This is a genomic window from Brevibacillus centrosporus, assembly GCF_003710815.1.
Taxonomy (GTDB): domain Bacteria; phylum Bacillota; class Bacilli; order Brevibacillales; family Brevibacillaceae; genus Brevibacillus; species Brevibacillus centrosporus.
The window spans coordinates 1-55,869 of sequence record NZ_RHHP01000013.1; the positions used below are offsets into that span (position 1 = coordinate 1).

63 protein-coding genes, 1 pseudogene and 2 riboswitches (1 of these 66 only partly in view) are annotated in these 55,869 nt (G+C 50.4%); of the genes and pseudogenes, 18 read left to right on the forward strand and 46 right to left on the reverse strand.

The annotated features are described in order from the left end of the window. The 9 genes and pseudogenes from EDM55_RS12575 to EDM55_RS12615 all read right to left on the reverse strand — a co-directional run. Positions 1 to 230 (reverse strand): annotated as a pseudogene (locus EDM55_RS12575) (stage III sporulation protein AG); the annotation flags it as partial. 31 nt (positions 231 to 261) lie between these two features. Beyond that, on the reverse strand, positions 262 to 924 hold the full coding sequence (gene spoIIIAF / locus EDM55_RS12580) for a stage III sporulation protein AF (RefSeq protein WP_092268125.1): 663 nt from the start codon (positions 922 to 924) through the stop codon (positions 262 to 264). A gap of 8 nt (positions 925 to 932) precedes the next feature. Then, positions 933 to 2,117: a stage III sporulation protein AE gene (gene spoIIIAE / locus EDM55_RS12585; RefSeq protein ID WP_092268215.1), complete on the reverse strand. Its 1,185-nt coding sequence runs from the start codon at positions 2,115 to 2,117 to the stop codon at positions 933 to 935. Between the two features lie 17 nt (positions 2,118 to 2,134). Then, entirely contained in the window at positions 2,135 to 2,524 is a 390-nt protein-coding gene (gene spoIIIAD, locus EDM55_RS12590; protein WP_092268124.1) for a stage III sporulation protein AD, read from the reverse strand. 14 nt (positions 2,525 to 2,538) lie between these two features. After that, positions 2,539 to 2,742 (reverse strand): stage III sporulation protein AC, encoded by a 204-nt coding sequence (gene spoIIIAC, locus EDM55_RS12595; protein ID WP_055743465.1) that lies wholly within the window; start codon positions 2,740 to 2,742, stop codon positions 2,539 to 2,541. A 16-nt stretch (positions 2,743 to 2,758) separates the two neighbouring features. After that, positions 2,759 to 3,277 carry a stage III sporulation protein SpoIIIAB gene (gene spoIIIAB, locus EDM55_RS12600; RefSeq protein WP_092268123.1) on the reverse strand — a complete coding sequence of 173 codons (519 nt, stop codon included), beginning with the start codon at positions 3,275 to 3,277 and terminating at the stop codon, positions 2,759 to 2,761. Next, positions 3,265 to 4,227: a stage III sporulation protein AA gene (spoIIIAA, locus tag EDM55_RS12605; RefSeq protein WP_092268122.1), complete on the reverse strand. Its 963-nt coding sequence runs from the start codon at positions 4,225 to 4,227 to the stop codon at positions 3,265 to 3,267. The genes spoIIIAB and spoIIIAA overlap by 13 nt, the downstream gene beginning before the upstream one ends. Positions 4,228 to 4,562: 335 nt before the next feature. Beyond that, a complete protein-coding gene (locus tag EDM55_RS12610) occupies positions 4,563 to 5,057 on the reverse strand; it encodes a CD1247 N-terminal domain-containing protein (protein WP_092268121.1) in 495 nt (164 codons plus the stop codon). An 81-nt stretch (positions 5,058 to 5,138) separates the two neighbouring features. Continuing rightward, positions 5,139 to 5,402 carry a DUF2619 domain-containing protein gene (locus EDM55_RS12615; RefSeq protein WP_092268120.1) on the reverse strand — a complete coding sequence of 88 codons (264 nt, stop codon included), beginning with the start codon at positions 5,400 to 5,402 and terminating at the stop codon, positions 5,139 to 5,141. A gap of 150 nt (positions 5,403 to 5,552) precedes the next feature. On the opposite strand from EDM55_RS12615, the gene comA reads away from it, so the two are divergent. From comA to EDM55_RS12630, 3 genes are read left to right on the forward strand one after another with little or no spacing between them, the layout of a single operon-like run. Beyond that, complete coding sequence (comA, locus tag EDM55_RS12620; RefSeq protein ID WP_092268119.1) at positions 5,553 to 6,374, forward strand: phosphosulfolactate synthase; 822 nt, start codon at positions 5,553 to 5,555, stop codon at positions 6,372 to 6,374. Next, entirely contained in the window at positions 6,365 to 7,081 is a 717-nt protein-coding gene (locus EDM55_RS12625) for a 2-phosphosulfolactate phosphatase (protein WP_092268118.1), read from the forward strand. Before comA ends, EDM55_RS12625 begins: the two co-directional genes overlap by 10 nt. Positions 7,082 to 7,117: 36 nt before the next feature. Next, positions 7,118 to 7,579, forward strand: a complete 462-nt coding sequence (locus EDM55_RS12630; protein ID WP_092268117.1) for a DUF441 domain-containing protein — start codon at positions 7,118 to 7,120, stop codon at positions 7,577 to 7,579. Positions 7,580 to 7,634: 55 nt separating this feature from the next. Here EDM55_RS12630 and efp read toward each other — a convergent pair whose 3' ends face one another. From efp to EDM55_RS12650, 4 genes are all read right to left on the reverse strand, one after another. After that, complete coding sequence (gene efp, locus EDM55_RS12635) at positions 7,635 to 8,192, reverse strand: elongation factor P (RefSeq protein WP_092268116.1); 558 nt, start codon at positions 8,190 to 8,192, stop codon at positions 7,635 to 7,637. Between the two features lie 41 nt (positions 8,193 to 8,233). Next, positions 8,234 to 9,304 (reverse strand): M24 family metallopeptidase, encoded by a 1,071-nt coding sequence (locus EDM55_RS12640; RefSeq protein ID WP_092268115.1) that lies wholly within the window; start codon positions 9,302 to 9,304, stop codon positions 8,234 to 8,236. A 34-nt stretch (positions 9,305 to 9,338) separates the two neighbouring features. Next, positions 9,339 to 9,779: a type II 3-dehydroquinate dehydratase gene (aroQ, locus tag EDM55_RS12645; RefSeq protein ID WP_092268114.1), complete on the reverse strand. Its 441-nt coding sequence runs from the start codon at positions 9,777 to 9,779 to the stop codon at positions 9,339 to 9,341. Between the two features lie 169 nt (positions 9,780 to 9,948). Beyond that, positions 9,949 to 10,407: a YqhR family membrane protein gene (locus tag EDM55_RS12650; protein ID WP_092268113.1), complete on the reverse strand. Its 459-nt coding sequence runs from the start codon at positions 10,405 to 10,407 to the stop codon at positions 9,949 to 9,951. 174 nt (positions 10,408 to 10,581) lie between these two features. Here EDM55_RS12650 and EDM55_RS12655 point away from each other — a divergent pair, with 174 nt between their 5' ends. After that, positions 10,582 to 11,514 carry a DUF1385 domain-containing protein gene (locus EDM55_RS12655; protein WP_170184310.1) on the forward strand — a complete coding sequence of 311 codons (933 nt, stop codon included), beginning with the start codon at positions 10,582 to 10,584 and terminating at the stop codon, positions 11,512 to 11,514. Positions 11,515 to 11,554: 40 nt separating this feature from the next. Further along, a complete protein-coding gene (locus EDM55_RS12660) occupies positions 11,555 to 11,905 on the forward strand; it encodes a hypothetical protein (protein ID WP_122960490.1) in 351 nt (116 codons plus the stop codon). Positions 11,906 to 11,964: 59 nt separating this feature from the next. On the opposite strand, the gene EDM55_RS12665 is transcribed toward EDM55_RS12660, so the two are convergent. From EDM55_RS12665 to EDM55_RS12675, 3 genes are all read right to left on the reverse strand, one after another. Then, positions 11,965 to 12,894, reverse strand: coding sequence for a patatin-like phospholipase family protein (locus tag EDM55_RS12665; RefSeq protein WP_092268111.1), 930 nt, complete (start codon positions 12,892 to 12,894; stop codon positions 11,965 to 11,967). 257 nt (positions 12,895 to 13,151) lie between these two features. Beyond that, positions 13,152 to 13,580: a transcriptional regulator MntR gene (gene mntR / locus EDM55_RS12670; protein WP_092268110.1), complete on the reverse strand. Its 429-nt coding sequence runs from the start codon at positions 13,578 to 13,580 to the stop codon at positions 13,152 to 13,154. 169 nt (positions 13,581 to 13,749) lie between these two features. Continuing rightward, positions 13,750 to 14,313, reverse strand: a complete 564-nt coding sequence (locus EDM55_RS12675; RefSeq protein WP_122960491.1) for an NADPH-dependent FMN reductase — start codon at positions 14,311 to 14,313, stop codon at positions 13,750 to 13,752. Positions 14,314 to 14,472: 159 nt separating this feature from the next. On the opposite strand from EDM55_RS12675, the gene EDM55_RS12680 reads away from it, so the two are divergent. Further along, positions 14,473 to 15,489, forward strand: coding sequence for a YkvI family membrane protein (locus EDM55_RS12680; protein ID WP_122960492.1), 1,017 nt, complete (start codon positions 14,473 to 14,475; stop codon positions 15,487 to 15,489). Between the two features lie 42 nt (positions 15,490 to 15,531). On the opposite strand, the gene EDM55_RS12685 is transcribed toward EDM55_RS12680, so the two are convergent. From EDM55_RS12685 to EDM55_RS30260, 3 genes are all read right to left on the reverse strand, one after another. After that, the gene (locus EDM55_RS12685; RefSeq protein ID WP_092268107.1) at positions 15,532 to 17,157 is read right to left on the reverse strand and encodes a PAS domain-containing sensor histidine kinase; all 1,626 of its coding nucleotides are present in this window, start codon (positions 17,155 to 17,157) and stop codon (positions 15,532 to 15,534) included. A 256-nt stretch (positions 17,158 to 17,413) separates the two neighbouring features. After that, on the reverse strand, positions 17,414 to 18,766 hold the full coding sequence (locus tag EDM55_RS12690) for a M28 family peptidase (RefSeq protein ID WP_122960493.1): 1,353 nt from the start codon (positions 18,764 to 18,766) through the stop codon (positions 17,414 to 17,416). A gap of 114 nt (positions 18,767 to 18,880) precedes the next feature. Further along, the gene (locus EDM55_RS30260) at positions 18,881 to 19,036 is read right to left on the reverse strand and encodes a hypothetical protein (protein WP_170184311.1); all 156 of its coding nucleotides are present in this window, start codon (positions 19,034 to 19,036) and stop codon (positions 18,881 to 18,883) included. Between the two features lie 151 nt (positions 19,037 to 19,187). Between EDM55_RS30260 and dat the strand changes: the two genes are divergently transcribed. After that, a complete protein-coding gene (dat, locus tag EDM55_RS12695) occupies positions 19,188 to 20,039 on the forward strand; it encodes a D-amino-acid transaminase (RefSeq protein WP_122960494.1) in 852 nt (283 codons plus the stop codon). A 66-nt stretch (positions 20,040 to 20,105) separates the two neighbouring features. Here dat and lipM read toward each other — a convergent pair whose 3' ends face one another. Beyond that, positions 20,106 to 20,936 (reverse strand): octanoyltransferase LipM, encoded by an 831-nt coding sequence (lipM, locus tag EDM55_RS12700; RefSeq protein WP_092268104.1) that lies wholly within the window; start codon positions 20,934 to 20,936, stop codon positions 20,106 to 20,108. 590 nt (positions 20,937 to 21,526) lie between these two features. Here lipM and EDM55_RS12705 point away from each other — a divergent pair. Next, entirely contained in the window at positions 21,527 to 21,952 is a 426-nt protein-coding gene (locus tag EDM55_RS12705; RefSeq protein WP_092268213.1) for an ASCH domain-containing protein, read from the forward strand. Positions 21,953 to 22,123: 171 nt separating this feature from the next. Here the strand turns inward: EDM55_RS12705 and murG are convergent, their stop codons facing one another. The 4 genes from murG to gcvT form a co-directional block, all read right to left on the reverse strand. After that, positions 22,124 to 23,191 carry an undecaprenyldiphospho-muramoylpentapeptide beta-N-acetylglucosaminyltransferase gene (gene murG, locus EDM55_RS12710; protein WP_092268103.1) on the reverse strand — a complete coding sequence of 356 codons (1,068 nt, stop codon included), beginning with the start codon at positions 23,189 to 23,191 and terminating at the stop codon, positions 22,124 to 22,126. Between the two features lie 90 nt (positions 23,192 to 23,281). After that, positions 23,282 to 24,751, reverse strand: coding sequence for an aminomethyl-transferring glycine dehydrogenase subunit GcvPB (gene gcvPB / locus EDM55_RS12715; RefSeq protein WP_092268102.1), 1,470 nt, complete (start codon positions 24,749 to 24,751; stop codon positions 23,282 to 23,284). Continuing rightward, entirely contained in the window at positions 24,744 to 26,096 is a 1,353-nt protein-coding gene (gcvPA, locus tag EDM55_RS12720; protein ID WP_092268101.1) for an aminomethyl-transferring glycine dehydrogenase subunit GcvPA, read from the reverse strand. Before gcvPA ends, gcvPB begins: the two co-directional genes overlap by 8 nt. 40 nt (positions 26,097 to 26,136) lie before the next feature. Then, positions 26,137 to 27,240: a glycine cleavage system aminomethyltransferase GcvT gene (gene gcvT, locus EDM55_RS12725; RefSeq protein ID WP_092268100.1), complete on the reverse strand. Its 1,104-nt coding sequence runs from the start codon at positions 27,238 to 27,240 to the stop codon at positions 26,137 to 26,139. 240 nt (positions 27,241 to 27,480) lie between these two features. Beyond that, a riboswitch (glycine riboswitch) is annotated at positions 27,481 to 27,596 on the reverse strand. Next, positions 27,597 to 27,691: riboswitch (glycine riboswitch) on the reverse strand. Between the two features lie 219 nt (positions 27,692 to 27,910). On the opposite strand from gcvT, the gene EDM55_RS12730 reads away from it, so the two are divergent. From EDM55_RS12730 to EDM55_RS12740, 3 genes are all read left to right on the forward strand, one after another. Beyond that, positions 27,911 to 29,629 carry a DEAD/DEAH box helicase gene (locus EDM55_RS12730; protein ID WP_092268099.1) on the forward strand — a complete coding sequence of 573 codons (1,719 nt, stop codon included), beginning with the start codon at positions 27,911 to 27,913 and terminating at the stop codon, positions 29,627 to 29,629. Between the two features lie 20 nt (positions 29,630 to 29,649). Beyond that, a complete protein-coding gene (locus EDM55_RS12735; RefSeq protein WP_122960495.1) occupies positions 29,650 to 30,747 on the forward strand; it encodes a YqhG family protein in 1,098 nt (365 codons plus the stop codon). A 110-nt stretch (positions 30,748 to 30,857) separates the two neighbouring features. Next, the gene (locus EDM55_RS12740) at positions 30,858 to 31,718 is read left to right on the forward strand and encodes a hypothetical protein (protein WP_122960496.1); all 861 of its coding nucleotides are present in this window, start codon (positions 30,858 to 30,860) and stop codon (positions 31,716 to 31,718) included. A gap of 66 nt (positions 31,719 to 31,784) precedes the next feature. On the opposite strand, the gene EDM55_RS12745 is transcribed toward EDM55_RS12740, so the two are convergent. The 6 genes from EDM55_RS12745 to EDM55_RS12770 all read right to left on the reverse strand — a co-directional run bounded on the left by EDM55_RS12745 (position 31,785) and on the right by EDM55_RS12770 (position 37,052). Next, on the reverse strand, positions 31,785 to 32,720 hold the full coding sequence (locus EDM55_RS12745; RefSeq protein WP_122960497.1) for a cation diffusion facilitator family transporter: 936 nt from the start codon (positions 32,718 to 32,720) through the stop codon (positions 31,785 to 31,787). A gap of 290 nt (positions 32,721 to 33,010) precedes the next feature. Continuing rightward, entirely contained in the window at positions 33,011 to 33,265 is a 255-nt protein-coding gene (locus EDM55_RS12750) for a YkuS family protein (RefSeq protein WP_092268095.1), read from the reverse strand. 33 nt (positions 33,266 to 33,298) lie between these two features. Next, positions 33,299 to 33,460: a YqzE family protein gene (locus tag EDM55_RS12755; RefSeq protein ID WP_092268094.1), complete on the reverse strand. Its 162-nt coding sequence runs from the start codon at positions 33,458 to 33,460 to the stop codon at positions 33,299 to 33,301. Positions 33,461 to 33,522: 62 nt separating this feature from the next. Beyond that, positions 33,523 to 34,044 carry a shikimate kinase gene (locus EDM55_RS12760; RefSeq protein WP_092268093.1) on the reverse strand — a complete coding sequence of 174 codons (522 nt, stop codon included), beginning with the start codon at positions 34,042 to 34,044 and terminating at the stop codon, positions 33,523 to 33,525. 3 nt (positions 34,045 to 34,047) lie between these two features. Next, on the reverse strand, positions 34,048 to 35,916 hold the full coding sequence (locus tag EDM55_RS12765; RefSeq protein ID WP_092268092.1) for a stalk domain-containing protein: 1,869 nt from the start codon (positions 35,914 to 35,916) through the stop codon (positions 34,048 to 34,050). Between the two features lie 176 nt (positions 35,917 to 36,092). Then, complete coding sequence (locus EDM55_RS12770; protein ID WP_092268091.1) at positions 36,093 to 37,052, reverse strand: substrate-binding domain-containing protein; 960 nt, start codon at positions 37,050 to 37,052, stop codon at positions 36,093 to 36,095. 148 nt (positions 37,053 to 37,200) lie between these two features. On the opposite strand from EDM55_RS12770, the gene modA reads away from it, so the two are divergent. The 3 genes from modA to EDM55_RS12785 are packed head-to-tail and all read left to right on the forward strand — an operon-like array spanning position 37,201 to position 39,410. Beyond that, positions 37,201 to 38,034, forward strand: coding sequence for a molybdate ABC transporter substrate-binding protein (gene modA / locus EDM55_RS12775; RefSeq protein ID WP_092268090.1), 834 nt, complete (start codon positions 37,201 to 37,203; stop codon positions 38,032 to 38,034). 24 nt (positions 38,035 to 38,058) lie between these two features. Continuing rightward, complete coding sequence (gene modB / locus EDM55_RS12780; protein ID WP_092268089.1) at positions 38,059 to 38,745, forward strand: molybdate ABC transporter permease subunit; 687 nt, start codon at positions 38,059 to 38,061, stop codon at positions 38,743 to 38,745. A 14-nt stretch (positions 38,746 to 38,759) separates the two neighbouring features. After that, on the forward strand, positions 38,760 to 39,410 hold the full coding sequence (locus EDM55_RS12785; RefSeq protein WP_122960498.1) for a sulfate/molybdate ABC transporter ATP-binding protein: 651 nt from the start codon (positions 38,760 to 38,762) through the stop codon (positions 39,408 to 39,410). A gap of 43 nt (positions 39,411 to 39,453) precedes the next feature. Here the strand turns inward: EDM55_RS12785 and EDM55_RS12790 are convergent, their stop codons facing one another. Then, positions 39,454 to 40,218, reverse strand: a complete 765-nt coding sequence (locus EDM55_RS12790; RefSeq protein ID WP_092268087.1) for a 5-oxoprolinase subunit PxpA — start codon at positions 40,216 to 40,218, stop codon at positions 39,454 to 39,456. A gap of 152 nt (positions 40,219 to 40,370) precedes the next feature. After that, entirely contained in the window at positions 40,371 to 40,715 is a 345-nt protein-coding gene (locus EDM55_RS12795; protein ID WP_092268086.1) for a YlbG family protein, read from the reverse strand. Positions 40,716 to 40,792: 77 nt separating this feature from the next. On the opposite strand from EDM55_RS12795, the gene EDM55_RS12800 reads away from it, so the two are divergent. After that, positions 40,793 to 41,110: a hypothetical protein gene (locus EDM55_RS12800; RefSeq protein ID WP_092268085.1), complete on the forward strand. Its 318-nt coding sequence runs from the start codon at positions 40,793 to 40,795 to the stop codon at positions 41,108 to 41,110. Between the two features lie 11 nt (positions 41,111 to 41,121). On the opposite strand, the gene EDM55_RS12805 is transcribed toward EDM55_RS12800, so the two are convergent. After that, positions 41,122 to 41,577 carry a YlbF/YmcA family competence regulator gene (locus tag EDM55_RS12805; RefSeq protein WP_092268084.1) on the reverse strand — a complete coding sequence of 152 codons (456 nt, stop codon included), beginning with the start codon at positions 41,575 to 41,577 and terminating at the stop codon, positions 41,122 to 41,124. A gap of 49 nt (positions 41,578 to 41,626) precedes the next feature. Beyond that, entirely contained in the window at positions 41,627 to 43,540 is a 1,914-nt protein-coding gene (locus EDM55_RS12810) for a hypothetical protein (protein WP_122960499.1), read from the reverse strand. Positions 43,541 to 43,602: 62 nt separating this feature from the next. Here EDM55_RS12810 and EDM55_RS12815 point away from each other — a divergent pair, with 62 nt between their 5' ends. Next, complete coding sequence (locus EDM55_RS12815) at positions 43,603 to 44,022, forward strand: protease complex subunit PrcB family protein (protein ID WP_122960500.1); 420 nt, start codon at positions 43,603 to 43,605, stop codon at positions 44,020 to 44,022. Between the two features lie 95 nt (positions 44,023 to 44,117). On the opposite strand, the gene EDM55_RS12820 is transcribed toward EDM55_RS12815, so the two are convergent. From EDM55_RS12820 to EDM55_RS31440, 11 genes are all read right to left on the reverse strand, one after another. Then, on the reverse strand, positions 44,118 to 44,540 hold the full coding sequence (locus EDM55_RS12820; RefSeq protein WP_092268081.1) for a hypothetical protein: 423 nt from the start codon (positions 44,538 to 44,540) through the stop codon (positions 44,118 to 44,120). 72 nt (positions 44,541 to 44,612) lie between these two features. After that, complete coding sequence (locus tag EDM55_RS12825) at positions 44,613 to 45,182, reverse strand: manganese catalase family protein (RefSeq protein WP_122960501.1); 570 nt, start codon at positions 45,180 to 45,182, stop codon at positions 44,613 to 44,615. A 29-nt stretch (positions 45,183 to 45,211) separates the two neighbouring features. Continuing rightward, on the reverse strand, positions 45,212 to 45,490 hold the full coding sequence (locus tag EDM55_RS12830; protein WP_092268068.1) for a spore coat protein CotJB: 279 nt from the start codon (positions 45,488 to 45,490) through the stop codon (positions 45,212 to 45,214). Then, on the reverse strand, positions 45,487 to 45,720 hold the full coding sequence (locus tag EDM55_RS12835; RefSeq protein ID WP_092268067.1) for a spore coat associated protein CotJA: 234 nt from the start codon (positions 45,718 to 45,720) through the stop codon (positions 45,487 to 45,489). The genes EDM55_RS12830 and EDM55_RS12835 overlap by 4 nt, the downstream gene beginning before the upstream one ends. Before the next feature lie 171 nt (positions 45,721 to 45,891). After that, the gene (locus EDM55_RS12840; protein ID WP_122960502.1) at positions 45,892 to 49,263 is read right to left on the reverse strand and encodes a non-ribosomal peptide synthetase; all 3,372 of its coding nucleotides are present in this window, start codon (positions 49,261 to 49,263) and stop codon (positions 45,892 to 45,894) included. A 23-nt stretch (positions 49,264 to 49,286) separates the two neighbouring features. Continuing rightward, complete coding sequence (locus EDM55_RS12845) at positions 49,287 to 50,120, reverse strand: 4'-phosphopantetheinyl transferase family protein (protein WP_170184312.1); 834 nt, start codon at positions 50,118 to 50,120, stop codon at positions 49,287 to 49,289. Between the two features lie 185 nt (positions 50,121 to 50,305). After that, on the reverse strand, positions 50,306 to 50,998 hold the full coding sequence (locus EDM55_RS12850; RefSeq protein WP_122960503.1) for a thermonuclease family protein: 693 nt from the start codon (positions 50,996 to 50,998) through the stop codon (positions 50,306 to 50,308). A gap of 339 nt (positions 50,999 to 51,337) precedes the next feature. After that, positions 51,338 to 52,387 (reverse strand): MerR family transcriptional regulator, encoded by a 1,050-nt coding sequence (locus tag EDM55_RS12855; RefSeq protein WP_092268063.1) that lies wholly within the window; start codon positions 52,385 to 52,387, stop codon positions 51,338 to 51,340. Positions 52,388 to 52,508: 121 nt separating this feature from the next. Beyond that, the gene (locus tag EDM55_RS12860) at positions 52,509 to 52,901 is read right to left on the reverse strand and encodes a LacI family DNA-binding transcriptional regulator (protein ID WP_221175501.1); all 393 of its coding nucleotides are present in this window, start codon (positions 52,899 to 52,901) and stop codon (positions 52,509 to 52,511) included. 164 nt (positions 52,902 to 53,065) lie between these two features. After that, complete coding sequence (locus EDM55_RS12865) at positions 53,066 to 53,506, reverse strand: CBS domain-containing protein (RefSeq protein WP_092268062.1); 441 nt, start codon at positions 53,504 to 53,506, stop codon at positions 53,066 to 53,068. 275 nt (positions 53,507 to 53,781) lie between these two features. Continuing rightward, positions 53,782 to 53,955, reverse strand: a complete 174-nt coding sequence (locus EDM55_RS31440) for a putative holin-like toxin (protein WP_220388411.1) — start codon at positions 53,953 to 53,955, stop codon at positions 53,782 to 53,784. A 93-nt stretch (positions 53,956 to 54,048) separates the two neighbouring features. On the opposite strand from EDM55_RS31440, the gene EDM55_RS12870 reads away from it, so the two are divergent. Together EDM55_RS12870 and ftsW are read left to right on the forward strand one after the other, a co-directional pair. Beyond that, on the forward strand, positions 54,049 to 54,393 hold the full coding sequence (locus EDM55_RS12870; protein ID WP_092268061.1) for a YugN family protein: 345 nt from the start codon (positions 54,049 to 54,051) through the stop codon (positions 54,391 to 54,393). Between the two features lie 82 nt (positions 54,394 to 54,475). After that, positions 54,476 to 55,645: a putative lipid II flippase FtsW gene (ftsW, locus tag EDM55_RS12875; RefSeq protein ID WP_092268060.1), complete on the forward strand. Its 1,170-nt coding sequence runs from the start codon at positions 54,476 to 54,478 to the stop codon at positions 55,643 to 55,645. A 38-nt stretch (positions 55,646 to 55,683) separates the two neighbouring features. Here ftsW and EDM55_RS12880 read toward each other — a convergent pair whose 3' ends face one another. Then, positions 55,684 to 55,869, reverse strand: the 3' portion of a protein-coding gene (locus tag EDM55_RS12880) for an Asp23/Gls24 family envelope stress response protein (RefSeq protein ID WP_092268059.1). The gene runs 147 nt beyond the window's last position; 186 of the gene's 333 nt are visible here — the last part of the coding sequence; its start codon lies beyond the right edge, outside the window; its stop codon occupies positions 55,684 to 55,686.

Here is a 55,869-nt window from a genome sequence, read left to right on the forward strand (position 1 = left end):
CCACCACCGCCACCACCGCCACCAAACCATCCTGCACTGCTCGCTCCCGAAGTCGCATCCGTCTCCGTGCCGCCGATAAATCCAAGCGGCGCATCTTTCTCCACGCGCAGAAAGTCGGTCAATATCATAGCGGCGATCCCAATCCCCAGTACGACGATCAGATAGTGAAGGGGCTTCAGCTTTTTGCTCCCACTGTTTCCTTCCCATAGCTTCTTCAGCTTTTCCAGCATCTTACTCACCTCGCTTTTTAAGCCACATCCGTTACTGTTTTTCTCCTTGGTGAGACTCGTCCGTAACGACCACTTGATCGCTCGTCAGGCCCCATTGTTTTGCTATATCTTCAGCGATCTTCGCATACGTAGGATCTTGCTTTTGCGAAGCCGCTTCGATGTCTTTTCGCGTATCCGTCACGGTTTGCCCGTTCAGCTGAATCGAAACTGGTTGAACCGGCTTGATTGGCGTGATCGAAGACTTTCCTTTCTGCTCGCTATCCCCCACGCTCAGCTCGATTTTTTCCAAAGCGGGCTGCTGGGGATTTTGATAGTTCACCTGGATTTCCACATGCTGGACCTCCATGCCGTACTCGTCTTTGACCTTTGCTATCACGGCCGCCTCCACTTGCGATTGGACGTATGCTGTCACCTGTGCGTCCTGCTGACCCAGCAGCTTGTCAGTGACGCGCTTCCATTCCACTGCAGCGGGCTTGTTCAACTCCTGCTGGTATCGGTCAAGCCGCAGCGCCAGGTCATCCTGCGACAGGCTAAACAAGGAGAAAACGGGTGAGATGATCGTCAGCAGCAGAATAAGCCCCATCACCATCTTGACGTATCGCTGCAAAGTCGTATTGGGCAAGATCAGATCGAGAAAGGCTGCCAAGAGCACGAGCAAGATGATTTTTTTTAGCCAGAGCGTTAACCAGTCCATTTGATCACCTACCGAACCATCATGGAGATGTTGCCCGCTGCAATAATGATGGTAATCGCCAGAAAAAACATCAGTCCCACCGTTGCCAACGCGGCGAAAACGAACAACAGACTTTTGCCGATCGTTCCCAGTGCGCTAATGATCGGGCTATTTCCTAAAGGCTGCAATACCGCGGATGACAGATTGTAGATCAGTGCCAGCACCAAAATCTTCAGGGCTGGGAACGCACACAGCATGATCAGGATCACCACACCTGCCAATCCGACTGCGTTCTTGACCAGCAGCGAAGCATTGAGCACGGTATCTGCTGCATCGGAGAACACCCTGCCGACGATGGGAATGAAATTTCCGGTGATGTATTTGGCTGTTCGCAAGGTAACGCCGTCGGTTACAGCTGAGGTCGCTCCCTGGATCGAGATCACCGCCAAAAAGATAGTGAGAAACGACCCGAGTACCCCCATCGCGATGTTGCGCAGCAGCGTTGCAAGCTGTGTCACTTTATACCGCTCGGAAAAGAGACTGACGATCGACAGCATCGCAGAAAGGAAGAGCAAGGGAAACACGACGTAGGAAATCATCATGCCGCTGATGTTGATCATGAAGATAATGAGCGGATGAAACATCGTCGCCGTTGCCAGGTTCCCCACGGACGCCAAGAGCGCGATTACCAGTGGAATCATCGCGAGCATGAAGTCGGACATGTCGGTAATTGCATCCTTGGCGTAAGAAATGGCGACGTGAAAGCTGTTGATGGCAAGTACCATCAAAACGAGGTACGCAATCGAGTAAGCTACTGTGGAAACAGCGTTTCGCTCAAAAGCATTTTGCATGGTCTCCAGGATCATCGCGAACACGGTAATGATAATAATGGAGCTGAGCAGCTTGCCGTTCATCAAAATTTCGTGAAAGACAAATTTGCCCATTCCTTTAAGAACTCCTGAGATACTCAGCTCGCCCTGCTGCATGAGCAGTTGAATAAAGCCCGGTGATTGAAGGTCAGGCAGGTAGCCTTTGTACTCGCGCTGCAGCTGCTGCCAATACTGCTCTACCCGCTCCAGCTGCAAATGGTCGACCTGCTCTTGAACCATTTGATTAATCGGTCCGGAGGTGGTTGTCCCCTCGGCAGACGCACCTTCAAACGGTACAAACAGGAATAGCAGGAAGAGTACGATTATTTTGCCTGTACGCACCACGGACTTCATCCCTCCCCTCATGCAGGCAGCAAGTCGATGACTGTTTCGATAATGATCTGGATAATCGGTACCGCCATGACCAGGATAAGAACCTTGCCAGCCAGCTCGATCTTGGAAGCGATTGCCCCTTGTCCCGCATCTCTCGTCATCTGTGCACCGAATTCAGCAATGTACGCAATTCCAATAATTTTGAGGATCGTTTCCAGAAATACGAGGTTCAGATCAGCCTGGACGGCCAACCGTTCGAGGATCCGGATTACTTCGGCGATTTTTCCTACGAGAAAGAAAAAGATGATGACGCCACTCGCGATCGCCAGCAAAAAGGCGAACATCGGCTTCTGTTCCTTGATGACCAGCGCGAGAATGGTAGCCACCAGCCCAAGTCCGACGATTTGTACGATTTCCATCTGCCCTTGCCTCCTCAGTTAAAAAGGAAGACACGTTTCACCTCGGTAAACAGATCGCCAATGTAGTGGGATACCATGTACAGGACGATGACAAACCCGACCAGCGTAGCCCAATGCGCGATTTCTTCCTTCCCTGCCTGCTTGAGTATGGCATGCAGGATCGCTGTGATAAATCCTACTGCACCGATCTGGAAAACAGGTGTCAAATCAAAACCCACTGTGAACACCTCGCCTTTAGAACATCAGGATGACGACCAGCAGTCCACCCAAAAACCCGAGACTCTTGTACATCTTTTCGTATTTCGCTTGCTCGACCCGCGCTTCTTCCTCCAAGCCCCGTAAATGGGTGACAGCGAGACGCAGATGTTTTTGCTGGTCTTCCCGGTCGGAGGAACCGAGTACTTGCGAAAGGCTTGCCAGCACATCGCCTTCTTGCTTACGCAGCGCTGTCTGCGACCAATGACGGCTCATCGCTTGCCGTAGAGAATCTTCAGCGGAGTGTGCCTTTTCTGTCACTAAGAGCTCTGCAGCGAAGACAAACATTTTGCCGACTTCCTCGTTTACGCGATTGCCCACCTTTACAAACGCGCGGTGGAGAGGGGTCAAGCCGTAGACGATTTCCGTCTCCAGCATTTGCAGGGCGACGAGCAGGGCGCGAAGTTGGATCGGGCGGTACGCGTAATAACGTCCAATTTGCCAGCCGACCATGGAAGCGGAAAACAGGATCAGCACTGCTCCAATCAGCTTGACCATGCCACCCTCTCCTTTTCCACTAGTTTTAATTGCTGGTCGTAAATAGCTTGGATCGTTCCGACTCCTTGCGCGCGACTCAGCACGATGTAGCGAGAGAAGGCGCCATACTGAATCAGCTTGCCAAGCATCGGTCTTTGTGACACCTCAGAAACATCAGCCCCATGTGCCGAGCAAATGACGGCGACACCCGCGTGAATCGCTTCCCAGACAGCCTCTCCGTCTTCCGGTCTGCCTACTTCGTCTACGATCAGAACATCCGGGGACATCGAGCGAATGAGCATCATCATGCCGGCAGCTTTGGGACAAGCATCAAGCACATCGGTACGTGGGCCTACATCTCGCTGGGGCACTCCTTGGAGGCAGCCTGCCAGCTCCGAACGCTCGTCCACGATCCCTACCTTGCGACTCGACGCCCATTCACTCCCGTAGCTGATGGAACGGGCCATGTCACGCAGCAGCGTCGTTTTCCCGCATTGCGGCGGGGAGATGAGTAACGTATTTTGCAGTTTCCCCCCGTCGAACAAGTACGGCATGACCTTCGTCGCTGCTCCTTTTTTCTCGCGGGCGATCCGGATGTTGAAGCTCGTTACATCCCGAATCCCCTTTACTTCACCTCTGTCCAGCACCACCTTGCCCGCAATACCGATCCGGTGACCACCAACGACAGTGATGTACCCGCGCTTCAGCTCTTCCTCCAGCGCGTACAGGGAATGCTGGCTTACCTGATTTAGCAGTTTCACTGCGTTTTCCTCGGTAAACAGCCACCCTTGCTTGGCAATCGCTGTAAGCTGGCCGCTAGGTGTCACATAGCTGGATTGTTGGCCGTAACGGATTTCTAGTGGCTGATTTTGCCGAAGCCGTATTTCCTCCAGATGCTCTCTGACCGCGGAGGGGAGGGCGGTCAAAATGCTTCGTACGGAAGCGGGCAAGATCGCCAGTATCTCTCTCACAGCAGTAACCCTCCTTTTGTGGCCAGATATTCATCCAGCCTTTGTCCACATTGACTTACCTCCATCCTATGCATGGCTGGACGAGATTTATGCTAACAAAACTCTACGAGTCCTCCTCAACTTGCATCCTGTACTCTCGCAGAATTCTACTTTTCCTCCACTCAAAAACTCGACGGAGGAAGCCTTCTGTGATCCCATTTGCCCCCGTGCAGGTTCAACTTGCGTCACGCTGCCCTGCTGCTGGATCAGAATCTTTTCCCATCTTATCTGCACAAAAAAATCGCCCTGCACGATACGCACAGGACGGGCTGCACAAGCCTCGTTTTCAGAAGCTTTTAGGTGGGATTGATAGCTTCGATATCCGATCCCGTATGATACGGCTCGATGACGAAATGATAGTAACCGTCTTCATCTATACCCTCATGCAAGAAAATCATCTCCTGACAAGACGGGCAAGCAAATTCATACGTGGTTTCCAAATGATCTTCGTCGTCCACGGATTCGTACACGCGGGCATCCTCATCATCATCCAGATCGTAGTAGGTAACGTATTCGTCATCCTCGTCCTCGCAATCGGTGACAGTCTCATAGAGCTCCTCCTCGTTGTCAAACAGGATCAGCTCTACATCCTCCAAATCTTCATCGATCGCTTCCATGTAATCCTCTGTTTCCTCGATCCTCATATGCAGCTCGCGAAATTCATTTTGCATCTCATCCAGAATACCCACGATTTCTACCAGCAGCTTGCCTTCTGCACTCTTTTCACTCACATCCAGTCCATCTGCCAGACCGCGCAAGTATGAAATTCGCCCTGTCAACGTTTCGAGCATGATCATTCCCCTCCTCTTGTCCATTCCTTCCTCTATCATTCCCAGAGGAGTAGATGGTTACCAGTGGAAGGAATTGGGGATTTATTTGCGCACCCCTATCAAAATGCACGAAATGCCGACCAAGATCCAAGCCAGCTTGGAAAAGCTGATACGATCCGACATCCCCAGAAGACCGATAGTGGTCGTCGTAATCAAGATAATGGGTCCCACAATCGCCAGCCCGGAATTAATTAAAAGAGCTTTTTCCACTTCGTTTACTTTCAGGATCAACAGAGCAGCCAGGATTTCCAAGCTCCCAGACAGTATGCGCAGCGCTGCCATGCCGATAATCGCTTTTTCCCACATTTCGCTCGTCCTCCCTTTCTTCCACTCTATGCTTGTACCTAGTTCGCTCAGCACTCCTCTGGGCAATCGCCTAGAGACGCAAGCCTTCACTCCTGCTCAGCAAGAGGCATACACTGAACCATACGCCTAGAAGAAATGAGGAAACAGCCTATGCTAGACTGCGACCACCCTTTTTTGCCCGTTCATTGGGCAAATCCCTCCGGTTCCAGGCGAGAAAAGCCACGGGCAGAGGGATTGACGATGGTCATTGACAAGGGCGTCGGACTTACCGCCTATCGAGATCTGCTGGAAATGGCCTCTCCTTATATGGATATATACAAGTTAGGCTTTGGCACAGCGGCTCTGTATCCTGATGAGCTGCTGAGGCAAAAAGTGCATCTAGCAGTCCAGTACGGGCTGCACATTATGCCAGGCGGCACTTTCTTTGAGATCGCCCTGAGACAATCCCCCGTCTCCGCTTACATGAAGGCGATCAAATCGGCTGGCTTTAACGCTGTGGAGATTTCAGACGGTACCTTTCCGCTGAGCGCAGAAAAGCGTAGAGCTGCTATCACGGCAGGATGTGAAGCTGGACTGTTCGTTTATTCCGAGGTAGGGAAAAAGGCTTCGGATTATCGAGCGGAGCGTGAAGAGCTTTTAAAGACGCTGCAGGCAGACCTAGAAGCTGGGGCCAGTCATGTGATCGTGGAAGCGAGAGAAAGCGGCACGGTAGGCATCTTTGACAAAAACGGCAGTGCAGATGACACCTTTATACGAGATGTCGTCAGAGCTGCAGGTGAACGGGCGAGCCGTCTCATCTGGGAGGCTCCCCAAAAAGAACAGCAGGTGCTGTTGATCTGTACACTCGGCACAAAGGTAAATTTAGGGAATATCCACTATCAGGATGTCTTGTCAGTGGAGACACTTCGTCGAGGCTTACGGGGAGACACTGCTGCCATCATGGAGGCAGGGAGGCCTGCCGCGTGCGAATAGAAGTTGTTCCATCCGTAGAGGAAATACGGTTCGACCAGATTAGCAACCATGTGGTCATCGTGATCGACGTTCTGCGCGCCTCCAGTACCATTGTAACGGCTCTTGGCAACGGCTGTGTTTCCGTCATTCCCGTAGAGACAATCGGTCAGGCCAACGCTTTGCGCACAGCGGGCTGCCTGCTGGCTGGCGAGCGTCACTGCCGCAAAATCCCGGATTTTGATTGCAACAACTCGCCCACTGAAATCGCTGCTCGAACATTAACTGACAAACAGCTGATCCTGACCACTACAAACGGAACACGTGCCATCCAAAAGGCAGAACGAGCCGCTGCCCTTCTGATTGGCTGCTTCCTCAATGCTACTGCCTGTATGTCTCACGCTCTGAGCTTTCATCTGGACGTCACACTGTACTGTGCAGGTACGCGCTCCGAGTTCGCCCTCGAGGATGGATTGGCAGCGGGACTCATGATCGCGCAGGCACAAAAAATGGCACCTCATTTTCAAGTCTGCGATCTCGGAGAGGCTCTCAAGGCAAGCTACTTGTATTTTGCGGACAGAATCAGTGAGCTTTTGCCGCAAACCACTACGGGAAAACGCCTGATGCAGCATCATTTTGCGGACGATGTATCCTACTGTGCAAAAGTGGATCAGTACCGACTCGTTCCCTACATCAAGGAGAAACGCATACTCCCACACCTTGTCTCATAAAGTGAAAGGAGAACAGGAACAGGGGTTTTGATGCCAATGATGTCTGGAGAAGTGATGCTCGTCATCCTAATCGTGATAGGGTTAATAGGCCGTTCACCGATCATCGCTACTGCCGCGAGCATCCTTTTGGTTCTGAAGCTCACGGCGCTGGAACGTTTTTTTCCTTCCGTAGAAAGACGCGGGCTGGAGCTGGGGTTGCTTTTCCTGACGATCTCCGTCCTCGTTCCCTTTGCCAGTGAAAAAATATCGTGGAAAGATGTGCTCCCCTTATTCACTACCGTCGTCGGCTTGACTGCACTGGCGGGCGGAGCACTTGCCACCTGGATGAACGGCAAAGGACTCGATCTGCTTCGGACCGAGCCCCATATGATCGTCGGCTTGGTCATTGGCTCGATTATTGGTATCGTCTTTCTGCGGGGCATTCCGGTCGGCCCTCTCATGGCTGCGGGCATAACGGCTTTCGTGCTGAAGCTGTGGGAATGGCTCGGGGGACGATAATACAAAAAGGCAGTACCCTTCGAGTGGGTACTGCCTTTCTTTCGTCTTTCCCTTTTTATGCGCGAGAAACGTATGCTTCGGTACGCGTATCGATGATCAGACGCTCGCCTTCTTCTACGAAGAGAGGTACGTTGACAACGAATCCTGTTTCCAGGGTAGCTTTTTTCGTTACGTTGGAAGCAGTGTCGCCTTTTACGCCTGGCTCACACTCGGTAACCACGAGTTCAACAGTGTTTGGCAGCTGAATTCCGATGGTTTCACCGTTGTACTGCATGATTTGCACGTTCATGTTTTCTTTGAGGAAACGAAGTTCGCGCTCGATTTGGCTGCGAGTGAACGTCATTTGCTCATACGTTTCCGTATTCATGAAAGTGTAGTCATCGCCGCTTGCATACAGATATTGCATTGTGCTGGATTCAATCCGCGCAGGGTTTACTTTTTCTCCGCCGCGGAAGGTCATTTCAGTCGTATTGCCGTTACGCAGATTGCGCAGTTTGGAACGAACGAATGCCGCACCTTTACCCGGTTTTACGTGTTGGAATTCAAGAACCGTGTAAATGTTGCCGTCTACTTCGATCGTCAAACCTGTCCGAAAATCGTTCACAGAGATCATGGTAGTCCTCCCAAATCAATCGATAACAGAATAAGTATAAATTACACCGGCAAAATGATCAACTCTTTCGTAGACTTGTTCAGAACCTCGTGTCCGTCAGCTGTGATCAGCACGTCATCCTCGATCCGAACGCCACCTACGCCACTAACGTAAATTCCTGGCTCCATCGTAACCAGCATGCCTGGCTCCAATACAAAGGTGCTGACAGTGGAGAGGCTTGGCAGCTCATGCACCTCAATACCCAAACCATGTCCTGCACTGTGGCCGTAGCAGTCACCATAACCCGCTGCCGCGATAATGTCGCGAGTTGCAGCGTCCGCTTCTTTCCCTGTCACACCCGGCTTCAACGCCTCCACACCGGCGAGCTGGGCACGCAGAACGATGTCGTAGATTTCTTTCATTTTGGCACTTGGTTCACCTACGGACAAGGTACGGGTAATATCGGAATTGTAGCCTTTATAAGCCGCGCCAAAGTCAAGGGTAACCATTTCACCGGCTTGAATGATTTTTTCACTTGCACGACCATGTGGCAGCGCGCCGCGAGGACCAGAAGCCACGATCATGTCGAATGCAGAACCAGACGCGCCTTGTTTACGCATGAAAAATTCCAGTTCCAGCGCTACGTCTTCTTCGCGCACTCCCGGTCGGATATAGCTTTGAATATGCGCAAAACCTGCTTCGGCAATACGCACCGCTTCTCGAATGATGACCATTTCGGACTCATCCTTGAACATGCGGATCTTTTCCAACAGGCCGTTTGTCGCTACCAGCTCCACGCCATCAAAAGCTTTGCTCCACTCTTGATGAGTATGGAAAGAAACAGAGCTTTCAAATGCCAAACGCTTTACTCCTTTTTCTTTCAGAAGCTTTGCGATCGCTTCTACTGCTTTGCGTTCGTTGTTCACAACCGTGAAGTGAGGAGCTTGTTCCCCAGCCTGCTCCACATAGCGGAAATCCGTTACGAGAAACGCTTCCTTTTCGGTTACGACGACCCACCCCGTAGAACCGGTGAATCCACTAAAATAAAATCGGTTTTCCGCTTTTTCTGTGATCAGAGCATCTGCCCCCACATTTGCCAAAGCCTCGCGCAATTTGTCCAGACGTTGTTGCATGACAACCTCCCCTTTCTATGAACAACCCATTGGTCTATTTTTTCTCGATTTTACGAACCAAGGCACGCAATGCCCACTCGTATCCGTCTGTTCCCAAGCCGACTACCTGCCCAACGACAACAGGGGCGATCACGGATTGATGGCGGAATTCTTCTCTCGCATGAACATTGGAGATATGTACTTCAATGGTTGGCAGAGCCACACTCGCAAAAGCATCGCGGATCGCGTAGCTGTAGTGTGTAAATGCACCTGGATTGATTAGGATCCCATCATGCACGCCTTTTGCGCGATGAATGGCGTCGATCAGCACGCCTTCGTGATTGGACTGAATGTGCTCCAGTTCGCCACCCAGCTCTTGCATCACCTTGCGCAGGTTTGTGACCACGTCCTCTAGCGTTTCACTGCCGTATACTCCCGGTTCCCGCAATCCCAATAAATTGAGATTCGGCCCATTCAGCACCAGAACGGAAGCCATCGTTCATCCCTCCCAGGTAGAATTTCTCACAAAAAGTTTTTTTACTAATGAAACATTTTACCACAAGCCTTGCAGAGTTCAACTGTCGATCCGCTGTTTTAAGAAAGATGGCAAGATTCGCACGCTAACGGACAGAAATGGGCGTTTCCACCCATCAGTAGGAAAGCTGCTATTCCTCATCGGATGCCTCAAGGGTCAAGGTCATCCCGATAAACAACCCGTAAGACAAATACCAAGCAGCTTCTGTACTTAACGTGGACATCTCCCAATTCCCGATCCGAAAGAAAAATCCTGCTACCAAGAGCATAACAGCCCCCAGTACCAATCCGCTCCACCACACTCTCAGCTTGCCAAACAGCGTGGAAAAAATAGCGGAGACGATCAGCGACTCTACAAACAGAAAGATAACTCCCAGACCGAGAGCAGCAAGGGACTTCTCATCGATTCCAGCGAGGATCGGACGCGCGAACGATCCTAAACCATAGGGGGTCAGATTTAAAAAATGGGCAGTCAAACGGATGATTCCCCAGAAGATTGTCCCCCAGAGGGCGACCTCCAATATTTTTTTCGATGCGCTCTGTTCCGTTCGCTGCTCTTGTCGATGTTGTTCACTCTGTCTTCCCCGCAAACCTCTAAAACTTCTCCGAGTTTTCGTTGCATCCACTCTCCATCACCTCGCCACTAGTATGTGCGTTGCTGCTGTTTTTCACTAATTGTTGACATTTGCTTGTTAGGCCATGAACTGTATGTAGCTTCAAGACTCTATTTCCGTTAATATAGGGAATAAGGATGGTGATTCAAGTTGGCGCAGCAAATCGTACCCAGCTACGGTGGTCAGGCCGTCATTGAAGGTGTCATGTTCGGTGGCAAATCCATGACCGTCACAGCTATTCGGAAAAAAAATCAAGAAATTGAGTATTTTGAAGCACCCCGTACGGAATATAAATGGATTACTCCCTTGAAAAAGATTCCGTTCTTGCGTGGGGTTGTTGGATTGATCGAATCCGCTGCAAACGGGGCCAGACATCTGAACTTTGCCTCTGAACGCTACAACTCAGAGTCCGGCGAAGAAGTGACAGAGAGTCCTTCCCGCTTGACGATGATTCTCGGCGTAACCCTCGTAGGTGTCCTGTCTTTCTTGTTTGGGAAATTTGTCTTTACGCTCGTCCCTGTATTCCTAGCCGAGTTCCTTCTGGGAAAATGGGTCCCGGATGGTGTCCCGCAGACCCTTGCAGAGGGCGGCTTCAAAATTATTCTGCTTCTCGGCTACATCACCGCGATTGCGAAAGCACCGATCATCAAAAGGCTGTTCCAATATCATGGGGCAGAACACAAGGTGATTAACGCATTCGAGTCCGGGGTAGAATTAACAGTAGCCAATGTACAAAAATTTTCCACCTTGCATTATCGTTGCGGTAGCAGTTTTCTCATATTCACGGTGTTCGTTGGCGTAGTGATTTACTCCCTGTTCCCTTATGACTCCCTGACGGAACGAGTCATACAGCGCATCGTTCTCCTGCCAGTCGTAATGGGCGTCTCTTATGAGGTGCTGCAATGGACAAACAAGCTCCGCGATACACCTGTCCTGCGTTTTTTGGGATACCCGGGATTGTGGCTGCAAAGAGTAACAACCCGTGAACCGGAAGACCATCAGGTGGAAGTGGCCATCGCCTCCTTCCTGAAAATGCGTGAGCTTGATCAACAACAGGTCCAAGAGAGAATGGCAGCGAATTGATAACGTGAGGCATTTTTGAATCTCTCAGAGGTGAGGCCCTATGTTACGCCGCATTCCACCAGTGATTTTAATCGTGATGTTGCTGGCCATTTACGGTTTTCTGTTGACGTTCATCGAAGACCCTGTGAATACGTTGATCATTCTGGGGTTGTCTGCCTTGCTCATCATCGTAGTGCGCAACTACTTGCGTACAGGATCGTTTTTCCAGCGTAGCAGCGGGCCTCGCAAACCGAAGCCAACCAAGCCGAAGTCGCCTGGATTGCGACAAGCGACCAAAAAGCAAGCTCCCACCCCCAGGAGAGATCATCCTTTCCGTGTCATTGATGGCAAAAAAGGAAAGGCCAAGCAAAAACAGGACGACCAAAACTCACACAACAACATTTCGCATTAAACGAAAAAGAGACAGACAGCCGGTTGCAGCTGTCTGTCTCTTTTTTTATTCCCCTTTTCTTACACCAGATGCTTGGGGGACGTATTCCGAAAAACCTTGACGTACTCCTCGAAGTCCCATTTCCCCAGAAAGCGCTGCGCCGATTCCTCCCCCGACGTGAACAGCTTTTGACGAAGCTCGAGAGGCATTTGAAACTGAGTAGCCCGAATCCCAAGGGTGTTGATGAATATGGTGCGGACAGCACTTGCTTTCTCTACGTAGAGTCTGTCGTGCGCGTCCAGCATCGTCGTCAACAGGCCTCGCGTAAACGAAAAGAGCCCGTGTATAGGTGTCGCTTCCGTTTCGATCTTATTGTCGTGCAGACGAAATCCGATCGTCGGCCACTGCGGTTTGCCTGGCACATCAAATAACCAAACCGGATAGTTACTGAGTAAAGCCCCATCGACAATATAATGGTTCTGTCCCTCGCTTTGCAGATGAGCAGGCTGAAAAAAGAAAGGAATGGAGGAGGACATCCGCGCTGCTTTTGCAATCGGGAAATCATTTGGGTCTATATCGTAGCGCGGCAAGTCATCCGGCAAAACCAGCATCTTGCCCGCAGTTACATCTGATGCAACTATTCGCAGCTTTTCCGGCGGCAGATCCCCGAATGTACGTATCCCCTTGCGACGCAGCAAATCCTCTATAAACAGCTCCAAGCGATCTGCTCGAAAGAGGCCTTCGTGAAACACAAGCTCAATGATCGGGCCAATCACGGGAAGACGCCCCAGCCCTTTTCGCTGAAGAAAAAATAGATAATCCATTTCTTCAAAAATCGGCTTCAGCTCCAGGCTGGTATAGCCAGCGCTCAGTAAGGCGGCTACAATCGAGCCAGCCGATGTTCCCGCGACTTTTTCCCAGGTGTATCCATGCTCCTCCATGACCTTCAAGGCTCCGATAAAAGCGATCCCCTTCACCCCTCCACCTTCAAAGACCGCGTCCGCTTTCATCTGCTCGCCCCCTGTGACTGGAATTCTTAGTCTCTTTACCAAATATAGGGGGATAGCCTATCCATTACGACTAGAAAACTCGGAATTGCCGAGCATTTCTATACGAAAGCTTGACTGCGCCAAGAAAGTCTTGCTTTCTCACTTCGTTCGAAGTCTCGCTATGTAGCACGTATACAAGCTCGGAATCTTTTACTTTTTTTCTGCACAAGAAAAGCGTAAGCCACATCGCTGCCTACGCTCTCATTTCCCCACCTATGCTATTCTTCTTTTTGCTCATCTTCCTGACGAATGCGCCGCAGCTCTTCCATCCGGATGGGATCTGCCTGAAAGTATTGAACCAAATATTCCAAGCAAGTGATAGACTCCCAGCTCAAGTGGTGTTCGATCCCTTCCACGTCCTGATAAATATGATCTTCATCGACACCAATCACCCGCATGAATTCTTCCAGCAGGCTATGACGATCAACGAGCCGTTTGCCTATCTTTTTCCCTTTTGTCGTCAAAACAAGACCACGGTACTTTTCGTAGACAAGGTATTTGTCTTTGTCCAGCTTTTGTACCATCTTCGTAACCGAAGAGGGATGTACTTCCAACGCTTCAGCAATATCGGAGACACGAGCATAGCCCTTTTCTTCAATTAAGCTGTAAATGCGTTCCAAATAGTCTTCCATACTCGGCGTCGGCATGTGAACCCCTCATTTCAAACCGTATTTCTGACGTCCTTCAAAAAAAATCGGGTTTTCGCCAAAGAGCGCAAGCCATCATTTTTCATATACTATCGTTTCCGTATAGTACAAAAAAGCACGTAGAAATATAATACCGCGTAATGAAAACGATTTGCAAGGGGAACCTGCCTTAGTGGACCTGTTTTTCCGTTTGCGGGTTCATCGATTGGATGTACTGGACAAGTTGTTTGCCCAGCAATTCAAATCGGGCCTGCAGACGCTCGTCCTTTAGCTTACCTTCCGGTGTGAATGCATTGTAAGCATTGGAGATGCTCGGACTTGCAGGAAGCGGCCATGCATGCAAATTGCGCATGATGAGTTGCAATGTGTTGACTGTATTGGTTGCCCCCATACTTCCCCCTGCAACTCCGATAATGGCGACCTGCTTATCCCGCAAATGGCGACCTTCCAAAAAGTCCAAGCTATTTTTCAGCGCCCCTGTCATCGTACCGTGATACTCGGGTGAACCGATGACCAGCCCGTCTGCTTCCGTAATTTTCTGGATAAAATCATGAACCACCTTTGGATAGGTGGAGGATTCCTCGCGATTGTCATATATAGGCATTGGCCACTCACCCAGATGAATGAGCTCTACTTTTGCACCTGCCGTTTTTGCTGCATCAAGAACGATGCTCACAGCCTTTTTCGTAGTGGAATCGGCGTTCATGCTCCCGGAAATTCCTACAATTTTCACGAAACGTCACCTCGTCTTCACTTATTTACCTGTTGTCCTTATCCATTATATGCAATTTACCATAAATAGCAAACATTAAAGTTTAATTAGTATCCTCGGTTCTGAACAAGCCTTGCATCCTCATACACTTGTACCAAGCTGGAAATAAGGATGATGCCTATGGACAAAGGCGCTTGGCAAATCGCCGTTCTTTTTGCAGGAGCTGCCCTTGGGGGTACGTATCTGGGTGGATATGAGTGGCTGCGATTCTTTGCTTATTTCGGTTCTTGGGGAACGATCGGGGTGGTGCTCGCCAGTCTTGCCCTCGGATGGTTTGGCTATTCTGTTTTGAGTATTTGTTATCGTGCCCATATCCGTTCCTTGCACGAGCTATTTTTGCACTGGTTCGGGGAAGCGTTTGGTCCTACGCTTTCCGTTCTTACTCATTTGTTTTTATTAGCGTATGCGGGCGTCATTACGGGACAGTTTGCGATGCAGGCACCAGCTGGAGCTTCCCCGCTCCTCTTTGTCCTAGTCCCCTTGCTTGTCGCCATTGTTTGGCTGCAAAAGGGCTGGTCATGGCTGATTACCGGGATGTCTGTCTCCCTCGCTACAGGGTTTCTGCTTTTCGGAGTGATCTTCCTGGAACAACCCCATGTTCCGATCCCCAATCTCGGTTATCAGATGAACCTGAACTGGATCGTTCATGCCCTGCTGTACGTAGGACTGCACTTTTTGCTCTGCCTGGCAGTAGCCATTCCTTTGGTAAAGCATGTCGCGCACCACCAATCCATTCGACTCGGGGTTGGCATCGGCTCCTTGCTGTTCTTTCTCCTTCTGATCACCGGACATGCGATTTTGCTGTCTTACTGGCACGATGTTCATGCTTCTGCATCGCCATTCAAGCTGATCATGCTGCAGCTGATCCCCAAGGGTGACTGGCTGCTCGGCTTGTTTTCCCTCTTTCATGGGGGCGTCCTCATCGCAGCAATCCTGTACGCGCTCGCCGAGCCTATCACAGACCGCCATGATCTTCATCTCCTGCCACTGCTCCTGGTGATGCTGTCCTTTCTTGCCCTTTTTGCCCTGCTCCCCATGGCGTTAAGCTGGAGTGTCCCGCTCATTGCCTCGGGTACTACCTACTGCGGCCTCAGCCTGTTAATTCGCTTCATCTGGAAACACCAAGCTCCCAAATAAACGGATCCCCTGGGCAAATAGACTCCAGGGGTCTTCGTCTACCTATACAGGCAGCGTAATATGTACGGTCGTTCCTTTTTCCGGCTCACTCTCGATCGTTAAACTGCCTCCGTGTTCTTCCAAAATGCGATAGCTGACCATGAGGCCAAGTCCTGTTCCATTTTCCTTCGTCGTATAAAACGGCTCTCCCAGACGTGGTATACGGATTGGATCGATCCCTTTCCCTGTGTCACGGATGCTGATACGGATACGTGATGCGGCAAGTCTCGAGCTTTCCACGTAGATATCTCCCCCCTCTGGAAGTGCCTCAATCGCATTCTTGCAGACATTAATGAAGACCTGCTTCAATTGATTTTCATCACAAGAAATAGTCGGCAGGCTCCTCTCGAGATGGTCGTGAAAGATGACGTTGTTCATGTTTGCCTGGCTTTCGAGCAAGGAGATGACATCATAGATGATTTGCGTCGGTTTTTTGTCCTGGAATTTCATCTGCTTAGGCTTGGCCAAAACCAGCAGCTCGCTCACGATAAAATTGATCCGGTCCAGCTCTGCCAGCATAATTTCGCAGTAGCGCGGGTCAGCGAGCGAGGCTTGCAGTAGCTGCACAAACCCTCGCAAGGACGTTAGCGGATTTCGAATTTCATGCGCAATACCTGCGGCCAGCTGTCCGATCGCAGAGAGCTTGTCCGTTTGTCGCAGCAGTTCTTTCGTGTGCATGACCTCGGAGACATCCCGAGAGACAATCATGACACTGTCGAGCCTTCCCGCTTCATCCAGAATGGGGTTGTACCTGGATTCGATCGAGATCCAGTGCCCTTCCTGATGTCGGATCCGAAACACAGTCGTCGTCCCGCTGCACTTTTCCCAATCCCGAGTGAAAACCTTTGCGACCATAGCCAGATCGTCTGGATGAATCAAACCGGCGAGTTCATCCGGCTTCATCGCGACAAGCTCATGGATGGGGTAACCAAGCTGCTTCGTGTGGGAAGCAGATGCGTACAGAACGTTGCCACTTGGCTGATAGACAAAAATCATATCCGACATATTTTCTGTGATCAGGCGATAATTGGCTTTACTCGCTTTGAGCTCCTGCTCGATTCTTTTTCGCTCTGTCAAATCTCGAGAGCATCCGATTATCCGTACGACCTCTCCCCTCTGATTGAAAACGGGGGTCAACGTATAAGAAACCGCGAGCGGCGATCCGTTCTGGTGTACCCACGTTTCACAACCACTGGCGGTACTGCCCTGCAAAACCTGGGTGTACATCGCTTGAATATCTTCACTTCGTTTTTTATGTAGATGCGGCTGTTTTTTTCCGAGCAGCATTTCTTCTGTGTATCCCGTCAGCTCCGCGTAGGCGTGATTGATACGCTCAATTCTGCCCTCTGCATCCATGATCGCGATCGCATCAGTGGGATGCTGCAGCAAGACTTCCAATAGCTCCCGCGTTTGCTCCAGGTCGGCTCCTCCCTGCCTGCCCCGATGAAAGGTGCGCCAGTTCCCATACAGCAGCCAGATGATTCCCCCGCCTAGAATTACAGGAATGACACTGAGATGCGGTGTGTTGATCAGCTGTTTATTCGACGCGAGCAAATAAAGAGTGAACGGGAACCACCCCGCGAGGAATAGAACAAGAATGAATAAAGGATGATACCCAATGCGATTCATTACGACCTCCACGATCTTTGGTGTGCGAACTTCGGTTTTATGTGAGGATGGATAGCTAGGAAGTATGTCGTATAATCCGTGACGCTCATTCACAAAAATCAGATAATGGAGAATTTTTTTAGGACTCTTAAAAATTATACGACTTTTCTAAGTTCGTGACCATTCCTTGTCACTCGACATTGTTCGACACACACGCTCTCTCGTTCGAGCCAATAAAAATAGCGCCCTTTTCAAGGACGCTTTTTCACTCTCTTTGCTATTGCGTTGATTCGGATTCCATTGATTTCCCACTTTGACTGCCGTCAGCATTTTCCCTGTAGGCAGGTGATGCAAAGTCAGTTATTTGGGTCACCGCGGAAAACACAACATGAACAGCCTCTGCGAGACGCTCACGGTCGATCTTTTCTACTGTGTCCTCTGGTTGATCCCGCCATGTATCTGCGGGTGCTCTCGTGAGAAGGGCTGCCGGTATGCCTGCATCTGTGAGAGCCAGATGATCACCTGTTTTCTCCCCCCGATCATTCCAAACCGTAGAGAATACGGCACCGCTGCTCTCTGACAGGGAGACAGGCAAATTTTTCGTTCCTTGCTCATCGGTTACCGTGAGATTTCCCGCCTCCCTGCTCCCGACAGCATCCAGACAAAAAGCGGCGATGGTTTTCCGTCTATCGGCATCCGAGAGGGATTCTACATATGCAGCTGGTCCTCTCTCCCCTGTCGAGGTCGAGCCAAAGCTCACCAGGCGCACCTCCGTATCGATCGGTCGCTCCGCTAGCATCCTCGCTACCTCCAGTAAGGCTGCAACACCGGAAGCCCCGTTGTTGGCACCTGGCGATTTCGCTGCACTGTCATGATGAGCTGTCACAAGCACGGTCTGTCCTGTTCCTGCCTGGCTCGGCTTTCGAGATGCCACGAGATTGTACGAGGTTTGCCTGGTCGTTAATCCACCGTCTACCTTTACGGTTCCTTTGAGCGTTCCCTTTATTAGCGCCTCCTGCAATCTGCCCCCCTGCTCTTTTGATAGGGAAACCACGGGAACAGACATATCAAGCGGTTCTCCAAGAGTTGCCTTCCGATTGTCATCTCGATCGTTCCAGATGATGACTGCCACAGCACCGGCAGCAGCTGCCTGTCGCACTTTTTCCCCGAATGTCGTCTGCCCTCTTTTTACCAACGCAATTTTTCCTCTTGCTTTCCCATCCTGAAAGTCAGCAGCCGTTCCAAAGCCGCTGTCTACCAGCTCTCCTGTTCCTGTCCCGTTCGGACCGTATGTAAAGCTGCGCACATCCCACGCAGAGCCCTTCCATCCCTCCACAGAGAGGGTTAGACTGGATGGCTGGCGATAGGTGTAGTAGTAAAAAGGCTGCAAGTCGGTTTCATAGCCGTATGCACGAAGCTGATTCTCTACATAAACAGCTGCTGCAAACTCGGACTCCGTAGCAGGTGGCCGCGGTGTACGCGACAATTTTTCCACATGCTCGTATAGCGTATCTGCATCGATCCATTCAGGTACCGATTGGGCATTTGCCTCTGTGAAGAAGGGCAACGGCAGCAGTAGCAGCCCACTGGCTAGCAAGGCAGTCAGCGAGTAATTTCGTAACGGTCGCACGGCAGTTCCCTCCTTACGTCCTCTTTGCCTTTTTATTATGAGCCGTTGCTGCAAACAGCGTCTAGTCAGAATAGTTAGTCAAATACCTTCATCCCACGCCAGCGGACGACAGCTTTAGTTTTCCTTCCCCCTATTCTTCCTTCCGACCGATGTCGAATCAGAAATACCGTCGATTCTTGCTTTTTCAGGAGGCGTTCCGACAGCATTATATTTCTTTATAGACACGGCTTTTTCTGACGAAATAATTGATAGCCTTTTCGCTACTTTCAAATTGACCCTCCTGTGTCGATTTGCTAAGGTTGAGTCATAAAAGCGCTGGAAGGGTTAGCAACCAATTGTTCGTAAGTAGGGCAATTGCAGATTGTTCTAGCAATTCATTCCTGTCATCATTATTCTTGAACTGACCGAAGGAGGACTCACCATGCTGTATGTAGGTGGAAAATGGGTAGAAGAAGGGGAAGTAGCCGTTCATCCAGAGGATCGAGGTTACAACTTTGGAGACGGGATTTACGAGGTAGTGCGGATCTACAAAGGCAAGATGTATCAATGGGATGCTCACCTCACCCGCTTGTTCAGAAGTGCACGGGAGATCAAAATGGAGCTGCCTTGGACTGCTGATGAGCTGAGCACGCTCGCCCAGCAGCTGCTGGAGAAAAACAACATCACGAAAGATGTGGATGCAACTCTCTATCTGCAAGTCTCTCGCGGCATTTCCCATCGCGTTCACGATATACCAGAAAAGACTGAGCCTATCCTCATGGCTTTTGCCCGTCCGAAAGCACGCCCTCTGGCAGATATGAAAAAGGGAATGACTGCGCAATTGATCGAGGATATCCGCTGGCTTCGCTGCGATATCAAAACACTGAACCTCTTGGGTGCTGTTCTCGTGAAACAGTACGCAAAGGACGCGGGCGCTCAGGATTCGATCCTGCACCGGAACGGTATCGTGACCGAATGCAGCTCCGCGAATGTTTTTGCGGTTAAAAATGGCGCTCTCTACACTCATCAGGCAGATAACATGATCCTGCACGGTATCACGCGCCAAGTCGTCATCGACCTCGCAAAGGAAAATGGCATTCCTGTTCACGAGGAAGCCTTTACCACAGACTTCCTGAAGCAAGCTGACGAAGTGTTCTTGACCAGCACTACTGCTGAAATCATGCCGTTGGTGTCTGTAGACGGACAGCCCGTGGGAACCGGCGCAGTTGGCCCCCTTTCCCTGAAGCTGCAAGACCTGTTTGAGCAGCACATCAACGAGAGCGTACTAGTCTAAACAGCAAAAGCTCCCTTGGTCATCTCGATGGCCTCGGGAGCTTCTTTTGTTCTGGTGCGGGTAATGCTAGCGTCGCAAATTCCATTCATCAGTCGAATATCGCGTGCGGGCCAGCTCTTCTGCCAGCGCCAGCTCTTCTGCGGTCAGCTCCGTTGACACGAGCTCTACTTCCAAACCAGATGCAAAGCCCGGCCCAAATGCTGCGATCGCTTCCTGCAAGCCGATCGGACGCGGGCTCACTTCGTTGATCGTGACTGCTTTCTGGCGGAAGCTGTCCATCATTCTTTCCTTGACTCGCTCAGACGGGAAGTTCAACAGGGAGAACAACAGCTCTACGTCCATGTCCAACAGGATGGAGCCATGCTGGAGGATGACGCCTTTTTGTCTAGTCTGCGCACTGCCTGCTACTTTTTTCCCTTCTACCACGAGCTCATACCAGGAAGGAGAGTCAAAGCAAGCAGACGAGCCAGGAGAGCTGTACTTCTCTTTTTCTTCTTCACTGGCGAGCGACACCATCTCTGCCTTCAGTCCCAGATTTTGAAAACCGTGCAGCAGCCCAAGACTTATGATTTTGTAGGCTTCTGTCACGCTGGAAGGCATCTTGGGATGGTCCTCGGACACGATCACACTGTAGGTGAGCTCTTTATCGTGCAGAACCGCACGTCCCCCTGTCGCCCTGCGCACAAACCCCAAACCGCTCTCATGCAAAGCCTCCATGTTGATTTCCTTGACTGCCTTTTGAAAATAGCCAATCGACAGCGTGGCTGGCTTCCATGTGTAAAAACGGACAGTTGGCGGTACTTTGCCTTCACTGTGCAACTGCAAAATCGCTTCATCCACTGCCATATTCATCGCGGGAGACATCGCTTCCGTCACGATATAACGCCACTGTTCCATTCTATGTACCTCCCTCATCACTACGCATACATTGTAGCCTTCTGCCGGGGGAATCGGCAATACCTCTGTGGGCTTCCTTTTGTTGACGGATAATAAAGTGTTAGACTGGCTTAGTTTATCGAAGGCCGCCGGTTTATAATCGGCAGCCTCATTTTGTGTTTATTCCGCTATCAAACCCCGCTAGCGTAACAAAGTATGTCAAGCCGCCTATATCGATTCAATATAATGGCGCGTACCTACAGAGTACGCGCCAAGACAACTGTTCGAGTTACGAGGATCAGATCATGAACCCGCCGTTGTTAAAGGGTATGCGATTCTGCAAATCAAGGAAAATGATAATAAGGTTGCATTAATTAATTTATCTAACGAAAAAGATGACATCTAATTAAAAATTGCATTCTATTTTCTTTATTGTTATATTCCGTTTTTGTTTGTGTTTATTTATATGAAGCACAAGATAATGAAACAGCAAAACAATGTGGTTTCCCATAATGAGAAATGGATGTTTCTTCAATGTCTATGCTGATAAAATTTTTCTGCAGGGAAACTCTATAAACAAAGTAAACTTTTATCGGTTGGAGGCCGTTAAAATGAAGGTTTTATCAATGATTCAGCCTTGGGCAAGTCTTTTTGTCCTTCGTGAGGCCAAATATGAAACAAGGACATGGAGAACGAATTATCGAGGGCCATTGGCGATTCACACAAGTAAAAAAATAGATAAGGCTGTCTGCAACCATGTAGCAATCCAGGCGTTGCTTGGAAAGCATGGGTACACAAAAGAGAACCTTCCAACTGGCATGATCATTGCGGTATGCAGGCTGGAAAATTGTTTGATGGTGACTGAAAACAACCAGACGAGTTCAATCCTGGAGGATGGAAGAATTGTATCAGGTAATGACTATTTTTTAGGTGACTTTCAAGTGGGAGGTTTTGCTTGGGAAGTTCAGGACATGCAGATACTGGATGAGTTTATTCCAGCGAAAGGAAAACTAGGGCTATGGGAATATAATTTATAACAATTTTTAGATAAAACTTATCTGCAGAATAAATTACACTGACTTAATTATTTGGGTGCTATTCAGTTTTTAGATCTTTTTTCACCACAACACGTATAGAACGGTTACATATGTTCGTTGAAATTAAATTCTTTATTTTTCAGTCTAATGGTTTATTTTCTTTTAACACCTTTACCCTGCTGTTTGCTCAAGCAAAGCGATGACCTTCACCAAAGAATCGGTGTGAGGGTCTTCCTTCATCCGGTTCATTAGCTGGAACCGATTTTCCTCCAGCTTTTTCAGTGCTGCAAGAAACGTGGATTCTGTCAGCTCCTCCTCCAGCAGAACCTCGCAAAAGCCTCTTTTTTCAAACGACCGCGCATTTACTATCTGATCCCCGCGGCTGGCAGCTTTGGGCAAAGGAATGAGGAGCATCGGCTTTCGCAATGCCAAGTATTCAAAAATAGCATTGGAGCCAGCCCGGGATACGACCATGTCGGCCATAGCCAAGAGATCAGGAAGCTCCTCTTTGACATATTCGTATTGGCGATAGCCTGCCCTTTTAATGGAATCATCACATTGACCTTTGCCGCAGATATGAACAACCTGATAGCTCTCCAGGAGAGCAGACAGCTGAGAGCGAATGACTTCATTGATGCGTCGTGCGCCCAAGCTACCTCCCATCACAAGCAGAATCGGCATTTTGGGAGTAAAACCGCAGTAGGAGATACCATGCTCCCGAGAGCCCTTCAAGAGCTCATCGCGGATCACAGCTCCTACATGCACTCCTTTTGCTTGGGGCAGATGCTGGACCGTTTCTGGAAAGGTCACACAAACCTTGCTCGCGAACGGCACGGACAATCGGTTGGCGAGCCCTGGGGTCAGATCCGATTCGTGTATGACCACAGGCAATCGGTTCATCCACGCCCCTAGTACCACCGGCACCGAAACGAAGCCCCCCTTTGAAAAGATCACGTCCGGCTTCCACCTTCGCAAAAAGAGAAAGGCCTCCCCGATTCCTTTGGCGACACGCATCGGATCCGTGACATTTTTCCAGTCAAAATAACGCCGCAGCTTCCCGGTGGAAATCCCGACGTACTGAACTCCTGCCAGCCCGGCTACCAGTTCCTTCTCTATTCCGCTTGTGGAGCCAATATAGGCAACCTCCCAGCCAGATTCGAGAAAATGGGGAATCAACGCAAGATTGACGGTCACATGTCCTGCAGAACCACCGCCGGTAAAGACAATTCGCTTTTTCATCCCGACACCCCCATACCCCACATCATAACATCGCCAAATGGAAAGAAAAACCGCCCAAATGATCAGGCGGTTGTTCGCTCCTCTTGGCTATTAAGCTTGCGGCTGGTAGCGCAGGATCGGTTTGCGGGCAGCTGTTGCTTCGTCCAGTCGTTTTACCACAGTGGTGTGTGGCGCTTCCTGTACGAGTTCCGGAGTTTCTTCGCACTCACGGGCAATCTGCAGCATAGCGTCAATGAACTCATCCAGTGTTTCTTTGGTTTCGGTCTCGGTTGGCTCGATCATCAGGCACTCGTCGACGATCAACGGGAAGTAGATTGTTGGTGGATGGTAGCCAAAGTCCAAGAGACGTTTTGCAATATCGAGTGTACGAACACCCAGTTTCTTTTGAATCACGCCAGACAAGACGAATTCGTGCTTGCAAACCTGATCAAACGGCAGATGGTAAGCCGTAGCCAGGCGGCGCATCATGTAGTTCGCGTTCAGCACTGCGTTTTGGGATACCTGCAGCAAGCCTTCTGGACCCATCGTACGAATGTAGCTGTACGCGCGAACCAGAATACCGAAGTTTCCGTTGTAGCCTTTTACGCGGCCGATAGATTGTGGACGGTTGCTGTCCCAGTAGAATGTGCCATCTTCTTTTTTCTCCACGATTGGAGTTGGCAGGAATGGCTCGAGTACTTTTTTGACCCCGACAGGACCTGCACCCGGTCCGCCACCGCCGTGAGGACCCGTAAAGGTTTTGTGCAAGTTGAGATGCACCACGTCAAAGCCCATATCCCCTGGTCTGGCAATACCCAAGATCGCATTTGCATTGGCTCCGTCATAATACAGGAGTCCACCTGCTTCGTGCACGATTTGTGCCATTTCCACGATATCTTCTTCAAACAGACCAAGCGTGTTTGGATTGGTCAGCATCAGGGCAGCGGTATCCGACCCAACTGCATCACGCAGCGCTTGAATGTCTACCAAGCCGCGCTCATTCGACGGGATCGTTACTGTATCGAGACCCGCAACAGCTGCAGAAGCTGGGTTGGTACCGTGCGCAGAGTTCGGTACGATGACTTTTGTACGATGTCCTTCCCCACGGCTCTCGTGGTAAGCACGAATCATCATCAAACCTGTCCATTCCCCTGCGGCACCAGCTGCTGGCTGCAGAGTCACTTTATCCATGCCCGTGATTTCAGCCAGCTCTTCCTGGAGGTTGTAGAGCAGCTCCAGTGCGCCCTGTACCGTCTCTTCCGGTTGGTAAGGATGCGTCTGAGCAAAGCCAGGATAACGGGCAATATCTTCATTGATTTTCGGATTGTATTTCATGGTGCAGGAGCCGAGCGGATAGAAGCCGTTGTCTACCCCGTGGTTGCGACGGGACAGCTCGGTGTAGTGACGAACGAGCTGCAGCTCGGATACTTCCGGCAGCTCCGCAGGTGTTTCCCGGATGAGATGCTTCGGCAGCAGGCTGGCTACCTCTACCTCAGGCACATCCAATTCAGGCAGATTGTAACCCACACGGCCTGGTTTGCTCATTTCAAAAATCAGTGCTTTCTCCTGGTTTTTATGCACGGGTGATCGCCTCCAGTTCCTGCGCCAGTTGGTCAATTTCTTCTTTCGTTCTCAGTTCTGTTACCGCCAGGAGCATATGGTCCGCAAACTCTGGATAATCCAGTCCCAGATCGTAGCCACCGATGATGCCTGCAGCAAGCAGGTTTTTGTTTACTTCTGCTACTGGTTTGGACAGCTTCACGGCAAATTCGTTGAAGAACGGCGAAGCGAAAACAACTTCCAGCCCTTTTGCTTGCAGGGCTTGTTTGGCATAGTGCGCTTTTTGCAGGTTCATCATCGCCATTTCCTGAACACCCTGCTTGCCGAGTGCCGTCATGGTGATGGAAGCTGCCAAAGCGAGCAGCGCCTGGTTGGAGCAAATATTCGAAGTCGCTTTTTCACGACGGATGTGCTGTTCACGAGCTTGCAGCGTTAGTACGAAGCCGCGCTTGCCATTTTCATCTTTCGTTTGACCGACGATACGACCTGGCATTTTACGCATCAGCTTGGTAGTGGTTGCAAAATAACCGCAGTGTGGTCCGCCAAAAGAAGCCGGAATCCCGAATGGCTGCATGTCGCCTACAACGATGTCTGCGCCCAGCTTTCCTGGAGCCTCCAGCACGCCCAAAGCAAGTGGGTTGGAGGAAGTGATCAGGAGTGCGCCGTTTCCATGTGCGATGGATTCGATCGCAGACAGATCCTCTACGTTGCCGAAGAAGTTCGGGTATTGGACAATCACAGCTGCTGTGCTGTCGTTGATCAGAGCTTCCAGCGCTTGTGGATCCGTCACGCCGTCACTGTTGATGCCAACTTCAACCAACTCAACGTTTTGGCCGTACGCGTACGTTTTCAGAACGCCGCGTGCTTCTGGATGTACGGCGCGAGAGACGATTACGCGCTTTTTGCCAGTATGTCCAGCAGCCATCATGGCAGCTTCTGCCAAAGAAGTGGCGCCATCATACATGGAGGAGTTCGCTACTTCCATGCCTGTCAGCTCGCAAACCATGGTTTGGAATTCAAAAATCGCTTGCAGCTCGCCTTGGCTGATTTCCGGCTGGTACGGTGTATACGCGGTGAAAAATTCCCCGCGAAGCAGCATGTGGTTGACTGTGCTTGGCGTATAGTGCTGATAAACTCCGGCACCCAGGAAGTTTACGTGTGTGCTGAAGTTGACGTTTTTATTGGACAGGCCGGTAAAGTACTTGACCAGCTCTGGCTCAGAGAGTGCTTCCGGGATTTGGAGCGCACCTTTGAAGCGCACTTCCTCTGGGATGTCAGAAAACAGTTCTTCTATGCTGGAAATGCCGAGTGTTTCCAGCATTTCGCGCTTGTCCTGATCAGTTTGTGGCAGGTAGCGGTATTTCACGAACGTAGTCCTCCTTTAGTATGGGAAATGGGCATTGCCATTAGTTTTTCGGACGTTTATAGAAAGGAGCGGCAACCACTTGCGCTTTCAGTCGTTTTCCGCGAATTTCCACTTCGAGTGTCGTTCCCAGAGCAGCATGCTCTGTTTTGATCAGCGCCAGACCCACATTCTTTTTCAAAGTCGGCGATTGTGTTCCTGTCGTTACTTCTCCGATCAGCTCTTCCCCAGCATAAACCGGATAGTGCGTACGCGGGATACCGCGGTCGATCATTTCGATGCCGACCAGCTTGCGCGGAGCACCGTTTTCTTTTTGCGCTTTTAATACTTCTTGGCCGATAAACGGCACTTCTTTGTCGACCTTCACCGCGAAGCCGATACCCGCTTCGATCGGAGTAATCGTTTGGCTCAGCTCTTGTCCGTAGAGAGGGAGCTTTGCCTCGAAGCGCAAAGTATCACGAGCGCCGAGACCGCATGGAACCAGGCCTTCTTCAGCACCTGCAGCCAAGAGGGTGTCCCAGAGCTTTGCTGCTTGGTCTGCAGCCAGATAAATTTCAAAGCCGTCTTCACCCGTATACCCGGTACGGGAAACCAGTGCAGGAACTCCATCGACCAATACGTCGGATTGAAAGCGGAACACGCCGATTTGAGACAAATCTGTCGTCGTCAGCTTTTGCAAAATCTCTTCTGCCGATGGACCTTGGATCGCAAGCTGAGCGGTTTGAGGAGAGATATTTTCAATCGTAACTCCTTCGATCAGATGCTCTTGCAGCCAAGCGTAGTCTTTGTCAATATTGCCAGCATTAATGACCAGCAGGTAGTGATCATCTGCGTATTTATACACCAGAAGGTCGTCGACGGTGCCTCCATCCGGGTAGCAAAGCACGCTGTACTGTGCCTGACCAACCGCCAGTTTCGACACGTCGTTGGTTGTGACGCGCTGGAGATAGGCGAGTGCGTTCTCTCCTTTTACATCCACTTCTCCCATGTGGGAAACATCGAACAGACCAGCCTTTGTCCGGACTGCTTCGTGCTCTTGACCGATGCTGGAAAACTGAACAGGCAATTCCCAGCCGCCGAAGTCAATAGTTTTCCCACCGTACTTTGCATAAGAATCAAACAGCGGTGTTCTTTTTAATGTGGACATATCGGCACCTCCTGATAGCCAACTGAGTTGGCGTTTTTCCCCGCGAATAACATCCAAGCTGGAAAAACGAATGACGTTTTTCCGCATAAGAAAACCTCTGTCGAGGCCATCTCATGGAGGAGCGACCGCGTTTTAGCGGAAAGTTTCCATGCGCTCCAGAATTCATAAGCATTACGCTTATAAATTCCTACACGTAAAAAAAGAGGAGGAAAAATGGGTACACCAAGTAATGGTGCCCATTTCTCCTCCTCTGTCCTTGGTACCTGAGAGTTACCTTGCATATCAAGCGAGGCGGGGAACACCTCGCTTGCAAGTTTCCCCTTTGGTGGCTCCGAATTGAGCTCTCTCCAGAGTTGCGTCCAGTAGAGGTACTTTTGCCTGAGAGATTCACCGTTACCGGCTTGCTCCTTCGGCGCTGCCTCGATCGGCAGTCTCTCCCTGCTACTATCATTCGCGTTGGATTTGTGGTCATACATAAGTTTTTCATATGATTCCATACTAACAAGTGAACTTCCTCTATATCCTACCATGAGAGTACGCACTTGAAAATATGCAAATTCACAGTCATCTTAAGAAATACTTAACAAAATGATCTATCAAAATAAAAACGTTAAGATTTTTTCCTCTCGTTATGTAAGATATGGCACAGACATGCAAAGGAGCTATACGTATGCCGAATATTCCTCTTACCTTCGACACCAGCTGGCTCGATCCGCTTGCGGAGCGCATGCAGGAGGACGGACCTTGGGACAAGTGGGAGCTGTTTAAACTGGCTCTGGAGGCCGAAGAAGCCATGGCCGTGCGCGAGTTTGACCAGCTGCAGTCCTTAAAGTATCTGCCTCTTTTGTCTCCTTTTCCTCATCAGCTCCAAACGGCGGAGAAAGTCCTGCTAGAAATGCGCGGACGTGCCATTTTGGCGGATGAAGTAGGATTAGGCAAAACGATAGAGGCCGGACTCATTATGAAGGAATACATGGTCCGCGGTCTGGCGAAAAAGATCCTGGTGCTGGTCCCCGCCTCCCTCGTGATTCAGTGGACGAAGGAGCTGTATCAAAAATTCGGGATCGCCGCTGTCGCCCAAAAAAAGGAGTACATGTGGCGGCAGCATGATGTCGTCGTGGCTTCCATCGATACGGCGAAACGAGACCCACATCGTCGCCACGTCCTCGATATCGACTATGACATGCTGATCATTGACGAAGCACACAAGCTCAAAAACAAGCGCACGCGCAACTACCAGTTCGTCAAGGAAATCCGCAAGAAATACTGCCTGCTTTTGACCGCAACGCCGATTCAAAATGAGATGGACGAGCTGTACAACCTGATCAATCTGCTCAAACCTGGTCATTTGGGACATAACGCGACGTTCTCTTCCAATTACGTCGAAGGCAAACGCCAATCCAAAAACAGTGAGAAGCTGCGGGAAGAAATCGAAAAGGTCATGATCCGCAACAAGCGAAGCGATGGCGGGATTCAATTCACCAGCCGCCGCGTACAATCTGTGCCCATTCAGCTGTCTGCCGAAGAAATGGCCCTCTATGATGGCGTAACCCGCTTCGTTCGAGAGCAGTACCATACCGGCATCACAGGCGGAGCAGGCGGTTTTAACTCGCTGTCGCTGATCACCTTGCAGCGCGAGGTTTGTTCCAGCAAGGAAGCGGCCTTCATGACCTTATACAATATGCATCAGCGCACCGCTGAGAACTCTGTGATGCGCGAGCAAATCATGGAGCTCGTCGAGATGATCAAGCAGATCGACACGCATTCCAAAGCCGCCAAAACCGTCGAGCTGATTCAAGACATCAACGACAAGGTAATTATCTTTACGGAGTACCGTGCCACCCAAAACTATCTGCAAAAGTATTTGCATGACCATGGCATCACCTCTGTCCCCTTTCGCGGCGGCTTCAAACGCAGCAAAAAGGACTGGATGACCGACCTGTTTCAGAACCGCGCCCAAGTCCTGATCGCTACGGAAGCAGGTGGGGAAGGCATTAACTTGCAATTTTGCAACCAGGTCATCAACTACGATATGCCCTGGAACCCCATGCGCGTCGAGCAGCGGATCGGACGCGTCCATCGACTCGGTCAGAAACGGGATGTCCATATCCACAATCTGTCTACCGTGGGTACAATTGAAGAGCATATCCTAAATCTGCTCTATGAAAAAATCGATTTGTTCGAGATGGTAATCGGAGAGCTGGATGACATCGTGGAGCGTCTCAGTCTCAACCATTCGCTCGAAGAAAATCTCATCCAGATCATCATGGATTCCCGCTCGTCCAGAGAAATGGCTCTCAAGCTGGACAATATGGGACATGCCATTCGTGCCATCCGGCAGACGCAGGCTCGGACTTCATCACCTCTATCCGAAGCCGCAGACCAATAAACACGAAAAGAGGTTCTCCTATGCAGCAAGAGCAGGTTCGACAATTTGTGGAGCGCTATCTCGCCTCCTTTTCTGCCCATATCGTCGAATCCCATCCCGATTACTTGACCGTCAAGCTCCCCGTCGAGGTAGACAAAGATATCGGCAACCGCCCGTTTTATTGGAGCTGGGTAGAAAAGATGAATATCGCTTACCAGCCATTAGTGATGACGTTTGCCTTTCACCCTGACCGCATTCCTGAGGGGAAGCGGGCAGAATACCTCCATCTCGGAGCCGCACGCATGCAGCAGATCTTTGCTTCTACCCAAAAGCATGGCCGTTTTCTTTGCATGTATGAACAAAAAGGCGGGCTGCTGGGAGGAACGCGCCGCTCGACGCCGCTCGTGCCTTGGCTGGGGCTAAATTTAAAAGTCTCTCTCCTCTGTGACAAGAAGCGAGACATCCTGCTCTACCTGGGGATCAATCTTCACAACCCGCAGGTGGTCCATGATTTCACGTCGTTTTTATTCAGCCTGCCGCTTACTCCGACAATCCCGGACTACTTTTACACCTTGGACCGTCGGATCACTGTTCCTCAGGCACTCAGCATGGCAGAAAAGACGGTAGCAGATGTATTGGAGTTAGAGGATCAAACCTGGGCAATGGAAGCCAAAGCTCGTCTGCAGGAAGAGCTAGAGATCCTCTCAGCCTACTACGAAGAGCTTGCCCGGCGCGAACCCGAATCTGCGGAGAAAGAAGAAGACGAGCAAGAAGTGGAGGAAAATGTCGAGATAATCCCGGAGGTGGAAGCTCCTGCCGCTCCTACTCCCCCTCCTGTCGAACAAGTGCAGACGTTTGACGAATATCGGGCGTCGGGAGGAAGAATCCTCGACTTTTTACGTGCGAACGGCATTCATGAAACCCCTAAAGAAGAAGTCAATCAGAAGGAATGGCGAAAAAGTACACCAGATGAGGAACGGCAGCGTCGCATGGATGAGCTGACCTGGCAGTACGAGCCGCGAATCGAGGTGCAGTTTATCAACGGAGGCCTGTTTTACCTGTCGACTACCCCTCCGTCCAACTCGACGCCAAAAGGGAGAAACACATCCAAATCCCCCGTATCCGGACGAATTCTGTAAAAGAAGTGCGAGAAAAGAAGACAAGGAGAAGACAAGTTGCAACAAATCTTTTTGGCATACCTGGTTACAATAGGAACGTAGAAAGCCTTTGCAAAAGGTGGTGCATGCAAGTGACCAGACGCTTGGTTCCGTTCTTTATCACGCTGTTTTCCCTGCTCGTGTATCTCACTCCTGCCCATGCAGAAGGGGAAAGCGGCTGGGATAAACAATTTCAGACGAAAATTCACTCGTGGATGGACACAATCGCAACCCGCGATGCCCAATTCAAGCAATGGCAAAATGCAAAAACTGACGTTCAAACCTTGGGAGCAGGTCAACATCAATGGCTTGTCAGCATTAGCCAAAACGGTAAGCAGGTCGGCTATCTCGTCGTCGGCGAGCTGCCCTCCCCGAAGGGTGCTGAAAAATTCGTTCTGCTGGAATATGGGGTAGGCGAGTACATTTTGTTCGATGACGCTTTTGCTCCGCGCGAAATCGCTGCTGAGCCCGTCTATGACGGATTCGCTTCCCACTGGCTGCTGACTCAAAATCCCGCCGCACAAATGGTGAATGCGAAAACGGGTGAATCCTACCCGACAGACTTCACCGCAAATGAAGCAGTAATGAGGTCCTTACCCGTAGATGAGCTTGCAGCCGAGGGTCAGAGTCTTACACAAGCAAGGGTGCTGCGCTCCGAAGAGGCAAGCCCCTTCGATCAGATCAGCTGGGTGTATGATTTGAATTCCGCTTCAGATGTGAGCTTGGCGCAGCTCTGGCAGCAGCAATCAGAGGCAGGGCCAGTCACGTTGACCGTACCGATGTACCAGTCTCGTGTTCTTGCTCCTTTCGTTGTCGGCTCTCTCCATCTGTGGAACAATCAAAATGCCTATGTCGGGGTCTGGGATGAAGGATTGCGTTTCGTCCCTTACTCGTACGCTCATAAAGTCGGCACGTTTCATGTCAAGACTGCTCAAGTGATGCCGGTACAGTAAACAAAAAGGATAGAGCACTGAATTCACTCAGCTGCTCTATCCTTTTTCTTGTGGTTCCTCCCCTCGTTAATGGGCGGGGTGTGTCTCGAGAAAATGCTTTCCGTATTCCCCATGGTTATGGAAGGAAGCGTGCTCCGCCTGAATCGTTGCATGAGCAATCCCGTACTTTTCCTTCAGCATTTCGTTAATCGCCAAAATGACGCAAAACGTCTGAATGTTGTCGTGAATAAACACATGGGCAGTAAGCGAGTAGTGGTCAGTGGAAATGGCCCATAAATGCAATTCATGCACATCCTCCACGCCTTCAATCTTGGAGATTTCAGAACGGATTTCATCGAGGTCGAACTTTTCCGGCACCGATTCCATCAGGATCAAGAAGGATTCTCGAATTATTTTGGCTCCGCCGACGAATATGATCACGGCAATCACCATACTGATCAACGGGTCAAAGAAGTACATGCCTGTAAAATAAATGAGCACAGACGAGATGATGACTCCAATCGAACTGAGCAGATCACCGATAAAATGCCACAACGCGCTTTGCACATTCAAGTTTTCTTCCTCTTTCATGCTGCGTGACAAAACGAGTGTCAACACCAGATTCACGATAAGACCGATGGTGGAGATGATCAGCATCAGCTTGAAATCAATGTTTTGAGGTTGAATAAAGCGATGAATGCCCTCTACCAAAATCCCAATCGCAATGATGGCCAGCGCCAAGCCATTCAGGAAGGAGGCGATGATCTCAAAGCGCAGATAGCCAAAAGTACGTTTGGCATCGGGCTCGCGCGTAGCCAGATAGATCGCCAGCATACTGAGGCCCAGCGCCAGCACATCGGAAATCATATGCGCGGAGTCAGACAGCAGCGCGAGTGAATTGGAGGCGATTCCCCCAACAATCTCTACGATCGTAAAAAACAGTGTCAAAAAGAGAGTGATCCACAATGTTTTCTTTGATTTGGATTGTTCCTTCACATGAGGAAGATGATGATAATCGTACATAATTGCGCACCTGCTTTCTATGATTCATGTCTTACAGAGAATGATTCTTATTTAGAATAATTTTAATCAAATACTTATTTTTATTGTATGCGCCTTTTTCTTATTTTACAAATGAAGATTTTATGGATCTTTATATTGAAAATCATTATCTGTCAAGTGGTTTTGAGAATCTTTATCGACAAAATCGTTAACTGAATAGACAGAAAATGGTCATAGACAAAAAATAAAACAAGCTCCCTTGCCGTATCCACGGTGGAGAGCTTGTCTTTTGTCGCGGCTTTTTCCCTGCTTTAGCGATGCTCTGTCGGGGACAATCGCTCATGAACGGCATGAAACACTTCGCTGGCAGTCATACCTTCCGCATTGATGACAGGGGCGCCCGTAATGGTCTTGCTTTCATCACCTAGCACATTCACATCTTGTCCTGTAATGACGACAGCATCTACAACCTGCTGCCAGTTACCCAAATCGACGACATCATACCCGTTATCCCGCAGCAACTTGCTGATTTGGGATAGAGATTGTTCTACTGCGACTCTCGCCATATGCATCCTCCGTCCACGTTTCCAGGTATGGGGTTATTTACGCCATAACAGCTTTATCGACATGGGGATCGCCCCAAACCAGCGGGACGACCAGGATTCCCGCGGCATCTTCCGCTGACGCCGTTCATCTTTCGGGGTTTCCATGTACTGGACAAACAATCTGGTCAGAAATTTTAAATACTCCTGAAAAGACATGGTACGTGCCTCCTTTGTCGTGCGGATTCACGCCGTCTTCCCTGCGGCGGAGCGCTTCATTCCTAGTCTTCCCCGCCTGTTTCGTTTTCAACCAAAAGCCCCTTTATTTCCTCTACGATCGCGGTCAGGCTTTTCCCCGTCGTGTCTATCTGGATCGGTGCGAAGTCATAAGCGCCAGCACGCTCTGCAAGCAGCGTACGCACGCGCTGTGCCACTCCTCCTGCCAGCAACGGACGGCCTGTATCGTTTTCCAACCGCTTGATCAGCTCTTCCTCGGATGCGGACAGAGCCACGACCAAGCCCTTTTGGACCATGACCTCGACGTTTTGCGGACGAAGAACGACTCCTCCCCCGGTGGTCAGGATGCAAGGACCATGCTCCAGCAAATCGGCCAAATACTTGCTTTCAGCATCCCGGAAGTACGGTTCCCCCTGTTCAGCGAACAAAGCAGGGATGCTTTTGCCTTCTCTTCTCACGATCTCTTCGTCCAGGTCGATTTGAGTCATTCCTAGCGCCTCTGACAACGCCGCTCCTACGGTTGTCTTGCCCGTTCCCATAAATCCAACCAGCACCACGTTTTTCATGGTTTATTCTCCCGCCTTTCCGGATGCCTTGCGCGTCACAATTTTTACCGTTCTTTCCTGCGCGTCATACACGCTTTCAAAATCCATCGCCAATCGGAAGAACGCCATAGGAACCATCGTACGCTCTTTGATCGAACGGATGGGCTTACCCAGATCTACCCGCTTACCTGCTACCCATGCAAAAGAGTCGCCTTCTTTGAGGTAGACTACACGCCCATTTCCGGATACCTCAATCATCTGCTTCTCTTTGGACCATTCCACCGAAAGCCCCATACGTTCCCCCACTTCCCGCAAAGGAATGTAGGCCGTTTGATTCGTCACTCTTGCGGGGATGGACGGATAAAAGCTCATTCCGTTAATAAAGGTAGTCACATATGGCTCGAATTGTACCGGCCCAAACGCTGTTGTATTGAGAGCCTGCGTATATTTACGGAAATATACCGCTTCGCCTCGCAAGGCTTGTCCTAATGCCTGGTCGAGATGCTCAGCACCAATGACACTGCCATGATAATTTTGCTGCACCTTATGCAAAAATTGTTTATAAGCTTCGTCGCCGATCTGACGTCTCAAGTGGTCAAAGAGCAGTGCTCCCCGCGAGTACCACGTCCAGTGAAATTCTTCTTCTGTAGCAAACTTCTGCAGCGGCTTGTCCAGCTTTCCACCCGGATAGCGCTGCCCCAAACGCTGAGAGTCACTCGCATACTCGTCCAGCAGGGAGGTAGCCGCTTGGTTCCCGTAGCGGTTTTGCAAATAATGCGTCACGCTGACCTCTACCAGGCCCTCGTCAAGCCAGCCGTGTGTTGCTTCCAGCGTAGCCACGCTGTTGTACCACCACAGATGGGCGATCTCATGCGGCAGCCAATGATCGATTAGATTTCGCTGGTACATATCTCGCTTGAAAATGGCCATATTGGCATACTCCATCGCGTATGTAGTCCCCGTGCTCGTCTCGGCAATGGCTACATGTGGATACGGCAGATTTCCGTACCAATCCGCGTAGGTAGGGAATACCGACTGGGCAATCGTTTTGATCCTCTCGATGTTGCCCTTGTCCACTGAGGCGATATCCACGGAGAGGTTTTGACCGAGCGTGATCGTTTCCACGTGATAAAGAGGACTTCCCACCAACGCAAAATTCAGCAGCTTTTTCCCCTGATAGCGTACCTGCTGCCTGCTTCCATCCAGCGGAGTGCTGACACCCCGCCCCCAGGAGCTCACCCAGTTGTAGCCTTGAGGCGAGACGAAGGTCACGTCGTAATCCGCGTAATGATAAATGAACGGATCACCATAATCGATGCGCAGGGGAGGATCGTACCATTTTCCTTGCTGGTTTTGCGCGCCCAGCATCGGGTACCATGTCGTCAATGTCCAGATGTCATCTTTGACCCCAAAACGGGTCCCTCTACGCGGTACCGGGTTTTCAAACTCAATCGCAAGCGCCCCACGCAGCTCTGCTCCAAACGGGTTCGAAAGCTTGATGGCTGTTGTCTCCCGGTCGAAAGCAAGCGGCTTATCCTTATATCGGATCGATTTCACACTCATTCGGTTCCATAGATAGTCATAAACGAACAAGCGGATATCCTTGGTTTTCGGATTATCGAACTCCACAGTCATTTTACCGGCTATTTTTGCGTCTGACGTATGCAGTTCAGCCTGTATGTGGTATTTCGGATGTAGGTCTTTTACATAGGAAGGCAGCGGCGGATCATAGGAAAACGGATCTGCACCGATCTGTTCTTCTCCTGTTGATTTGCTCATCGCTTCTGCCAGCACCTGAGATATCGTAGGCCAGTAAAAAACGATTCCCGCTGAACCAAACAGGATTAAAATCGTGATGCAAACCAATAAACTCGTTTGTTGAATTTTTTTCATGTCAACCCTCAAATCGCTCGGCGGCAAGCATTCGTTTTTTTTATAATAGCAAATCCTTGTCAACCTGAGTAGAAATTCGGGAGATTCTGTAAAGAAAAGGTTTATTTTGTCGACCAAACACAGAAAAAGCCGCCTCCCCGCAAGCACTCTTGCTTGGACGGCGGTCTCCATGTGGTTTACCAAGTCTCGTACATGATCTTCCCTGTATGCGTCAGCTCGTACCCTCCGATTGCACTCAGCTCTTTTTGAAAAAGCTCTGACCGTAATATCTCCAGCACGCGGGATATCAGCTGCTCGTTCTCCTCGTTTTTCAGAATCACCAAATCGTATCGCTCGCGGACCAATGGCACAAAATCCACGCCGACCATGGCGGCTGCCCGCTCAATGCCTATGCCTACATCGGCTTCCATCCGTGCGACGGTGCCTGCCACAGCGAGATGATTGGCTTCCTCCCGCTCGTAGCCCATTACTTCGCTGCCCTTGATCTTGTGCAGGCGAAACTCCTCTTCGATCAGTGTACGCGCACCTGAGCCTTTCTCTCTATTGACCATCTGGATACCTGCTTTACGCAAGTCTGCCCAGGTCTGTATCGCTTTCGGGTTCCCTGGATGCACGTAAAAGCCAGCCCATCTCGACAGCAGATTGACGATCATGTACCGGTGACCGGAAAGGATGCTCCTCACGTGCGGAATGTTATATTCGCCCGTTTCTCCATCAAACAGGTGTGTGCTTACAATGTCAGCTTGTCCTGCGTACATCGCGATGAGACTGTTTATACTTCCTACATAGGAGCGAAGAGGTCGATAGGCTTGATCGCGGCTTCGCAAGTGACTGGCCAGCATGTCGAGGCTGACATCCTGACCGCTGATGATAATGTCCCGGACCGCTCCTGCTTTTACCAAAGCGGGTTCTGCCACTTGTGTTCCAGCCACAGCAGCAGAAGGTGCTGGCTGCTGCTTGTACTCTCCCTTGGCCTTTGCTTTATATGCTTCCAGATCGCTTGCATCTACTCGCATCTGCCGTCCAACCCGGTATGCAGGCAAGTCTCCCTTTTTTATCAAGTCGTACACGGTCAGCTTAGAGATCCGCAACAGCTTGGCGATTTCCTCTGTCGTATATGAATTTTCACTGCTCATGGCTGACCCCCTATTTCCTTATTCCTACCTTTCATTTTCTTTTACTTTTCGTAAAATAGCAATTGATTATCGAATACAACCTAATATAATCTAATTATATCAAGTTATATTTAATTATAACCAAATATAATTACGGAGGGTTTTCTTCATGAAAAAGCAATTACTCGCATTATGTACTTCTCTGGGCCTTTTGCTCACTGCGTGCTCCGGCACTCCTGCAGCACCTCAGGCAGCTCAGCCTGCCCCTGCCACATCCGCATCGGAATCACCTGCAGCTCCTGCAGCGCCAACCGAAAAAGCAGAGATCTTGGTTTCCGCCGCTGCCAGCTTGACCGATGCTCTCAATGAGTTGAAATCCACCTTCGAAGCAGATAATCCTGGCATCACTGTTTCCTATAACTTTGGAAGCTCGGGCAAATTAGCGCAGCAAATCGGACAAGGTGCTCCTTCTGACGTATTCTTGTCAGCAAGTGCCAAGGACATGAATGGCTTGGAAGAAAAGCAGTTGATTACCAAAGATACCCGTCAAGACTTCACCAAAAATGAGCTGGTCCTCATCACCGGTGCGTCTAGCTCCGTTACCATCGATTCCTTTGAAAAGCTGACTGATGCTTCCCTGAAGCATATTGCTGTTGGCGAACCGGAAACCGTTCCAGCAGGCCGCTATGCAAAAGAAGTCATGGACACCCTGAAAATCGGCGACAGCGTCAAGGATCGGCTCGTCTACGGCAGCGATGTACGCCAAGTGTTGACCTTTGTAGAGTCTGGTAACGCTGAAGTGGGAATCGTGTATGCCAGTGATGCTCTCATCTCCAAAAACGTGAAAGTATTGGCTACCGCAAAATCCGAATGGCACAAACCGATCGTGTATCCAGGTGCCGTTGTCGCCGCTTCTGAGCATGCAGATGCAGCAAAAACTTTCCTTTCCTACTTGACTTCTGATAAAGGAAAAGAGATCTTAAAAAAATACGGTTTCCAATAATAGACGGAATGGAGGTGGCCAGCGTTGATCGAAACCAATTTCACACCCTTGATCCTCTCTTTAAAAGTAGCCGCGCTTTCCACCTCCCTTGTTTTTGTCATCGGCTTACTGCTTGCCCGAATCATGACCCAGCGGGATTTTTTTGGAAAGAACCTGCTGGAGTCTTTCTTTTTACTCCCGCTGGTTCTCCCACCAACTGTCGTGGGGTTCGGCCTCTTGATTCTGTTTGGCAAATACGGATTTTTCGGAAAGCTGTTACATGAATGGTTTGGAATCCAAATTGTCTTTACCCTGACAGGGGCAGTGATTGCCTCCATCGTCGTCTCTTTTCCTTTGATGTATCAAAGCGCTGTTGCTGCTTTTACCAGTATCGACCGCCGCTTGGAGGATGCCGCCCGAACTCTTGGGTCGTCTGAATGGCGTCTGTTCTGGACCGTTTCCTTCCCTCTCGCATGGCCCGGGCTTTTGGCAGGGTTTGTCCTTTCCTTTGCACGTGGCTTGGGAGAATTCGGGGCTACGCTCATGCTCGCAGGCTACATCCCCGGGAAAACGGATACCATTCCTGTTGCGATTTACTTCGCCGTCGAAGCAGGCCAAATGGAAAAAGCGATGTTCTGGGTCGTCATCATCGTATCACTGGGAATGGGTACGACTTTCTGGCTGAACTGGTGGAGTAAGCGAAATCTCCGTCGGTATGCCCATCACAAATGAGGAAGGTGGTCTCCATGTTGAAGGTTTCGATCCAGAAGCAGCTTCCGGATTTTTTGCTGGACGTCTCGTTCTCAGTGAACCAGGAAATTGTGGCTCTATTCGGCCCATCCGGCTCCGGGAAAACAACTATCCTGAGCACCATCGCCGGCCTCATACATCCGGATGCCGGAGAAATTACCCTTGGGGATCAACATTATTTCGAGCAGGGAAAGAAGCCCATGCCCGTACAAAAACGAAAAATCGGCTACCTGTTTCAGGACTACGCGCTCTTTCCTCACATGACCGTCGACCGAAATATTCGCTACGGGATGAAGCCAGGCCATGAGCTTGCTCTCGAAGCCTTGCTCTCGACTGTCGGCATCGATCACCTGCTGGACAAGTACCCCCATCAGCTCTCCGGGGGGCAGAAGCAGCGTGTCGCCCTGGTGCGGGCATTGGCTACCGAGCCTGAAATTTTGCTTCTCGATGAGCCGCTCTCCGCCCTAGATTCAGACACACGCAAGCAGTGCCAGGATGAGCTGCTTCGTTTGCATCGAATGTGGAATATTCCTTTTTTACTTGTCACCCACGATCGCGAAGAAGCCGAAAAGCTTGCGGACGTGATTTTGTTTATCGAGAACGGACGAATCAAAGAAAGCCATGCTGCGACATCCTTGTCCCGTTAACCGGGGGATGTCACATGCATGGCTTTTCTTTTCAGCTTTGTGCCTATCGGGCATGAATTGGTTCGATGATGACCTCGTTCTGCTTTGCCCAGCGATGCAGCTCGACTAGAAACTGCAGGACATCCGAGCTTTCGTGATGGACACAAAGTGTATCTGCAGCCAGATCGATCTGCTGGCCATCTACCGTCTGCACTCTTTGGTTGAGAACCAGCTGACGCGTCTGCTCCATTCTTTCCTCTTTACTGATCAGCACACTGCCCTCCAGCTCGCGAGGGGCAAGCCGACCGTTCGGCAGATAAGCACGCTCTGCAAACACTTCCTCGGCTACCTGAAGGCCATGCTCCAAGCCTGCCTCCACCAGCTTGCTGCCTGACAAGGCATACAGAATCAGATCCTCGTCGATGTCAGCAACTGCCTGTACGACAGCCTCTGCCAACTCAGGTCTTTCTGCAGCCTCGTTATAAAGCGCACCATGCAATTTCACATGATGCAATTCTCCTCCGAGAGCTCGAGTCATGCCTGAAAGAGCTGCGACCTGATACAAAACCAGTTCATAAACCTCGTTCACCGATAGATTCATGGAACGGCGCCCAAATCCTTGAACATCCGGATAGCCAGGATGCGCCCCAATTTTCACATCATGCCTAAGCGCTGCTTCGATCGTTCGGCAAATGATATGTGGGTCACCAGCGTGCATACCACACGCGATATTGACGGAGGTGATCCACTTCATAATGCCCAAATCCTCAAATTGTCGCCCTCTGCTAAAGCCCTCGGCCAAGTCACAGTTAATATCTAGATGTATCATGAAGGTACTCCCCCACCTTTCCACCGCTATTCTTTATTCCATGAAAACGGATTCATACTTCCTTCTTATGGATTTCCTCTTCTAAGAATACCATGTTCTAGGTGTAAGCAAAAGGAAAAAAGCTACCGAAAACTGGCAGCTCGTGTCGGTTTTTAGGAAGAAACTGCTGTCGGTTGATTCCCTTCTTCTGTGGAGAGCGTCTCAGCCAGAGCCAGCAATTGGCTTTTCTCTTGCTTGTAATCGTACTCCTTCGCCTTATCCGGTCTGGCGTTATTGTACTCAACCGGAATCTCATGGCGATGGGACCGCTCGATTTTTGTGACGAAATGTAATTTCTCCATGGTGCGGATCGTTTCGTCGATGAGCTTGGCATCAACGTACATCGAAACGTAATTCAACCGCTTGGAGATGTAGTGAATGGTGCCAAATTTACGTAAATTTTTGGCGGCACGCGTGTTCTTCACCCACACGGCAACCCCCAGACGTCGCTCTCTCATGTCTTGGCGTCGGTCTCCTTCCCAAATCGTGGTATAATGACCTTGAAAGCTTCCGATGAAAGGAATCGTGGTCGATAATGCTGGCTACGTTTTATCAGCAATTTGAAAAAACGCTTCTCCAAGAAGGAACCATCACGTCTTACAACTGGCGCACGCACGCCGGCCAGCGCTTCTTTTATGTAAGCAGCGCGCTCCCCGCCACGAGCCTGACTACACGGCTGATGGAAACAGGAGAGCGCCTGACTACTGGTACAAAGTTGAAACCTGAGTGCATCTACGTACGCTCAGATGACCGCCATCACGTGTATCGTTTCCGTTTTCTCGTTCCAAGCGAGAAGCAATTTTGCTGCGGAAACCTTTGTGAGGACTGCTTTTTGCTAAGAGAAAATCGCTAGTACGATGCGGTTCAGGATGGCTTTTTCACGCTGCAGCCGCAGCTTCCTCCTGTTCCGCAGCCGCTGCTCTGTGCTTCGAGAAACGGATTGTTGCTCGGAACCTTGATCGTACCCGATACGGCATTTGCTATCGTGCGGCTCACTTGGTAAAGCAGTTCATCCAGGGAGTCTTCCGCCCGTTTGAATGCTTGTACGGAATCCAGCAGCTCGATGGTACGCTTCAGCTCGCGAACTTCTTTGGATATATGGTTGTAGTCGGGATGGTACTTCCCGAATCTTTGAACATCCTCGTACTGCTCTTTCTTCTTTTCAAAAAGCGCCAACAACCGCTGCGCCTCCACATCTGCCTCCATTTGCCTTTTGGCCGACAGATAGTCCGAGACCTCGCGCGACTGGTTGATCATTGTGGACAGTTCATGTGACTCCATCAGCAGCTGTGTCATGTCCGCTGCTTCCAATGTTTCCATTTGGCGAGACCTCCTTTCTCAAGGTAACTACACCTCGATTGTACCACGATCATACCCCTTCGTACAGATAATCGGGCACTACAATGCGCACTCGCTCAATATCGTCCAGGCGATAGCGCTGTTTGCCACCTTCGCCCGCAAGCAGCACAGTCCAGTACCCCATCTCAATCCGCACTTCGGTTGGCAATCCTCGCAGCTTGTCCTTGCCCGCCCGCCCAATCTCGACCTCAAGCTGTAATTCGCTTGCTCGTTTTAACAAGTCCCGCATCGATTGCGGATGGTACGATTGGAAATGCTGCGTCCACATTTTTGGAAGAGCTGCCACCTCCCCCATCCCTTCTAATGGGTCGGGAAAAGTGTTCTCTACCGCGTATCCATCCCACGGACGCTCCACCACGAACCAGCCTGCGGGCGCATTTGCTCCCTCTGCCGTTTGATCAGCAGTCTCGAAGAAATCTGGCGTTTGCGAAAGCACTTGAGGCTCGTAGCCATACTCACGGAGCAGCTCCACAAGCTGAGATTTCTGGGAAAGTGCGATCAGAAAGTCGGTTGGAGAAATGATCTGCGACAAAAATGGTTGAAAGTCAGCGATTTCCTTCCACTCTTCGAGAAACCCTGCGTGGGCGGTTCGAACCCGATAATACGGCTCCATCTGAATCTGACGTGCCGTCTTTGCCCAATGGCTGATCGTCTCCACAAGTGCTTCTGGCAGCGGATGAACACATCCTGCACGCAAAAAGTCGATGATTTGCTCTTCGGTTTTCCCAGAGGCGAGATACGCTTGCACCTCTTTCGCTTGGATCTCCCCCCGGATCATCGGACCATCAAAATGAATGGTGCAAAACCGACTGATTTCCCACACATGCAGCAGCGGTACGAGGGGAGGGATCGTGATCGAGCCTGTCGCATCGATGAACCACCCTTCTTCTGCTGTCAAATGAGGCAGACTGATCCAGCGCCAGTACAATTGATTCTCACTGTCGCTCCCTAGCTGAATCCATCCCATCCCCAGAAGCAGGTGTAGCCATTTGGATGCAATGAGCTGTTCTGCGTCAGCGGGCATAGAAAAACCCGCTTCCTTTAGTATGTGCATTTGCTCCGCCAAGGAACACCACTGATCAAGCGGGGCTTGTCTCATGAGAAGGGAAAAAGCCTCCCACCAGTCGCCATGTGGCAAATACTGGGCTGCCACCTGCTCATACAACCCCTTCCAGCGGTCAGGAGACGACTGTGCCATCCAGCGCCGGACCTCTTGCGGACGTATGGAGAGGTGCTTGTTTTGAACGTGGATGAAACCAAGGCGAATCGCTATGTCCAATGCGACGGTTAATGCCAGCCCTTCTCTTTCTTCTTGATCCAAAGGGGCCAGCGTCAAGCCCGCACAATGCTCGTCCGAAAGGGAAATGATTCCTGCCATGCGTACCGACATCCTGCGATGAATGGTGCCTTTTTGTGTAACGGGTACCTGGTTGTCGCGAATGAAAAGCAGGAGCCCAAAAAGATCCAGATGTATGCCCCGTCCACCCGTTATATAATAAGGGAGCGTTTTTGAAAGAGTAACGAACGCCCTCGAAGGTTCCGCGAGCATGAAGCTTGTTATTTGCTCCCGAATCTCTTGCGGCATGAGATAACCGATCTCGCTCCACATTTTGCGGACGGTCATAACCAATCCCAGCCGTCTCAGCCTAGTCAAGCCGACGGTTAATTGTCTTTGGTCAGAGGCAGCTTCTCGCTCCCAAGCGCGTTTGCTAAAAAAGCCTCTGGTTGATGCGATGACAAATCGCTTCATCACGTTTCGTTCGATGTCACTGGCCTGCTCCCACACGCACCGCAGAAATTGCGGGTCTTGCAGCCGAGTGGACAGATTTTGATCATCAGCGGCACCAAAGCGTTTCGTCTGCTCCACCATGATTGCTTGCCGAGTTGTTTCGGACAAATATTCCAGCGAATCCTGGACTCGCACGACTGTCACCTCTTCTTTATCATTTTCAAAAGGATATCCACAATAATGGAGGGATGTTTGAGATGTTTACAATGATTCCCGGACTGTTGCTCTCTGCTGCTTTGACATTGACAGGAATTCAGCCATCGCCTACTCCACATCCTACCCCATCAGCGACTTCTGCGGAAGGGTACGAGCCGGTAGCTGCCCCTTATCCACCAGCCGTTCAGAGCGCTCTTAGCAAAGTACGAAAAAGCGGTGGTCATACAATCGTTCGTGCCAATGGCAAATCGTACGTCGTCATCGGAGCCGGACAACGCCCAACTGGCGGCTATCAGCTGGTAGCCGATCAAGTGAAGCGTACAGGTCCGCATGGCTTTACGGTATCCGTACACATGAAGGCCCCCGCTCCCGGCTCGATGAAAATCCAGGTCATTTCCTACCCAACCCTGGTCATTGCTCTGCCGGACCAGCAAGCACAAGTAACGGTACAGATGCGATAACAGAAGCTTTTTACAGAAAAAGCCGACTTCTAAGTGCGCCAAACGGGCACTCGGAACGTCGGCTTTCTGCATGAAATGCCTTGGTGATTCTCGATCTACGGTTTGACTTCAATCGGAATACGCTGGGAGACGCCGTAGGATTCATGGTTGTTATTTGCCAGCTCCACCATGACCTCATGCTTGCCGCTAGGAATATCCTTCATTACGTAAGTGGGCTCAAATACCTTTGCCACCTTTTTCCCATCCAGATAGAGATGGACATGCCCTTCTCCTTGTCGATTCTCTTTTCCCATATTTTCGAGGGAAAAAGAAAAATTCGTGACCGCAATCTTGAGCTCCAAATCATCCTGATTCAGAGTATGGGTCACGCTCAAGGTCGGAGCTTGCTGATGGCTGTGCCCTGCTTCGACCGCTGCTTCTGTTGGGGCAGCTTCGTTATTCGCATAGACGAACCACTCCACGCAAGCAGCGATCCCGATCAGCAGCAATAATCGGTAAACAAAACGTCTGGCCTTCATCGGGACACTCCTTTCCAAATTCAGTCATCCCCCAGTGTGCCCGATTGGACCATCGTTCATTCGCCTATAAAGTTAGAAGAATTTCTTGCGGCCTTGCTCTTCTTTCAAAATCTCCACGGCTTCACGGAAGCGCAAAGAGTGGACAACTTCTCTCTCACGCAAATACTTCAAGCCGTCCTGGATATCCACATCATCTGTCATGTCAATGAGCCATTGATACGTCGCGCGCGCTTTTTCCTCCGCTGCGATATCTTCGTACAAATCGGCGATGGGATCGCCTTTTGCTTGAATGTAAGTAGCGGTAAAGGGCACCCCACCTGCATTTTCATAGAAAAGAGCTCGGTCGTGGTTGGCGTAGTGGGCACCAAGGCCCGCTGCCTCTAGCTCTTCCATTGTTGCGTCCTTGGTCAATTTATACACCATGGTCGCGATCATTTCCAAATGCGCAAATTCTTCCGTCCCGATATCCGTCAATAGTCCGATGACTTTATCCGGGATCGTGTATCGTTGATTCAAATAACGCAGGGCAGCAGCCAATTCACCATCGGCACCGCCGTATTGCTCCATCAAAAACTTTGCCATGCGGACATCGCACTTGCCGACACGAACCGGGTACTGTAGCTTTTTCTCATAAATCCACATCGTCGCGTTTTCCCCCTCATTTCTCTTTGTTAGACTTGCCAAGGCCAAGGTGCATCGTTCCATTGCCATGGATAACCCGAATAGCTGTGTCCGAGGTTCATGAGCGGCCCGTACAAGGTCTCGAATTCATTGGCCATATGCCAGCGCTGCTGCACGAGTTCATTGTATTGCTCGATGGCGTTCGCATCATTCGGATGGGTATCCAGATATAAATTCAGCTCACACAAGACGAAGTCAACTGCCTGCAGCTGTGTAAGCATTTCCATGTACTGCTCATCGCCAGGTCTTGTATGCGGATTAGCGTTCATGAATGGCCCTCCCCTCTTCTTTCCCTCTGTCCTGTCGGAACGTAAGGACTGTACAGCGCAGGCCACAGCGTGCCATGCATCAGGGCCTCCATAGGAGAGAACTGCGGCAGGTTTTCAGGCTGAAAGCCGATAAAAAGCTGGGGTGGGACGTAGTAGGATTTGACACGAATCGGCGGGCAAGGATCATGCGGGCTCACGTAAGGAAAATAGACCCGAGTTTGAGAATCCAATGGAGACATCCTCCTCCAAAAAATAGGTATCTGACCAGTCATGATTACCTTATGTCGCCCACCCATTTCAGGTGCTGGGCAAACACCCAAAAGTAGCCTCTCCTACGCAAAAAAGCTGATCCCGCTATCAGGGAATCAGCTTAGGACATGGTATTCGTTTTTTGTCTGGCCTTATTCCTTCCGTTGTAAATGCGTTCTCAAATGACCTCTCAGAACACCTACTTGCGGTTCCTTCAAGATCATGGCGTGATCCGCTTCCATGCAGTGTTCTTCAATGAGTCCGGTCGGCGACGTTTGCCAGCCGAGTCTTTCTGCAGGGTTAAGATTCGTCACCGCACGGATCAGCAAGAGCTTCCCGGGGTATGGCTTAGGCCGATAGGAGCGCGTCGCGGAAACTAACTCTTGCACGTTGTCATCCTCGGGTGAAGATTCATCAACGGACTTCTTCAGCACCTTCCCTACAAACCGCAGCTTTTGCATCACAAACGGTTTGCGCAGCTCGGAAGGCAGACGGAATAGCAGTTTGAAGCTGTTGATGATTTTGTCTTGCATTGTCAGCGGAGGCAGAGCTGGGCTCGCGTAGTTGAGGATCGCAAGCAGCTCGATTTCTTCTCCCGCCTGCAAGAGCTGCTGTGCCATTTCGTAAGCAATCGCGCCACCAAGGCAAAACCCGATGAGATGATAGGGTCCTTTTGGCTGAACCTCGCGAAGCTCGTGGATGTATTTGCGTGCGATCGACTCTACGCTTACCTCGGGAGCACCTGCAACATACCTTAACCCGTACAGCGGCTGATCCTGCCCCAAGCAGCGCGCCAATTCTCCGTAGATCAACACTTCTCCCCCTCCTCCGTGAATGCAGAAGTAAGGAGGCTTCGTTCCTACGGGCGAAATGGGCACCAGTGACTTGGACAGCTCTGCGTGATCTTCGTCAGATGCCAGCAGCTTCGCCAGCTTTTCGATCGTGTCTTCCTGGAAGACACTCGAGACAGCAAGTCGTTTCTGGAACGTTTTTTCCATATAGGAGAACATCCGCATAGCGAGCAACGAATTGCCGCCTAGGTGAAAAAAGTTGTCCGTGACACTGATTGGCTTTACGTCCAGCAACTGCTCCCAGATTTGGACGAGCGTATCTTCAATTTGATTTCGCGGCGCGGTGAAGTGTGCTTCATTGCTGGCTACCGTGGGTACGGGCAATCGCTTGCGGTCGATCTTGCCAACCGGCGTAACGGGGACCTCCTGCAGCTCCACAAAGAAGGTAGGAATCATGTACTCCGGCAATTTATCCCGGACAAACGCTCGGATCGCTTGCTGCTCAAAGCTGGCACCCGCATTCATCACCACGTAGGAGACGAGGCCAGTGGTCCCATCCTTGCCTTTCGTTACCCCTGCCACAGACTGTCGAACGCCGGGGAAGAGCCCCACAACCGTTTCGATTTCCCCCAATTCAATCCGGCAGCCCCTAATCTTCACCTGATCGTCTGCTCGACCGATAAAATCCACATGACCGTCCGCTCGATAGCGTGCCAGATCCCCCGATTTGTACATTCTCTCGCCTGCTTTTGGGCTAAACGGGTCAAGCGGGAATCTTTCTTCTGTCAATTCTGGCCGGTTCAAATATCCTCGCGCCACGCCATCTCCTGCCATGTACAAGTCGCCAATCACTCCGATCGGCACCGGCTGCAGCTGTGAATCCAGAATATACAGTCGATCTGTCGCGATGGGACGTCCGATCGGGATCGTCGTTTCATTTTGCGCGATCTCTTTGACGTGGTAGCTCGTCGTGTTGACCGCATTCTCCGTCGGTCCATACAGATTGATCAATCTGCAATTCGGAAGCTTCATTAGGCATTTGCGAGCGAGCCACACGGGCAGCGCCTCTCCACCGGGCATAACCTGACGCAATCCAACCAGCGCCTCGCTGTAATCCTCTAGCAGGACATTGAGCCGATCCGGTGTGACGTTGAGAGAGGTGACTCTGTAGCGCTGAATCGTCTGCGCGATCTCTCCAAAGGAAGGCTTATTGGTGGACAGGATGACCAGTCTGCCTCCGTTTAAAAGCGCGCCATAAATTTCAAAGGCGGATACGTCAAAGGCGACCGCGCCCAAATTCATGTACGTCTCATCCGGTCCGACACTGGCGTAGTCGATATTTTTCACCAAGCGAACGATCCCGCGATGATCAATCATGACGCCCTTTGGTTTTCCGGTTGATCCAGAGGTATACATCACGTAAGCCAAATGGGCAGCGCTGCTGCTTCTGGGGAACGAATCAGCCTTACTTTTGGCCTCCAGTGAATCCTGATCGAGGAAAACCATCGTAGCGTTCAGCCGGGGAAGGTCTGCAAAAATGCGTTCAGTGGTAATCACAAAGGATGCCGCTGAATCTTCCAGCATGTACGCAATCCTCTCACTAGGGTATGTCAAATCGATAGGTACGTAGGCCCCTCCAGCTTTTAGCACGCCCAGGTAGCTGGCGATCATGTCTGGCGATCTGTCTAGACACACTGCGACGAGCTGCTCAGGGGCAATTCCTTGGCTACGCAGGCGGTGAGCGATTTCATTTGCCCGACGATCGAGCTGTTGGTAGGAGATTCCCTGATCTTCAAACAGCAAGGCAATCTGATCGGGCCCAAGCTTTACCTGCTCTTCAAACAGATCCACCATGCTCGCGTCACGGGGATAAGCTGGCTTTGCAGTGTTCCAGTCCACGAGCAGCTGCTTGCGCTCAGCATCCGTCAAAATCGGCAAGGTGAATAGCCTTGCAGCTGGATCTGCGAGTGCGCCCTCCAGCAGCTTGAAATAATGCCCCGCTACTCGGTTGATAGTCTCCTCTCTGAACAGGTCCGTCGCATACGTGATCGCGAGCGTCATCTCTTCTTCTGACTCTACGATTCTAAACATCAGATCGGCCAGGGCGTCACCATGCCATCCATCGTCCCTTTTCGCCAGCAGATTTCCTTCCGTCAAATTCTCTCCGTAGGAAGACATGTCTAGCATGACGCGAAACATAGGAACAGATCCAGCAGATTGGCTCAAACCGAGCAACGATGCAAGCTCATCAAGTGGAATACTCTGATGCTCCCTAGCTTCCGCGAAAGCTTCTTGAACTTCTCGTACAGCTTTATCCAGTGATTTTTCCCCCGTCCAAAAGCTTTGCACGATCACCGGATTTGCCATTGGCGCAAGTTCTGATATTGTGCCAGACAACAAGGCAGCGACACGGATTTCGTCTTCAGCGTTATACCGATGCATCAGCATTTTTAACACAGTGAGCAGCACGAGAAACGAGCTTACCTGTGCTTGCTTGGCATACGTCTCGATACTCTGCCGGATCGCAGCTGGGAGGGAATAGGAGCGGGTGGTTCTAGAAGGTGCTGAAGCCGGTGAGGTTCTCGAAAAATCGGCAGGCAAATACTGCTCGGGAGGCTCATAGCCCATTTTACGTTTCCAAAAGGCAATATCCAGCTTTCTTTCTTCCTCCGTGAAGCGAATTTTTTGTCCCTCACGATACATGTCCTCTTGCTCCAAAAGAATGTTTTTCACCTGCTACTCCTCCTTTTGCACCTTCACGTCCTGAACGCGTCTTGACCTTTGAACGAACAAAAACGAACGACTGGCGTATCTGAATCTGTCGCCACCGTTCCTACGTAATGGTTCTGATAACAAAATGGCACCAGCTGCAGATTCTCTATCGCAAACCTTTCCGCTCGATCTGCCTCCAAATCAAGCGCAGCTAATCCGAGTCCAAGTGCTTTGAGCTGAGCTTCCTTTCTTGTCCAAAGCTGAAAAAACACCCGGTTCTGTTCTGCTTCTGGCATGGATTTGAGCAAATCCTGTTCTTCTCGGGAAAAAACAGCTTGCCCAATACCGTCCCACTCGAAGTCAGGATCGAGAAGCTCCAGATCGATGCCTACCGCACGATTTCTGGCGAGTACATAACAGACATGATCCCGCGAGTGCGACATATTAAATTCAAGGGCGAATGGAATGTCGTGATGGAGAAGTGATGGTTTTCCGAAGCGATTTTTTTGAAAGTGGATGGCAGAAGGCTGTATTTCGATATAAGCAGCTAAAAGAAACCGGAGGAGACGATGTGAAAATTGGTAACGAAACTGATCGTGGGGAGATCGGAAGCTTGCAGCTTGTCTTACTTCTTCCTGGGAGAGCACTTCTTGGCACGCAGGTAAAGACCCTATTTGTGCCAGCCAAACGTGAACCTCATTGCCAGCGATAAATGCCTGGCTCTTTGCTATGTCAATCGGTCGTCCGCCTTTCTCCCAGTGAGTATCGGCCTGTCCGAATGGTGTTGATTGGTCTGCATTTGCAATCGTCATGAATCCTGTACCGGATAACAGCTTGTTACACTCGTTTTCACTCGTACGGTCCCTCCCCGATATCAAAGCAATGGCTATACCCCCTATTGTACCAGCTTTTCGTTCGTTGTAAAGAACACTCGAGCGAACAATCTTTCTACTCTTTCTATTCCAAAAACAAAATGCCACCCCCATTATCTACGTTACGGGGGTGGCATTTTGTCATGTTCATCTCTCAAGAGGGCGAGAATTCTCACAAACCATGACCTTCATTAACGTTTCGGCGCTCGGAAACCGGCAGCCTTCGCTTCTTCCTCTGTTGCAAACCACATTTCCGCATTGGTTTGCTCATAGCTTGCAGAGCCAGGCACGTGATAGATTTTTTCGCCTTTGGCATTGATGTTTCCTTTGATCGTCTTGCCCTCTGGCGCGGCCTCCTTGGCAGGCTTGGCCGTTGTCGCTTTCTTCTCGGGCTTCTCTTCGGATTCGGATAGTCCCCATAGCCCTTTGTTGTTCTCCCTCGCCTCTCGTTCCGCTTCTAAAAACAGATCGGCATAGGCTACGTTGGGAGGAATCGTCATGATGCGTGCGTAACCGTCGCGCACCAGCTTTTCGTTGACGAAGGTCCCATCCTGCAGGTACATATACGCTAACAAGCGCTTGTATTTATCGTATGGCTCTACATCGAACTTCAGCTTGACCTTTTGGCCTGTCAGCAGCTGCTTGGAGAACTCACTTGCTTCTTTTCCATACGGCTGTACTGGTGTATTCGGTTTCACCGTTTCTGGCGTATCCACCCCGATGAGCCGCACTTTCTCTCCTGTTGAAAGTTCAACTGTATCTCCATCCACTACCCGCTGGACGGTCGCTTCCATTTCCCCGTTTGCCACAGGTTGTCCCGTCGTTGAAGAACAGGCACCCAGCAAAGCAGAGAACAGTGCCAGGCAGATTGCAATACGTTTCATCTCGTTCCTTCCCTTCTCCCACGTTGCATCGGCTTATAGCGTAGTGGAAGTTCCTTCTCAGGTCAAGAATCAAGCTCGCAGCCGCGCAAACGCACGGAAAAAACGACCTATCCGATGAGGTCGTTTTTGTCTATACATGTGGATTAGTCACGATCCGCGTTAAATAAGAACAGCAACACGACCACCACAATAATAATCCAAAGAAGCTCGTCGTTATCTCGATCAAAAAAACTGTCAAACAGACCCATTTCGGAGTCCCCCTTTCCTTCTCGCTACAGCCTATGCAAAAGACTAGACGCGTGTCAGTAGGTGGAAGAGCCCAAAAGTGAAAAAGATGTTCTATAGCAGCTTGGCAGAAATTACGTGCACGTATGGGGTGATTTGCTGTGCTTGGTTCTGAAAGCCTAGCTTTGTCAACTCCTCTTGCATGCGAGTACGATTCGCATAGCATTCCTTTCTCATCTGCTCCACCGCCTGCTCATCTCCTGCCGCTTCCAATTGCTGCAGACGGGCAAGACGTTCCTCTTCATTTTTAAACATCAGGTCAGCGATTACCAAACGTCCGCCGGGCTTGAGTACACGCCGACACTCCGCCAGCGCCAGCGGCTTTTGCTCATCGGTCAAATGGTGGAGCGCATAGCTGGAAACGGCAAAATCAAAGCGGTTCTCCAAAAACGGAAACGCGAAAAAAGTCCCGATCTTCGTCTCCACCTCAGGATGCTTGCGCCTGCACTGCCGCAGCATTTCCAAGGATTGATCAAACCCGCTCATCTTGACACCCGCACGGACAAAGCGTCCCGCCAGGTTGCCGGTTCCCGTTCCGACATCCAACCCCCATTCGCCTGGCATGGGAGCAGCCGCTTGGAGGACGGCATCCAGCACTTCCTCGTAGTTTTCGTGTTTGTTGAAGCCATCCTGTTTTCGCGTTACCAGCTCGTCATACACTTCTGCGATCTGATTAAAATTCCATCGATCTACCCAATCCGCCCGTGTCTGACGTAGGCGCTTGCTTCCTTCCGCCAGCTCAAAAAGCGAAGCAGGGTCGATGACCGTATCGCTTTTGACCCGCTCGATCATCGCCTCGGTCGTCTCGATCACCTTGCTAAGCTCTACCCACCGGTCGTACATAAAAGAGCGCTGCAGCTCCAGATAGTTCAGCAGGCTCCCCTCTCCTTCCTCCATTTGCCGCAGGAGCTCACCGATGTCTTCAATAGGCATCCCTACCTCGCGCAGGGTGATGATCGTCTGCAAACGCCACAGGTCTTCCTCGGAAAATTGACGATACCCGGATTCATCTGCCTTTTGCGGGTGAATTAATCCTTTTTCTTCGTAATAGCGGATGGCTCGCGGCGTAATTTGCAGTCGCTGTGCCATGTCCTTTATTTGCATCAGGTACATCTCCCTGCTTGTTTTTTCCTCGTCAGTCGTATTCTAAACCTTTCCGTTACGTCATAGTAAAGGGAAGCTTTTTCTTTAAGGATAGGAGAGACGGATAAAGAACTCTAGAGGGCTAAATGAAATAGGGATATTTCGCCAGCGCAACGGCAGCTTGGGCAGCCTCCCTGGTGTTTACCTTTTCCAACTGGTAGTCATCGTGGTTCGCATTGTAGATGATTACATCGTACTTTTCCTTCTGCGCCTTGCTTATGATCACACCTGCAGACTCGGCAAAGAAGGGGTTTGAAATATTCCCGATAATCAATCCAATTGTTCTGGTCTTCTTTTCAACCAAGCTTCGCGCGATCTCGTCTCGGGTAAAGCCTAGCTCATTGATCGCCTTAAGCACTTTTTCTCGTGTACCTTCCTTGATAAACGGGTAATTATTCAATACACGGGAAACGGTTGACTGCGACACCCCCGCCTTTTTGGCGACGTCGTCTGCTGTAACTCTTCCTTTCATCATCAAACGAATCCTTTCCTTACACCAACAAACGGAACGATCTTTTGAGTAATATAATGGCTTTCTTTTTCATTTTCAACACATTTCTGACAACTTTTTATGTAAAAAAGGCTGACGGACTCTATCGCCGGCAGCCTCGTACAAATGAGCGTTCCCCACAAATCGTTTTAATGTGTAGCAGGCTCCGAGATTTCCTGGAGGGCATCGCTCGCCTCGTCGTGGTGCACTTGGCGAATGGCCATGTCAGCCAAAGCAACGATCCCTACGAGCTTGCCGTTCTCTACGACAGGCAGGCGACGAATCTGGTGCTGTGCCATGATTTTCGCCGCTTCGTCCACAGTCATTCCTGGCTGACCAAGAATGATGTCACGCGTCATCACGACTTCTGTCGCTGTTGAACCTTCGTGCTTCTCAGCCAACCCGCGAATGACAATATCACGGTCAGTTATGATTCCAATCACGTCATTTTTCTCGTTGACGACCGGGATCACACCTACGTTCCAGTCACGCATCTTGCATGCCACTTCATACACATTATCCTTCAGCGTCACGGTCGCGATATCTTTTGTCATGATTTCGCGCAATGTACGATTCTCTACTTTCGCCATCTATGTTCTCCTCCTTTAGCTAATGAACGCTTGTAGTGTGTCCTGTTACCTATTCCTTCATTCGTTCAACTGGGACATGCGTCATGATTTTCGACTAGAGCAGACCTGTCTGACTGTGATAAGATGGAAGCATGGTGCTTTTGGACAGTAGCAAAAAAAGACCGCTGGGTGCTGCAACACCCGCGCGGTCCGTAAGCTACAATGGTCGTTCCTTTCGGGGAGTCGGCTCCTAGTACCTGCCTGTAGACCTCCCGGCTGTGAAGCTCAAGGGAGGTCTACTTTTTCTTACTAGATGACAGCATTATTACTAAAGTCCCAAATGTCAACATTAGACTTAGTGCTTCGAATACTGTCATAGTATCACCCCCTTTCATTCGGGGATGCCGACCGCCCTTGAGAATCAATCCATTGTGTAGCAAATTATACCATATCATGGCAATTCCGGTCATCTACTCGTAAGATTGACTTATACATTGCGCTTCTTCCAAAAACAGACTATCATTAGGATGTGAAAATCTTACCTTTTTGTAGGAGGAAAAAGAATGGTTATCAAGGATACTGGGGTAAGCACCAAGGAAGTCTTTTTCGCCGATCTGGAACACTATATGAGTGATCTCGGTTTCGATCGTGGTGCTTGGGATTACAAACACGCTACATACGACTATAAAATCCAAGATAAAGGAAACGTTTATTACCTGCGTCTGGAAGCAAACGTGACCGAAGGAAAGCTGGAAGACTCCCACGCTGTCCTGAAATTGGAAGATCCTTATATGGGTAAGCATCTGTTCCCACATGGCTTGGACTACGATTATCCGATTCCAGATTCCGTGATCAAATCGGCCAAGCTGAAACTGCAAATGCTGAACGAAAAGCTGTCTTCGCACTAAGCCTCGGCATTGCGACAATTGAAATAGTGCTGCGAAACAGAGAGGTGTCCCCTCTCTGTTTCACGTAGAAGGGGGTTCTACGATGAAAACACGGGGCGTACCTGATTTTTTGTTACTGTTTTTAACCGCCCTGATCGTGGGGTTCGGCATCACAATGGTACTCAGTTCCAGTTCGATTTTTGCGCTGACCAGCTTCACCTCAAACGGCTGTGATTACTGCAATGGCGATGAACTGTACTTTGTGAAACGGCAAATTCGCTTCTTAGTTTTAGGCATAGTCGGGATGCTGGTTGCCATGAACATTCCCTTTTCTTTTTACAAACGCAATTTCTTGCTAATCGCCACGGTAAGCTTTTTCGCCTTGCTGCTGGTACTGGTGCCAGGTATCGGGGAGAACATCAAAGGGGCTCGCTCCTGGTTTCGCATCGGTTCTTCCAACCTCCAGCCTGCCGAGTTCGCGAAGCTGGGGCTGATTTTGTACCTGGCTGCCATCATCTCCAAAAAAGGGGATGGGATACGAAAGCTAAAATCCGGCTTGATGCCTCCCCTCTTAGTGACCGGGCTGTTTTTTCTTTTGATTGTTGCCCAGCCTGACCTGGGATCGGCTGCCATTTTGCTTGGGACCGGCCTGATTGTCATGGTGTGTGGTGGCGCTCGGCTCCGTTATTTGATTGGGATTGGCGGCCCTGTAGTTGCGCTAGCTTTGGCCGCTTACATTACCGTCAAGCAGCACGCACTCAACCGAATTCACTCCTATCTGGACCCGTGGAGCGATCCCCTGAATACGGGCTACAACATCATTCAGTCGTGGATTGCTATCGCCCACGGCGGCCTGTCTGGTACGGGATTTGGTAAGAGCATTCAAAAGTATTTATATTTGCCGGAAGCGCATACCGATTTCATCTTTTCGATTATTTCCGAAGAGCTGGGCTTTATCGGGGCTTCCATCTTCCTGCTCATCTATCTGTTATTTTTGCTGCGGGGGATCCACATTTGTCTGCGCGTCAAGGATACCTTTGCCAGCCTCGTCGGAATCGGCATCATCAGCATGATTGCCCTCCAAGCTGCGATCAACATCGGGGGTGTGACGGGAATCATTCCTTTGACGGGTGTCCCTCTTCCCTTTATCAGCTACGGAGGTTCCTCCCTATTGGTTTGCCTGATCTCTACAGGAATCCTGCTGAACGTGTCCCGAGAAGTCAGCCGTCAAAAAGTGGACGAGCAAGTAACAAAAACGACCTATACCGTTTGAGGAAAGAAAAAACGACCTGCTTTTGCCGCAGGTCGTTCTTATTTGATTTCGATCGTTTCGACACGGACATTGATTGCATCCACCCAGAGACCAGTCAGTGTTTCAACCGCATCCTTCACTTTTTCCTGGAGAGTGTGACAGACCTGATGGATAGGCGCCCCGTATTTGACGGATACCCGCATGTCGATGGTTACCTTGTCTTCCACCATCGAGACGCTGATTCC

Excerpts from the sequence above, each read along its gene's own strand:
- spoIIIAF (WP_092268125.1), bottom strand. The coding sequence starts at position 924 with ATGGACTGGTTAACGCTCTGGCTAAAAAAAATCATCTTGCTCGTGCTC.
- spoIIIAD (WP_092268124.1), bottom strand. The coding sequence starts at position 2,524 with ATGGAAATCGTACAAATCGTCGGACTTGGGCTGGTGGCTACCATTCTC.
- spoIIIAB (WP_092268123.1), bottom strand. The coding sequence starts at position 3,277 with ATGGTCAAGCTGATTGGAGCAGTGCTGATCCTGTTTTCCGCTTCCATG.
- EDM55_RS12610 (WP_092268121.1), bottom strand. The coding sequence starts at position 5,057 with ATGCTCGAAACGTTGACAGGGCGAATTTCATACTTGCGCGGTCTGGCA.
- EDM55_RS12615 (WP_092268120.1), bottom strand. The coding sequence starts at position 5,402 with ATGTGGGAAAAAGCGATTATCGGCATGGCAGCGCTGCGCATACTGTCT.
- comA (WP_092268119.1), top strand. The coding sequence starts at position 5,553 with ATGCTAGACTGCGACCACCCTTTTTTGCCCGTTCATTGGGCAAATCCC.
- EDM55_RS12630 (WP_092268117.1), top strand. The coding sequence starts at position 7,118 with ATGATGTCTGGAGAAGTGATGCTCGTCATCCTAATCGTGATAGGGTTA.
- efp (WP_092268116.1), bottom strand. The coding sequence starts at position 8,192 with ATGATCTCTGTGAACGATTTTCGGACAGGTTTGACGATCGAAGTAGAC.
- EDM55_RS12640 (WP_092268115.1), bottom strand. The coding sequence starts at position 9,304 with ATGCAACAACGTCTGGACAAATTGCGCGAGGCTTTGGCAAATGTGGGG.
- aroQ (WP_092268114.1), bottom strand. The coding sequence starts at position 9,779 with ATGGCTTCCGTTCTGGTGCTGAATGGGCCGAATCTCAATTTATTGGGA.
- EDM55_RS12660 (WP_122960490.1), top strand. The coding sequence starts at position 11,555 with ATGTTACGCCGCATTCCACCAGTGATTTTAATCGTGATGTTGCTGGCC.
- EDM55_RS12665 (WP_092268111.1), bottom strand. The coding sequence starts at position 12,894 with ATGAAAGCGGACGCGGTCTTTGAAGGTGGAGGGGTGAAGGGGATCGCT.
- mntR (WP_092268110.1), bottom strand. The coding sequence starts at position 13,580 with ATGCCGACGCCGAGTATGGAAGACTATTTGGAACGCATTTACAGCTTA.
- EDM55_RS12680 (WP_122960492.1), top strand. The coding sequence starts at position 14,473 with ATGGACAAAGGCGCTTGGCAAATCGCCGTTCTTTTTGCAGGAGCTGCC.
- EDM55_RS12685 (WP_092268107.1), bottom strand. The coding sequence starts at position 17,157 with ATGAATCGCATTGGGTATCATCCTTTATTCATTCTTGTTCTATTCCTC.
- dat (WP_122960494.1), top strand. The coding sequence starts at position 19,188 with ATGCTGTATGTAGGTGGAAAATGGGTAGAAGAAGGGGAAGTAGCCGTT.
- lipM (WP_092268104.1), bottom strand. The coding sequence starts at position 20,936 with ATGGAACAGTGGCGTTATATCGTGACGGAAGCGATGTCTCCCGCGATG.
- EDM55_RS12705 (WP_092268213.1), top strand. The coding sequence starts at position 21,527 with ATGAAGGTTTTATCAATGATTCAGCCTTGGGCAAGTCTTTTTGTCCTT.
- murG (WP_092268103.1), bottom strand. The coding sequence starts at position 23,191 with ATGAAAAAGCGAATTGTCTTTACCGGCGGTGGTTCTGCAGGACATGTG.
- gcvT (WP_092268100.1), bottom strand. The coding sequence starts at position 27,240 with ATGTCCACATTAAAAAGAACACCGCTGTTTGATTCTTATGCAAAGTAC.
- EDM55_RS12730 (WP_092268099.1), top strand. The coding sequence starts at position 27,911 with ATGCCGAATATTCCTCTTACCTTCGACACCAGCTGGCTCGATCCGCTT.
- EDM55_RS12735 (WP_122960495.1), top strand. The coding sequence starts at position 29,650 with ATGCAGCAAGAGCAGGTTCGACAATTTGTGGAGCGCTATCTCGCCTCC.
- EDM55_RS12745 (WP_122960497.1), bottom strand. The coding sequence starts at position 32,720 with ATGTACGATTATCATCATCTTCCTCATGTGAAGGAACAATCCAAATCA.
- EDM55_RS12750 (WP_092268095.1), bottom strand. The coding sequence starts at position 33,265 with ATGGCGAGAGTCGCAGTAGAACAATCTCTATCCCAAATCAGCAAGTTG.
- EDM55_RS12755 (WP_092268094.1), bottom strand. The coding sequence starts at position 33,460 with ATGTCTTTTCAGGAGTATTTAAAATTTCTGACCAGATTGTTTGTCCAG.
- EDM55_RS12760 (WP_092268093.1), bottom strand. The coding sequence starts at position 34,044 with ATGAAAAACGTGGTGCTGGTTGGATTTATGGGAACGGGCAAGACAACC.
- EDM55_RS12765 (WP_092268092.1), bottom strand. The coding sequence starts at position 35,916 with ATGAAAAAAATTCAACAAACGAGTTTATTGGTTTGCATCACGATTTTA.
- EDM55_RS12770 (WP_092268091.1), bottom strand. The coding sequence starts at position 37,052 with ATGAGCAGTGAAAATTCATATACGACAGAGGAAATCGCCAAGCTGTTG.
- modA (WP_092268090.1), top strand. The coding sequence starts at position 37,201 with ATGAAAAAGCAATTACTCGCATTATGTACTTCTCTGGGCCTTTTGCTC.
- EDM55_RS12785 (WP_122960498.1), top strand. The coding sequence starts at position 38,760 with ATGTTGAAGGTTTCGATCCAGAAGCAGCTTCCGGATTTTTTGCTGGAC.
- EDM55_RS12790 (WP_092268087.1), bottom strand. The coding sequence starts at position 40,218 with ATGATACATCTAGATATTAACTGTGACTTGGCCGAGGGCTTTAGCAGA.
- EDM55_RS12795 (WP_092268086.1), bottom strand. The coding sequence starts at position 40,715 with ATGAGAGAGCGACGTCTGGGGGTTGCCGTGTGGGTGAAGAACACGCGT.
- EDM55_RS12800 (WP_092268085.1), top strand. The coding sequence starts at position 40,793 with ATGCTGGCTACGTTTTATCAGCAATTTGAAAAAACGCTTCTCCAAGAA.
- EDM55_RS12805 (WP_092268084.1), bottom strand. The coding sequence starts at position 41,577 with ATGGAAACATTGGAAGCAGCGGACATGACACAGCTGCTGATGGAGTCA.
- EDM55_RS12815 (WP_122960500.1), top strand. The coding sequence starts at position 43,603 with ATGTTTACAATGATTCCCGGACTGTTGCTCTCTGCTGCTTTGACATTG.
- EDM55_RS12820 (WP_092268081.1), bottom strand. The coding sequence starts at position 44,540 with ATGAAGGCCAGACGTTTTGTTTACCGATTATTGCTGCTGATCGGGATC.
- EDM55_RS12825 (WP_122960501.1), bottom strand. The coding sequence starts at position 45,182 with ATGTGGATTTATGAGAAAAAGCTACAGTACCCGGTTCGTGTCGGCAAG.
- EDM55_RS12830 (WP_092268068.1), bottom strand. The coding sequence starts at position 45,490 with ATGAACGCTAATCCGCATACAAGACCTGGCGATGAGCAGTACATGGAA.
- EDM55_RS12850 (WP_122960503.1), bottom strand. The coding sequence starts at position 50,998 with ATGAAACGTATTGCAATCTGCCTGGCACTGTTCTCTGCTTTGCTGGGT.
- EDM55_RS12855 (WP_092268063.1), bottom strand. The coding sequence starts at position 52,387 with ATGCAAATAAAGGACATGGCACAGCGACTGCAAATTACGCCGCGAGCC.
- EDM55_RS12860 (WP_221175501.1), bottom strand. The coding sequence starts at position 52,901 with ATGATGAAAGGAAGAGTTACAGCAGACGACGTCGCCAAAAAGGCGGGG.
- EDM55_RS12865 (WP_092268062.1), bottom strand. The coding sequence starts at position 53,506 with ATGGCGAAAGTAGAGAATCGTACATTGCGCGAAATCATGACAAAAGAT.
- EDM55_RS31440 (WP_220388411.1), bottom strand. The coding sequence starts at position 53,955 with ATGACCGGAATTGCCATGATATGGTATAATTTGCTACACAATGGATTG.
- EDM55_RS12870 (WP_092268061.1), top strand. The coding sequence starts at position 54,049 with ATGGTTATCAAGGATACTGGGGTAAGCACCAAGGAAGTCTTTTTCGCC.
- ftsW (WP_092268060.1), top strand. The coding sequence starts at position 54,476 with ATGAAAACACGGGGCGTACCTGATTTTTTGTTACTGTTTTTAACCGCC.